The following is a 49,370-nucleotide window of genomic DNA, read 5'->3' as shown; positions in this document are numbered from 1 at the left end:
CGAACTCAGGGCCAGCGCGCAAGCTCAGGGCCAGCGCGCAAGCTCAGGGCCAGCGCGCAAGCTCAGGGCCAGCGCGCAAGCTCAGGGCCAGCGCGCAAGCTCAGGGCGATATCAGGATGATCCGGAGTGCGGCTGCCGAACTTTGTGTGTGATGTGCGAAAGAATAAAATTGCGCATTCGACAGTGGCAGTCGCATGAAGTTGACCCGTAGCCGGGATGAGTACAACATTCCATTCTGCGGGATGACATCACTTTCCTCGGCATCACCCTGCGCGCGCATGCCTTCACGCCTGGGCAACATCAGCACCTCGTCGCGGTGGCAGCTCACCACCTCGGGGTGACAGCTCACCACCACGGCGCGGGGACAGCTCACCACCTCGCGGGGACAGCTCACCACCACGACGCGGGGACAGCTCACCACCTCGCGGGGACAGCTCACCACCTCGCGGGGACAGCTCACCACCTCGCGGGGACAGCTCACCACCACGGCGGAGCGGCAGCTCACCACCACAGCGCGGTGGCTGGTCGCCACCACGGCGGGGCGGGGGTCCACGGAGGTCTACTGCGGCAGGGTTCCTGCGCGCCGGCTGCCGATCCTGCGAGCTTGCACGGGACGGCGGCGCGGTGGGAGGAGCGGTCAGCGGGAGGAGGGCTCCGTGATGGGGAGTTTGACGAGGAAGCGGGTGTCGCCGGGCTGGGATTCGACGATGATGTCGCCGCCGTGGCCGTTGGTGACGATGCGGTAGGAGATGTCGAGGCCGAGGCCGGTGCCTTCGCCGACGGGCTTGGTGGTGAAGAAGGGCTCGAAGACGCGTTTGCGGAGGGCCTCGGGGATGCCGGGGCCGGTGTCGCCGATCGAGACGACCACGTAGTCGTCCTTGCGGTAGGTCTTGACGGTGAGGGTGCCGGCGCCGGTCATGGCCTGGACGGCGTTGTCGATGATGTTGGTCCAGACCTGGTTGAGTTCGGCGGGGTGGGAGGGGATCTGGGGGAGGGTGCGGTCGTAGTCCTTGACGACCTTGACGCCCTGGCCGATCTTGTGGCCGAGCATGACGAGGGTGCTGTCGAGGCCGGAGTGGACGTCGATCCACTGGTGGGCGGCGCGGTCCATCTGGGAGTACTGCTTGGCGGCGTTGACGAGGTTGGAGACGCGGCTGGTGGCGTCCTCGACGTCGCTCATGAGCTGCTCGGTTTCGAGGGCGTAGCCGATCCAGTGGATGGCCTGGTCGAGGAGGCCGGCGGTTTCGACCTTGGCGGCGATCTCCTCGAGGCAGTCGACGTCGATGCCGCCCTGGGCGAAGACGGGGGCGATGTCCCAGCCGCCGGTGACCTTGTGGTCGTCCATCCAGTCGCCGAGCTCGTCCTCGCGGTCGGCGGTCTGCATCGCGGTCAGCACCGGGGCCTTCGCGGCGCGCTCGATGACCTCTTCCTGGAGTTCGACCAGGGCGACGAGGCGTTCCGGGGGGACCTTGCCGGCGGCGAGCATGCCCAGCTTGTGGCGCATGCCGGCGACTCGCTGGCGCAGGGCGCTGGTGGCGCGGGAGGCGGCCGCGGCGGGGTTGTTGAGCTCGTGCATCAGGCCGGCGGAGAGGGCGCCGAGGGCCGTGAGGCGCTGGCGTTCGCTGATGGCGGCCTGGGTGCTGCGCATGCCGAGGGCGAGACCTTCGAGCAGGTGGATCGCCATCGGGAACCAGTCGCGCATCATCTGGCCGAAGTCGGCGGCCGACATCATGAAGAAGTCGGCGTCGTCGAGGGCGCGCATGGAGGCCATGTACTTGCGTTCGACGCCCTCGTCGCGGATGTACGCCTGGGTCGCGCCCATGTAGACGCCGCGCTGCTCGGTGCGGGTGGTCTGCACGTCGTCCTGGCCGATCCGGCGGGTGAGCGCGATCGTGCCGGTGAGCAGGATGAAGAACTGGTCGGCGGGGTCGCCCTCGCGCAGCACCAGCGAGCCGGCGGGGGCGTGCATGGTGCAGCCGTGCTCGGCGATCCAGGTGAGCTGCTCGTCGGTCAGCTTCTCGAAGAGGAACAGCGTCTTCAGGTCTGCCGTCGTGAGCTTGCCGGGCTCACAGGGCAGGAGTTTGATCTCCTCGACCTCGGTGTCGGTCATTTACTGTGCCTCCAGGTAACGATGGACCAGCGTGACGGCCATCGCGCCCTCGCCGACCGCCGAGGCCACCCGTTTGACCGAGTTGGCCCGGACGTCGCCGGCGGCGAAAATGCCGGGAACACTGCACTCAAGGTAGAACGGATCGCGGTCCCGATCCCATCCCGTTGGACGGGTGCCATTTGAGAGCAGATCGGGGCCCGTGTAGACGAAGCCCTTCTCGTCCCGGGCGACCGCGCCGTCGAGCCAGTCCGTGCGCGGCTCCGCGCCGATGAAGATGAACAGGTAGCCGCACTCGACGGCGGCCACGGAGCCGTTCTTGCTGTCGCAGATCGTGATGGCCTGCAGGTGCCCGTCGCCCTCGGCGCCGACGACCTCGCAGCGGGTCCGGACGTGGATGTTGTCGATCCGGTTGAGCTGCTGGATCAGGTAGTAGGACATCGATGCCTCGAGCGAGTCACCGCGGACGAGCAGGGTGACGCTGCGGGCGTAGCGCGAGAAGAAGAGCGCGGCCTGCCCGGCGGAGTTGGCGCCGCCGATGATGTAGACGTCGCTGCCGGCGCAGGACGGCCCCTCGGTGGCGGCGGAGCCGTAGTAGACGCCGGAGCCGGTGAGCGCGGCGATGCCGTCGGCCGCGAGCGGGCGATAGGCGACCCCGGTGGCCAGCACGATCGAGTGCGCAGACACCGCGCCGCCGTCGGCGAACGTGAGGGTGCGGGCCGAGCCGTCGGTGCGCAGCCCGGTGACCTCGCGGGTGTTGAGCACCTCGGCCTCGAACTTGCCGGCCTGGCGGCGGGCCCGGTCGGTGAGCTGCGCGCCGGAGATGCCGTCGGGGAAGCCGAGGTAGTTCTCGATGCGGGAGCTCTGCCCGGCCTGGCCACCGACCGCGGACCGCTCCACCAGCAGCGTCTTGAGACCTTCGGACGCGCCGTAGACGGCCGCGCCGAGCCCGGCCGGTCCCCCGCCGACGATGATCAGGTCGTAGAAGTCCCGGTTGGGCGCGGTCGACAGGCCCGCGGCCTCGGCCACCTCGAGGGTGGTCGGCTGGTGCATGGCCCGGCCGTCGGTGGTGACCACGAGCGGGATCGACTCGGGGCCGACCCCGGCGGCCTCCAGCAGGCGGCGGCCTTCCGGCTCGTCCGCCGAGAACCACTTGTAGGGCACGAGGTTGCGCGCCAGGAAATCCCGGATCTGGTACGACGGCTCGCTCCACCGGTGCCCGACGACGCGGATGTCCTCGATCTCACGGTCACCGGTCGCCTGCCAGGCGTCGATGAGCGCGTCGATGACCGGGTAGAGCTTCTCCTCCGGCGGGTCCCAGGGCTTGAGCAGGTAGTGGTCGACGTCGACCACGTTGATCGCCTGGATCGCGGCGTCGGTGTCGGCATACGCGGTGAGCAGCGCCCGCCGCGCGTTGGGGAACAGGTCCATGGCCTGCTCGAGGAACTCGATGCCGTTCATCTGCGGCATCCGGTAGTCGGCCAGGATCACCGCGACCCGGCCGCCGCGCAGCTTGATGTCCTTGAGCGCGTCGAGCGCATCGGACGCCGACGCGGCCCGGATGATCCGGTAGTTCTCGCCGTAGCGCCGGCGCAGGTCGCGGGCGATGGCCCGGGAGACCGAGGGGTCGTCGTCGACGGTCAGGATCGCGGGGTGGCCCATGGGAGTCCTCAGCCGTAGGTGAACGTGGGGGAATCGGGGACCTTGAAGGCCACCTCGTCACTGAAGCACCACCACCAGTCCTCGCCCGGCTCGTAGGACGAGACGAGCGGGTGGTCCTCGTGGTGGAAGTGTGCGGTGGCGTGCTTGCCGGGCGACGAGTCGCAGCAGCCGACGTGCCCGCACGTCCGGCAGACGCGCAGGTGAACCCAGGTGCCGCCGGAGGCAAGGCATTCCACGCAGCCCTGCCCGGACGGCGTGACGTCCTCGGCCTTGTCGAGATGGGTGCAGTTGGCGGTCATGCGACGGTCTCCTTCGTAGCGGCCACCAGGTCGCTGAACTCGGGGTGGCGTTCGACGTAGCCGACGACGAACGGGCAGGTCACCCGGACCGGGGTGCCGCGGCGACGGGCGTCGTGCAGCGCCGCCGAGGCGAGCCGGCCGCCCAGCCCGCGGCCCTCGAAGGCCTGGTCGATCTCGGTGTGCGCGAGCTCGACCTCCTCGCCGTGACGCCGGTAGTGCAGCATGCCGGCCATCTCGCCGCCGATCAGGACCTCGTAGCGCGACTGCTCGAAGCTGTCGACGACCACGGCGTCGGCGGGGTCGCCGCCACCGACCTGCGCGCTGCCTTCGACGCGCAGCTTGCGCCGGGCCCGCTCGTAGAAGGAGGTGCGGCCGAACCTGATGACCTGGGCGGCGGCCGGGACGGGGACGATGCGCAGCTGGTCGCCGGCGCCCGCGTAGCCCTGGATGATGCCGTCGACCTCAATGGCGAGCCGGCCGCTGGTGAGCAGCACGTCGAGCTCCAGCTGCTCGTCGGGCGAGAGCATCAGCGAGCGGTTGAACGAGGAGTGCGCGGCGGCGGCGCTGACGAGCAGGCCCTCGACGTTCGGCGAGACGATCGGACCGCCGGCGGAGAAGCTGTAGGCGGTCGAACCGGTCGGCGTGGCGACGATGACGGCGTCGGCCGCGTAGCGCACGAAGTTGCTGCCCTCGACGTTGATGCCGACGTGCGCGAGCCCGTCGCCGGGGACCCGCACGAGCGCGATGTCGTTGAAGGCGGAGACCTCTCTGCCGTCGGGCAGCACCGTCCGCACGGCCGTACGCGATTCGACCGTGAACCGATGCTCGTCGATCGACGAGAGCGCCCCGGCCAGATCGGGCAGGTCGACCTCGGCGAGGAAGCCCAGCCGCCCGACGTTGACGCCGAGCACCGGGGTCTTGCGGCCCTCGACGAGCCGCATGGTGCGCAGCATCGTGCCGTCACCACCGAGGCTGACCAGCAGCCCGGCCCGCTCGACCATCTCCTCGGCGGTGACCGCCTCGGCGTCGCAGTCGATCCGGCTGATCTCGTCGTGCAGGCCCAGCACGGTGACGTGGCGGGCGGCCGCCCAGCGCACGATCGCGTCGATGGCGGACCCGCAGTCCCGGCGGGGGTGCAGGACCAGCCCCACCACCTTGATCATGCCCATTCAAGCCACTCCATGATCGTCCACGCTCCGCCTACAGGTCAGCGTTCAGCCTTGCACGTCATCGCGTCAACGGCGAGGGGGCATGAAACCGGTACCGGCGCGTCGTACCGAAAAGGTTTGTTGACAGATTTGTTATTAATCGACACACTCCGATTTTGAGAGCGCTCTCCCTCCTCACAATCCCCAGATCATGCGGAAGGGACCCATCCCCCATGTCCCCTGCTTTCAAGGTGCTCGGCGCCACCGCCGCGGCCCTGCTTTTCGCTTCGGGCGTACCCGGAGTGACGTATGCCGCAGCCAAGCAACCGCAGGCCTTCGACATGGCGCCCGGCATGACCGCCGCCATGCGCCGCGACCTCGGCCTGACCGACGACCAGATCGCGGCCCGGCTGGCCACCGAGGCCGCCGCGCCCGTCGTTCAGCGGCGGCTCTCCGCCAAGCTCGGCGCCAAGTACGCCGGCGCCTGGATCCCGAAGGGCAGCGACCGTCTCACCGTCGCGGTCACCGACGCGAGCCAGGTAGCCACCGTCCGCGCCGAGGGTGCCGTGCCGAAGGTGGTGACCAGGAGCGCCGGTGATCTCAGGGCGGCACGGGCCAAGCTCGACCGCAGCGCCGCGAAGGCCAAGGGCACGGCGATCCGCAGCTGGTACGTCGACGTCACGCTCAACAGTGTCGTGGTCACGGCCGCGCCGGGCGCCGAGGCTGCCGCGCGCAAGTTCGCCGAGGACAGCGGCGCCGGGACCGTCGAGGTCGTCACCGCCGCGGAAGCCCCGAAGACCGTTTACGACGTGCGCGGCGGCGACCAGTACGTGATCAACGGCAACACGCTCTGCTCGGTCGGCTTCTCGGTCGCGGGCGGCTTCGTCAGCGCCGGGCACTGCGGCGGCGTCAACAGCCCGACGCTGGGGAACAACAACGTCGCGCAGGGTACGTTCGCCGGCTCCTCGTTCCCGGGCAACGACTACTCGTGGATCCGGACGAACAGCAGCTGGACGCCGCAGCCGTGGGTCAACAACTACGCGGGCGGCGTCGTGTCGGTCGCCGGGTCGCAGGACGCCGCTGTCGGGAGCTCGATCTGCCGCTCCGGGCGTACGACAGGATGGCGGTGCGGAACCCTGCAGGGCCGTGAGGAAACGGTGAATTACGCGCAGGGCGCGGTCTCCGGCCTGAGCCGGATGAGCGCGTGCGCCGAGCCGGGCGACTCGGGTGGCTCGGTCATCACCGGCAACCAGGCCCAGGGCGTCACCTCGGGCGTGACCGGCAACTGCACCAGCGGCGGTACGACCTGGTTCCAGCCGGTCAACGAGATCCTCGGCACGTACGGGCTCTCGCTCACCACCTCCGGCGGCGGCAGCACGAGCGCGGTCGTCAGCAACCTGAACAACAAGTGCGTCGACGTGCCGAACTCGAACTTCTCGGACGGAGTACTGCTGCAGATGTGGGGTTGCAACAGCAGCGCCGCGCAGAAGTGGACGTTCGTGAACGGCACCCTGCAGACGTCCAGCAACAAGTGCATGGATGTCGCGTGGGGCTCGACCGCCAACGGCGCGGCGATCCAGATCGTCACCTGCAGCGGCAACCCGGCCCAGCAGTTCGTGCTCTCGGCCGCGGGCGACCTCGTCAACCCGCAGGCGAACAAGTGCATCGACATCAAGGACAACAACGCGAACGACGGCGCGCAGCTCCAGCTCTGGGACTGCGCCGGAACGGCCAACCAGAAGTTCCGACGGGCCTGAAAACCCCAGCTGGGGCGGCCGAAGGGGCCGCCCTGGTTAGGGGAACTTTAATGACTGTCTGAATTAGGGGCGACGCAGTAAAGAGTCCTAATAATTACGGGACCTCTTGTCATCCCCCTAGTGGAGGCAGTTCCCCCCATGCGCCGCAAGCGAACACTCATCCTCACCGTCGCCGCCGTGGTGGCGGCGGCGGGGACCACCTGGATCGCCCTGCCGGCATCCGCGTCCGCCACGACGGCGACCTTCACGAAGACCTCCGACTGGGGCTCCGGCTGGCAGGGCGACGTGACCATCAGTAACGGCGGGCCGGCGGCCATGTCGTCCTGGAAGGTCGAGTTCGACCTGCCCACGGGCTCCACCATCGGCAGCTTCTGGGAAGCCGACATGGCGGCAAGCGGTCAGCACCGCACCTTCACCAACCGCTCCTGGAACGGCAGTGTCCCGGTCGACGGCAAGGTCACCTTCGGCTTCGTCGGCTCCGGCGGCACCCCGCTCAACTGCCTGATCAACGGCCAGCCGTGCAGCGGTTCGGGCGGCGGCACCACGACCGCTCCGACCACCGCGCCCACGACCAGGGTCCCGACGACCGCCCCCACGGTCGCTCCCACCACCACGGCGCCGACGACCGCGCCGACCAGCAAGCCGCCGACGACGTCGCCCACCACGCCGCCGACGACCGACCCGAACCCGCCGCCGGCGTCCAACCTGCTGCCGGTCAAGGTCACCAACAACACCGGCCGGTCCGACTCCGTCTTCCTCTATCTGCTGGGCGTCAACCTGACCACCGGCAAGCTGGGGTACGTCAACGGCGCCGGCGCCTTCACCGCGTGGACCGGCGGCGCGTCGACCCCCGTCCCCGCTCCCGACGTGTCGATCGCGGGCCCCGGAAACGGCGACAGCACCACGATCAAGATGCCGAAGAACCTGTCCGGCCGGCTCTACATGTCGTTCGGCAAGAAGCTCGACTTCCGGCTCACCAACGACGGCCTCGTGCAGCCCGCGCCGTGGGCGAGCGCCGACCCGAACCACGACATCCTGTTCGACTGGAGCGAGTTCACGCTCAACGACTCGGGCCTGTTCCTGAACAGCTCGCAGGTCGACATGTTCGCTGTCCCGCACATCGTCAGTGTGCTCGGCGGCAACGGCGTGACCACGAAGACCGGCGAGCTCAAGCCCGGCGGCCGGCAGAAGGTCATCGACACCGTCAAGGCGCAGTCCGACTTCGCGAAGAGCGTCGTCACCCGCTCCGACGGCACGGTCCTGCGGGTTCTCGCACCGGGCAAGGCCGCCGATGCGGGGCTGATGAGCGCGACGTACCTCGACCCGTACATCAACTCGGCGTGGAACGCGTACACCAGCAAGACCCTGACCGTGGTGCCCTTCGGCGACCAGCCGAACAACAAGTTCTCCGGCAGGACCAGCGGGAACGTCATGAACTTCACCGACACCACCGGCAAGGTCGTCGCGTCGTTCACCAAGCCGTCGACCGCCAACGTATGGGGCTGTGACGGCGCGCTCGGTGCCCCGAACGACCTGGTCGTCGGGCCGATCGCCCGCACGCTGTGCGCCGCGATGCAGCGCACCACCCTCGGCACGCTCGACACCCAGCCGAGCGGCGGCGCGGCCGACTTCTACAAGGGCGAGCCGTCGAACCACTACGCGAAGGTCATCCACGACCAGATGGTCGACGGGAAGGCGTACGCGTTCGCGTTCGACGACGTGCAGAACCAGGAGTCGCTCGTCCACGACGGCGACCCCCGCCAGGCCGGCATCGTCATGACGCCGTTCTGATCCCTCAGCAGGCAGTAAAAGCGTCCCTCAGCAGACAGTAAAAAGCGGCGCGCCGGATTTTCGGCGCGCCGCTTCTGCGTTTGAGAACGTCAGTGGACCAGAGCCACAACCGTCTCGGACTGCTGCACCGGGAGGCGGTGGGGCTGGACCACCAGGAAGCAGACCGCGGTGGCGGCCAGCATGCCGCCGAAGACGACGATGGACATCGCGACCGCGCCGACGCCGAGCATGCCGACCAGCGGGGCAGCGAGGGCGCCCACGCCGAACTGGACCGCGCCGAGCAGAGCAGCCGCGGTGCCCGCAGCTTCACCGTGCCGGGACAGTGCGAGAGCCGGGGCGTTCGGCATGACCAGGCCGACCATGGCCAGCGTCGCCCAGAGCGGGATCAGGATGCCGATCAGGCCGCCGACGTTCGTCGCGGCGAGGACCAGCAGCACCAGCCCGAACCCGAGACCGGCCAGCAGTGCGGTGCTCATGATCTGCTGGGGGGTCCAGCGGCGCAGCAGGCGGACGTTCAGCTGGGTCGCGCCGATCAGGCCGATCGCACCACCGGCGAAGACGTACGCGAACTGCTGCTCGCTCATGCCGAAACCGTCCTGGAAAACGTACGACGACCCGCTCACGTACGCGAACAGCGCCGCCATCGCCAGCCCCGCCACCAGGATCAGGCCGACGTACACCCGATCGCTGAACAGCCGGCCGTAGTCGCGGACCGTGCCCAGGACGCCACCGCTGCGACGCCGGACGGCCGGCAGCGTCTCCGGCAGGACGATCGCGGAGACCGCCATGATCGCGGTGCCGACGACAGTGAGAACGACGAACACGCCGCGCCACGAGGTCCAGTTCAGCACCAGGCCACCGATGGTCGGGGCGAGAATCGGGGCGACCCCGACGACGAGCATGAGCCGGGAGAACAGCCGGGCCGCGGCCATCCCGTCGAACAGGTCCCGCACCATCGCCGTCGCGATGACGGCGGCCGCGGCGGCACCCAGTCCCTGCAGCACCCGCAGCGCCCCGAGCATGGCGAGGTTCGGGGCGATGACGCAGAGCACCGAGGCCAGGATGTGCACCGCGATGCCCGAGAGCAGCGGCACCCGCCGCCCGACCGCGTCGGAGAGCGGCCCGACCAGCAGCTGCCCGAACGCCAGCCCGATCAGCGTGCCGGTCAGCGTGAGCTGCACGGCGGCGGCGCTGGCGTTCAGGTCGGTGCTGATCGTGGGCAGCGACGGCAGGTACATGTCGATCGTCAGCGGCCCGAGCGCCGTGAGGAAGCCGAGCACGAGGACAATCCGGAAGCGGCGCCCCATCGGAAGCAGCTCTCCGGGAGAGAGATCGTTGTCGGGCGGGGTCACAGTGCGAGGTTCAGCCACTACTTCGACAAGGTGCCCCGCGCCCGGCTTTGTTCCACCACCGCCGAATTGGTAACGGCGGTCACAGCCTCGCTTCGCTGACCTCAGCTCACTTGGTGAAGGATGAAGCTGTACGTCGTGTTGTTGAGGCTGTCAGCCACGTTGTACGTGCCTGGCATGTATTCCGCCCGGATGCGCATCTTTCAGGTCTTGCCGGTGTCGGCCCACTTCTCCGCGCCGTCGTCCAGCGTGACCGCGAGGCTCTCGCCCCGCAGGTCGAGCGAGGCGATGCCTTCCTCATCCCCGGCTGCCTGGTAGCCGAACCAGATCCGGTCACCGGCCGCGCCTTTGTGGACAGCGAAAGGCATCATGTCGGCCATGAATCATCGCGATCGATTTCTTGGGGCCGCCGGCGAGCTGGGTGTGCCGGCGGACGAAGCGGCGCTTTTCGCCGACGAGCTCCTGCGGTTCCGGGTGCGCGCCGGGGATCGGGCTGACGGCGTGGCGGTCGGGCGGTTCGGTGGGATGCCGCATCTGCCGGCGGGGGTGCCCTGGCCGTCGTCGGAGCCGGGTGCGCCCTTGGCGTACATAGGGTCGCTTGATTGTGCGGCCCTGCCGAAGATCGACGGATTGGCCCTTCCCGAGGCCGGTTCGTTGCTGTTCTTCCTTGATGCGCTGTGGGCGGTCGACGCCTCCATGGCCGACGAGCAGAAGTACGCGCGGGTCGTGTACGTGCCCGCGGGCGAGGGGGAAGAGGTCACCGAGCTGCCGCCCAACGAGCACGACATGTACGACGAACATCCCTTGGCCGACCCGGCACGCGAGCTGTTCGCCTCGGTGGAACCGGATCTGCCGGACTGGCTCGACAGCCCGGTGGAATGGCAGTCCGACTTCGAGAAGGACCTGTTCGCCAAGGTGCCGCACTGCAAGGAGCTCAGCGCCCTCGTGGATCGGCTGTGGCCCGGGCGGATCCCGTGGATCGGGGACGGCTTCCTGGTCGGGGGCTATTCCAACTCCGCCCAGGACAGCCCCGAGACCGGGCTGGCCGAGATGTCCGGGAGGCCGGAGCACGAGGTGCTGCGGGAGTGGGTGCCGCTCGTCCAGTTCGCCGCGCCGCACGAGGAGTACACCAACGGGCGGTTCCTGATCCGGCACGAGGACCTCGCCGCCGGCCGGTTCGACAAGGCGCTGTCTTTCTGCGAGTTCACGGAGTGACGCGCCACGATCGGTAGCGCACTGTGCCGCTCGTGCGGGAGACTCCGTGGATGCGTGATCTATCCCGTCGGTGGGCCTGGCTGGGCGTGCTCGTCATCGGCCTGGCTCTCTACGTCGTCGTGCTGCGCACGCTGGTGCGGACGCAGAACCCCAACTTCGTGCCGTCGTTGCTGCTGCTCGGGGCGACCGTCGTGCCGCTGGCGTTCCTGACCTTCGCGCAGGCCCGCACCGGTCGCTGGCAGGTTCCGGCGTCCGCGCTGGTCACGGCGGCGTTCTTCGGTGGGGTCATCGGCGTGGTCGTGGCGGGGACGCTGGAGTACGACGCGTTACGGGGGCTGGGTGCGCTGCCGATGCTCTTCGTGGCGCTCATCGAGGAAACCGCCAAGATGATCGTTCCGGTGATTCTGCTGTTCATTCTGCTCGCGCGGCACGGGCGGCGGCTGCCTTCGGACGGGCTGGTCATCGGGGTCGCTTCCGGCATGGGATTCGCCGCTCTCGAGACCATGGGGTACGGCTTCAGCGCGCTGCTGTCCTCCCAGGGCAACATCGGCTCCGTGCAGGAGACGTTGTTCGTGCGGGGGCTGACCGCGCCTGCCGGGCACACCGCGTGGACCGGGCTGACCTGTGGCGCGCTGTGGGCGCTGGTGGCGAGCCCGACCGGCAAGAAAGTGCTGGCTTTCATCGGTACGTTCGCCGGGGCCGTCGCCATGCACACCGCCTGGGACACCTTCAGCGGCGTGATCCCGTTCATCATCCTGGCGATTCTCAGCCTGGGGTGGCTCTTCGCCGCCCTGCACCGCTACCGCGCGTTCGCCGAGCACACCCAGTGGGCGCCCCGCGGCGAGGCCCTGGCTATCTGACCTGCACTAGCCATCGGATCTGCACTGGCTATCTGACCTGCCCGCGTTTCCAGTATCCCATGAAGGCGACGGCGCTCCGGTCGATGCCGCGCTCCCCCACCAGGTGCCGGCGCAGCGACACGACCGTGCCCGATTCACCGGCCAGCCAGGCGTAGAAGCTGCCCGTGGTCTCCTCGGGAACATCCCACACATCGTCGCCGGACTCCGCGACGAAGGCGGGGGCCGGGGCAGCACCGGGTGAGAACGTGTCGAGCAGGTCCCGGACCACCGGCTCGATCCGGTCGCCGTCGTGGCGGACCAGCCAGGTGATGTCGTGGCCGCCCGCGATGGGGAGGCGGTCGTCGCGCTCGGGGACCTCGATGACCGCGCGCGCCGGCCGGTCGAGGGATTCCAGGATGGCGGCCGCCGCGGGCAGCGCCGTGCAGTCGGCCGCGAGCAGGAGCAGGTCAGCGGTGGCCGGGGGCTTCCACGCCACGTCGGTCACCGGGTGGCCGTGCGTCGCGCCGATCATCACGACCGGGTCGCCCGGGGCTGCCGATCCCGCCCAGCGTGACGCCGGGGAGGTGTCGCCGTGCAGCACGAAGTCGATGTCGACCTCGAGCGGGGCGGCCCGGAACGCGCGCACGGTGTAGACCCGCAGCGGAGCGCCGCAGGTGCGGCCCTCGGTCATCCAATCGTCCTGGCGCGCGAACGCCTCGTGGTCCTCGGTCGCCGGCAGGAACAGCAGGTTGATCCGCTGGTCGAAGCCGTGGAAAGCGAACTCCGCCAGCGCTTCCCCGGCCAGGGTGACCCGCACGAAGCTCGTGCTCAGCCGCCGGGTGCGCGCCACGCGGAGCGCGAAGGGCTGGTACGGCCGGAGGACCGGAAGCAGGGAGACGGCGGTCATGCAGCCAAGGCTAACCTAACTACTCCGGTCGGTCGCGCCCCCGTAGTACCGCTTGGCCCGGGCGACCAGCGCCGGGGATCCGCAGGCCTCGGCCAGCTCCAGTCCGTCACGCAGCACCCGGCGCGCCTGGGCCCGTCGTCTCGCCCCGTTCAGCAGACCCCCGAGGTCGACGAGCGCCGTCGCGAATTCGAACTTGCGCGGCGTACCCTGCAGGACCCGGACCGCCTCCTCGGCCGCCGCCATCCCCGCCTCACCGTGCAGCACCTGGCCCTGGATGCGCAGCGCACGGCCCAGCGCCGAGGCGAGCCCGTGCCGCCGGGTCAGCGCGACCTCCTCCGCCAGCAGCCGTTCGGCAGCCTCGGCAGCACCGAGTCGCTTGAGGACGGATGCCGCCGCCGAACGCCACGGCAGCACGCCGGGATGGTCGGAGTGGCGCGCGGCCAGCCGCTCCCCGCAGCGATAGAGGTCGGCCAGCCCTTCACCAGGGCGTGCGGACGCGGCGTGCAGGCGACCGCGCACATAGCGCAGCAAGAGATATTCGGGATCATCCGGTAGGTCGCCGGTCAGACCCGCGGCCTCGAGCAGGGCATCCGCCGCCGCCTGCTCCCCCAGATCGAGGAGTACGGCGATCCGGCGCGACAACAGCAACGCCCCGGCGGCACTGCCGGGCGGCACACCGGACACCGCCAGCAACTCCGCGGCGGCTTCGGCATCGCCCCGCGCGGCAGGCAGATCCCCCAGGCGCCGGGCCACCGACGACCGCTGGGAGTACGCCATGGCGAGCCCCGCGCCGTCGCCGACGCGCCCCGCCACCTCCACGGCGATGGAGCAGCCGGCGTACGCCGTGCTCAGGTCGTCGGCATCCGCGAGCCGTCGCAGGGCGCGCAGATATTCGGGCAGTTCGTCGGCGTGGGCCGGGCGCGTTATCGGCACCGGGCGGGTGTTGCGGACAGTGATGCCCCGGCCCCGGTCCGCCAACCTTGGCCGTTCGTCACGGACTCTCATGCAGCCTCTGTACCCCTCCTTGGAACCCCCGCACCCCAAGGTTTTCCCACAATCCGGAGTTGCACAATGCCGTATGCGTAGTCCTACCCGTCGTGACCTCGATCTCCGGACCCTAGATACCTGGATCGCGCCCGTTTTGGGAGCATCGGTACGAGAAGCAAGCGAGCTGTCCGGGGGCACGTTCGCCGCCGTGTGGCGGGCCACCCTGACCGACGGACGCGAGATCGTCGTCAAGACCGCCGCCGCTCCCGAGGCCCGGCTGCTGCGGTACGAGGCCGGCCTCCTCGCCGCCGAAAGCGCTTATTACCAGCGGGTACGCAACCTGGCGCCCGTACCCGAGGTATTGCACCTGGCCGACGACTGGCTCGCGGTGACCCTCCTGCCCGGCCGGCCGCTGACCGAACTGGACAACACCGACGGTGTCCGCGAGCAGCTCGGCGCGACGATCGCGCGGGTCCACGAGCTCACCGGGTCACGATTCGGCTACGCCGGCGCCCGGGCGTCCGGCGCGGACTGGCCGGCGGCGTTCGCCGCGATCGTGGACGATCTGCTCGCCGACGCCCGGGACTGGTCGGTGCGGTTACCCTCCGGCATCGCCGAGACGGTCGAGCGGCACCGCGCATGCCTCGCCACGGTCACCCGCCCGGCGCTGCTGCACTGGGATCTCTGGGACGGCAACGTGCTGGCGCGTGACGGTGTCCTGACCGGACTCGTCGACGGCGAGCGGTACCTCTACGGCGACCCGCTGCTCGACCTGGTCTCCCCCGCGCTGTTCCGCCGGATCGAGGACGAGCCGGACAACCCGTTCCTGCGCGGGTACGCCGCCGCGACCGGCCTGGTGCTCGACGACGCCGCCCGCACCCGGCTCGCGCTCTACCGCATGCACCTCTACACGCTCATGGTCACCGAGTGCCCGAGCCGCGGCGAGCCCCGGGACGGCGAACGCGCGGCCTACCTGACCGGGCTCCTCGAAAGTGAGCTGCATCTACTAGGCCAGACAATGTAGGACCCTCGCATCTGCGGCCCCTATGCTGACGATCGTGACGACATACCGCATCGGGGAGGCAGCCGAACTGCTCGGCGTCAGCGTGGACACGGTCCGCCGCTGGGCCGACGCCGGCCGCCTCGACTCCGTGCGCGACGAGCACGGGCACCGCAGCATCGCCGGCACCGACCTGGCCGCGTTCGCCCGGTCGCTGGCCGACGAGCCCGACTCGGCCAGCCGGCGCTCCTCGGCGCGCAACCGGATGCGGGGCATCGTCACCGCCATCACCCGCGACGCGGTGATGGCACAGGTCGACATCCAGGCCGGCCCGTTCCGGGTGGTGTCGCTGATGAGCCGTGAAGCCGTGGACGACCTCGGCCTCGAGGTCGGCTCAGTGGCAGTGGCGGTTATCAAATCCACGACGGTGCTCGTGGAACGAGGGGACGACAGATGAAGAAGACCTTCCTGACCGCGGTGGCCCTGGCCGCCGTTTTGGTGACGACCGGCTGTTCCAGCGGCTCCGACGACGAATCGGCCGCTCCCACTTCCTCCGGCAGCGCGGCCGCCGGTGCCGGCGCCGCGACGACCGGGAAGGTGACGGTGCTCGCCGCCGCGTCACTGACCGAGTCGTTCGACAAGATCGGCACGCTCTTCGAGCAGCTCAACCCGAGTGCCGAGGTCACCTTCTCGTACGGCGGCAGCTCCGGGCTCGCCACGCAGATCACCTCCGGCGCGCCCGCGGACGTGTTCGCTTCCGCCAGCCCCGCCACGATGAAGACGGTCACCGACGCCGGCGACAACAGCGGCGAGCCCGTCACCTTCGTGAAAAACCAGCTCGTCATCGCCGTACCGAAGGGCAACCCGAAGGGCATCACCTCGCTGGCCGCCCTCGCCAAGCCCGAGTTCAAGGTGGCGCTCTGCGCCGACGCGGTGCCCTGTGGCGCCGCCGCCAAGAAGGCGCTCGCCGCGGGCGGCGTCACGGTCAAGCCGGTCACGCTGGAGCAGGACGTCAAGTCCGCGCTGGCGAAGGTGAAGCTGGGCGAGGTCGACGCCGCGCTGGTCTACCGCACGGACGCCAAGGCGGCCACGGCCGATGTGGACGGCGTGGAGTTCCCGGAGTCCGCGCAGGCCATCAACGACTACCCGATCGTCGCGCTGAAGGACGCCACCAACCCGTCGGGCGCCAGCGCGTTCGTCGCGTTCGTCCAGACCCCGCAGGCCCAGCAGGTGCTGGCCGACGCGGGGTTCCAGAAGCCCTGAGCACGCCGCACCGCCGGGCACCGCTGGCCTTGGCGATCCCCGCGATCGCCGGGCTGGCGTTTCTCGTGCTGCCCCTGGCCGGGCTGCTGATCCGGGCACCCTGGACGACGCTGCCCGAGCGGCTGACCGAGCCCGGCATCCTGGCCGCGCTGCGGTTGTCGCTGCTCACGGCGACACTGGCGACGATCGTGTGCCTGATTCTGGGCGTACCCCTCGCCTGGCTGCTGGCCCGGACCACGTTCCCGGGCCGCAGGTTCGTCCGGGCACTGGTCACCGTGCCGCTGGTCCTTCCGCCCGTCGTCGGCGGCGTCGCGCTGCTGCTGGTCTTCGGCCGCCGCGGGCTGGTCGGCGAATGGCTCGACACGACGTTCGGCTTCACCCTGCCGTTCACCACGACCGGGGTGGTGGTGGCCGAGGCGTTCGTGGCCATGCCGTTCCTGGTCATCAGCGTCGAGGGGGCCCTGCGCGGCGCGGACTCCCGCTTCGAGGAGGCGGCGGCGACGCTCGGCGCGAGCCGCTGGACGGCGTTCCGCCGGGTCACGCTGCCGCTGATCGCCCCGGGGGTCGCGGCGGGTGCGGTGCTCTGCTGGGCGCGGGCGCTCGGCGAATTCGGGGCGACGATCACCTTCGCAGGCAACTTCCCGGGGCGTACGCAGACCATGCCGCTCGCCGTCTATCTCGCGCTGGAGCAGGATCTGGACGCGGCGATCGTACTGAGCCTGGTCCTGCTCGTGGTCTCGGTCGTGATCCTGGCGACTATGCGCGACAAGTGGGTGGGCGTCCCATGAGCCTTGACGCACACCTGGTGGTCAAGCGCGACGGTTTCACGCTGGACGCCACGCTCACCGCCGGCCCGGGCGAGGTCGTGGCGCTGCTCGGCCCGAACGGCGCCGGCAAGTCAACCGCGCTGCGGGCCCTCGCCGGCCTGATCGGGCTCGACGACGGCCACATCACCCTCGACGGCCGCCGCATCGAACGCGACGCCCCCGAGCATCGCCACATCGGCGTGGTCTTCCAGGACTACCTGCTCTTCCCGCACCTGTCCGCGCTGGACAACGTCGCGTTCGGCCCCCGCTGCCGCGGTGTCTCCAGGACCGAGTCGCGGGTCCGGGCCACCGAGCTCCTCACCCGGGTCGGTCTTTCCGATCATGTACGCAAGAAGCCCCGCGAGCTCTCCGGCGGACAGGCCCAACGAGTCGCCCTGGCCCGCGCCCTCGCCACGGACCCGAAACTCCTCCTGCTCGACGAACCCCTCGCGGCTCTCGACGCCCGTACCCGTCTCGACACCCGCGCCCACCTCCGCGGTCACCTCGGCACCCACCACGGCCCCACGGTCCTGGTCACCCACGACCCGCTCGACGCGATGATGCTCGCCGACCGCCTGGTCATCCTCGAGGACGGCCGCGTGGTCCAGACCGGCGACGCGGCAACCATCACCTCGCAGCCCCGCACCGACTACGTCGCCCGGCTCGTCGGCCTCAACCTCTACCGCGGCCACGCCACGGAGGGCACGGTCCGGGTCGCCGACGACTTCACCCTGACCGTGGCCGGCGCCTTCACCGGTGATGCTTTCGTGGCGTTCCCGCCCTCGGCGGTCGCGCTCTACAACGTCCGTCCGGAAGGCAGCCCCCGCAACACCTGGCCGGCCACGGTCACCGCCGTCTCCCGCCAGGGCGACGCGCTGCGCATCGAGCTGACCGGCCCCATCCAGGTGGCCGCCGACATCACGTCGGCGGCAGCCGTCCAGCTCGGACTCGAGCCCGGCCGGGAGGTCTGGGCCAGCCTCAAAGCCACCGAAGCCACGGCCTACCCGGCCTGACTACGATCACCCGGTGCTCCCCACCTTCCCAGCACTCGAACCGTACGCCCGGACGACGGTCAGATTGAACCCCCGGCCCGGCCACCCGGTGGCTGACCAGAGTTCGATGGGCGGCCCCCTCCTCTGGCCCGCCGATGAACCCTGGCCGACCTGCGACGGACCGCTCGGCGAAGACCACTACGACAATTCGCCGGGCGAAGCGGAGGCGCCACTCGTCCCGGTGCTCCAGCTCCTGGCAAGCGATGTTCCCGAGCTGCCGTTCCCGGCCGGCACCGACGTCCTGCAGGTGCTGTGGTGCCCCTTCGACCACGAACCGTTCAGCTCTCCCCGCCCGGAGATCCGGTGGCGCCGGTCGGCCGGCGTCGGGTCCCGGCTGCTCTCCCTACCGGCACCGGACCAGGAATCCTCGCCGGAGTTCGTCCCCTCGCCATGCGTCCTGAGCCCCGAGCGGGTGACCGAATACCCCACCTTCGACCTGCCACGCGACGTCTGGCTGCAGATCCGCGACGAGATCGAGCAGGTCAAACAGGACACCGGCTGGGAGTACGAATCCGAACTGGCCGTCGCCCCGGGCACCAAGGCCGGCGGATATCCCGGCTGGACCCAGTCGCCCGACTGGCCGGACTGCTCGTGCGGCACCGCCATGGAGCACCTCCTGACCGTGACCGGCTGGGAATTCGACCGTGGCGACAACAAGCGCTGGATTGCCGCGGAGGACCGTCCCGCGATGCAGGGATGGAGCTTCGACAGCGAGGACGACCACCCGTCGCGGGCGCTGCAGAACCCGTCCGGCCTGATGCTGGGCGACGCGGGCGGCATCTATCTCTTCGTCTGCACCCACTGCGACGACCGCCCGGTGGACTACCGCTTCGACTGCTCCTGACGGTCGTCGAGGCGAACCAGCATCCGACGCAGGTCGAGCACTTGCCGCTCTGGAAACAGGTGAACGATCAGCCGCTCACCGCAGGACTGCAAGAGGCTGCGGGTTCTCCGCACTCGGCGGCAGAACCTGGCCACGGGTAGAAGTTGCGCTAAAATCCGCATCGGCGCAACCTCCTGCGGCATCAGGTGTCAAGCGCGGGCCAATCGCGTCTGGCCAAGAGACATGTGTTCTGCGTCAGACACGATCGACCGGACTTGACGAGCAGCAACGCACAAAGTTGTCGCAACTCGCCTCCCAGCGCAACATTCGGCCCTGTGGCCCCACGGCCCCACGGCCCCACGGCCCAGCGACTCAGCGACTCAGCGACTCAGCGACTCAGCGACTCAGCGACTCAGCGACCTAGGATCTGCGGCATGACCGACCTCCTGGAGACGATCAGGGCGACACCGTGGCTGGCGGAGGTGCTGACCGACCAGTTCGGGTTCGACCTGGCTCGGACCGATCCGATGGAGGATGTGCACCTTCCCGGCGGCGGGACGTTGACGCCGATCGCGGGGGATGACGCCGGCGGGACGTTCATGCTGGCCGCGGGTGGGGCGGTTGTCTATGCGGGCGCGTATGGCGAGGGCGGGCTGATCGCGTCGACCCTGCGGGAGGCGCTGGGGTTGATCGTCGGGTTGCCGAGCTTGCAGGACGCGCTGGACCGGCCGCTCGGGGACGGGATGCGGGCCTGGCTGGAGGAGTGCGACGAGGAGATCCGGCGTGAGTGGGACACGCGGGGCGATGGTTGGTTGCCGCTGGATGAGGCGCGGATGCGGGTGCGGGAGGCGCTGGACCTGCCCGAGGCGGAGGGGCTGCTGGCCGAATTCCACGCCGCGATGACAGATGGGGCATACCGGCCGGTCAGCGAGCACGGGGCGTACCGCCCGATGCGGTGATGCCAGCCTCGAGAGGTCGGCCTCAGGAAGTGGCCGATGCCTGGATGCCGGCCAGTAGGAGGTCGATGCCGGCCAGGAACTGGGCTCGGTCGTCGTGGTCGCGGAGTTGGGGGGCGATGCTGCGGATGAAGGAGAAGTGGGTGGGGTCGAGGTCTGTCCACATGGCTGAGACGCCTTCGAGGACGGCGGTGCGGTTGGTGCCCGGTTCGGCCGACTGGGCGAGGGCGGCGTTCTGGTTGGCGACGCCGAGGATGTAGCTCAGCAGCGCTGAGGCCGTGTTGAACTGGGCGGCGGCGGGGACGCCGAGGGCTTGGACCTGCAGGCCGATGCTTTCGAAGATTTTCAGCGTGGTCGGCTGGGATGCGGTGCGGGAGAGTTGCGCGCCGGCCCACGGGTGGTCGTCGATCGAGTCGAACACGCGGAGCGCGAGTGCCCGGATGGCGTCTCCGGGATCGGGTGGGGCCGCCGCTGCCGGACCGGCGAGGACCGCGTCGGTGGCCGCGGCGATGATGTCGGCCTTGCTCGACATGTGCCAGTAGATCGCGCCGAGACCCGTGGTGAAGTGCGCGGCCAGGGCGCGAACGGTCAGACCGTTCTCACCGCCGGCGTCGAGGATCTCGATGGCGGCGGCGATGATGCGCTCCCGGGAGAGGGCGTCTTCGCGCCGTTCTGTGTTCTTCGTCTTAGCCGCCATGCCACCATCTTGACATAACTGGATCAGCGTTCCAAGCTAGCTATGGAACAACGATCCATAGCTCGTCCCGAGAAGGAGAACCAAATGATCACCATCGTCGGCGCCGGCCTCGGCGGACTCACGCTCGCCCGCGTCCTGCACCTGCACAACATCCCGGTGACCGTCTACGAGGGCGATGCCTCGGCGGCGGCGCGCACCCAGGGCGGGCAGCTCGACATCCACGAGCAGAACGGGCAGCTCGCCCTCGAGGCGGCCGGGCTGTTGGAGGAGTTCCGCAAGCACATCCACGAGGGTGGCGAGGCGATGCGGATCCTCGGCCCGGACGGGTCGACCCTGTTCGACGAGCCCGATGACGGCTCCGGTCACCGGCCCGAGATCCTGCGCGGCGACCTGCGGCAGATCCTGATCGACTCGCTGCCGGAGGGCACGATCAGTTGGGGGCACAAGGTCACCGCGATCACGCCGGTCGGCGCCGGGCGGCACGAGCTGACGTTCGCCGACGGGACGACCGCGACCACCGAGCTGCTGGTCGGGGCGGACGGGGCGTGGTCACGCGTGCGTCCCCTGCTGTCCGACGCGACGCCGCAGTACGTCGGCACCTCGTTCGTCGAGACGTACCTCTACGACGCCGACGAACGGCACGCCGCTAGCGCGAAGGCCGTCGGCACCGGTGCGATGATGGCGACCGTCCCCGGCAAGGGGATCCAGGCGCACCGCGAGGCCAACGGCGTCCTGCACACCTACGTGTCGCTCACCCGGCCGCAGGAATGGTTCGACGCTGCTCCGATCACGGCGGCGCGGGTCGCCGCGGAGTTCGAGGGCTGGGCACCGGAGCTCACCGCGCTCATCACCGACGGGGAGACGCCGCCGGTCCTGCGCCCGCTGCACACCCTGCCGACGGAGCACCGGTGGGAGCGGGTGCCGGGCGTGACCCTGCTCGGCGACGCCGCGCACCTGCAGGTCCCGAACGGCGAGGGCGCGAACCTCGCCATGTACGACGGCGCCGAGCTGGGCAGGGCCATCGCCGCCTACCCCGGCGACATCGAGGCCGCGCTCACGCAATACGAGGCCGGGCTCTTCCCGCGCAGCGCCGCGGAGTCCGCCGAAGCCGCCCGCGACTTCGAGCGCTTCTTCGGCCCCGACACCCCGCAGAGCGTCCTGGAGTTGTTCAAGAGCGCCTAGTGGTACTTCAGCTCGCCGGCGCGGATGGCCACCTCGAGGGTGTTCTCCGGTGGGGCCAGCGGGCAGAGCCACTCGTCGTCGTACGCACAGCTGGGGTTGTAGAGGTAGTTGAAGTCGAGGCGGGCGCGGGTCGGGGTGAGCATCTCCACGCCCCGGCCGTGGGTGCCCTTCACCGTGTCGGTGAGGTAGCGGCCGCCGCCGTAGGTCTCGGGGCCGCTGGTCGCGTCGCGGACAGGCAGGAACAGGCCGCCGCCGTAGGACTGCAGCCACCACAGTGACAGCTCGCCCCACGGGGTGTCGAGGATGCCGGCGCGGGTGTAGTGGCAGACGCCGTCGGGGCCGCCGGTGTCGATGTCGATGCTGCCCGGGGCTTCGCGCAGGTCGGCCTCAGCCACGAATTCGTCGTTCGGCGGGTAGTACTTCAGACCGTCGAACGACTCGCCCCGCGGGATCGCCGATTGCGGGTGGTTCGCGAAGAGTTTGTCCCGCTGGGCGCGGAAGTCGGCGAGGTCGGTCGCGGTCAGATAGTTGCGGGCCACCGCTGCGCGGTAGTCGGCGAGTTCGAGTGCCTGCACGCTCCCACGGTAGCCCGCGCTCTTGAGCGAAGACCCTCCTTTGACATACGCTCGAAACGTCATCGTATTGAAACGTTTAAATACATGACTCTGCACAGCGCCTTCTCAACCACCGAGGAGAACCGCATGGCAAGAACCGTCCGGATGATCGCCGCCACCGTCCTGGCCGCGATCGTCGCCACTCCCCTCCCCGCCTTCGCGTCGCCGGTTTCCGCGGCCCCGGAGAGCGCTCTTCGGACCGCTCACTGGATCTGGTTCCCCGAGTCGAGTCAGCCGGGTACTCGCTATCTCCAGCGCACCTTCACCGCACCTCAGCAGAGCACCACGGCAGAACTCGACATCACCGGCGACGACACCGTCGACGTCTGGCTCAACGGGACCTGGCTGGCGGGCTCACCGCGTACCCCCAGCTCCTGGAAGACCGCACTGCACGTCGACCTGGCGGCAGCCCTCAAGCCCGGACCGAACACCCTGCTGGTCGCCGCCCGCAATGCCGCCGGTGATGCCGGCGTCCTCGGCCACCTCCGGGTTGCGGGACCGGGCAGCAGGCTCGACCTGGTCACCGACGCGTCGTGGCAGGCCGCGAATTCCGTGCCGCAGGCGTGGGTCCCGGCCAAGGACCTCGGTTTGTACGGCAGGAAGCCGTGGGGCCGCAACGTCAGCCTCGCCCGGACAGCGGCTCTGGCGCCGACCCTCGTCGGCGGGCTCACCACCGAGCGCCAGACCAACCCGCTGGGCATCGCCGCGGCGAAACCGCGCTTCGGCTGGAAGCTGCTCTCCGCGGCGAAAGGCCAGCTCCAGGGCCGCTACCAGGTGGTTGTAGGCACGAAACCGGGTGCGAAAGACGTCTGGGACAGCGGCCAGGTCGCCTCGCAGCAATCCGTGGACATCGCGTACGCGGGACCCGCACTGGCGAAGGACCGCACGTACTACTGGCGCGTGCGCGTCTGGGATGCCCAGGGCCGCGCGAGTGCGTGGAGCACCAGCGCGCGTTTCGACACCGCTCTGGCGGCGTGGTCGGCCGACTTCATCGGGGACCCCGGCACGGCGAACCTCACCGGCGCCAACTGGATCTGGTACCCGGAAGGTGACCCCGCCACCAGCGCGCCGGCCGCCACCCGTTACTTCCGGCGCACGTTCGACCTGGCGGAGGTCAAGCGCAGCACGCTCGTCGTGACCGGCGACGACACCGCGGACGTCTGGGTCAACGGCGTCCAGGTCACCACGTCGCGCCGGGTCACCGACTCGTGGAAACGAGCGACCACGATCGACGTGACCGCGCAGCTGCGTGCGGGTAGCAACACCGTCGCGATCGCCGCCACCAACACCACCGAGGGTCCGGCAGGTCTGCTGGCCAAGCTCGAGTCGATCAGTACGGATGCCAGCTGGAAAGCCGCGCAGACCGCCCCGGACGGCTGGCAGCAGAACGGCTTCGACGACAGCGCCTGGCCCGCAGCGTCGGTCCTCGCCGCGAACCCCGGCGGCCCGTGGGGCGACCAGGTCACGGTGCCCAACCCGGCGCCGCGGCTCGCGAAGACGTTCACGGTCGCCAAGAAGGTCACCCGCGCGCGGCTGTTCGCCACCGCGCTGGGCCTGCACGAGACGTACCTCAACGGCGCGAAGGTCACCCAGGAGCGGCTCGCCCCCGGCTGGACCGATTACAACAAGCGCCTGCAGTACCGCGAGTACGACGTGACGGCCGCGCTCAAGCAGGGCTCCAACGAGCTGTCCGCGCTGGTCGGCAACGGCTGGTACGCGGGCAACATCGGCTTCGCGGGGACCCACGTCTACGGGGCTTCGCCGTGGTACTCCGCCCAGCTCAGCGTGGAGTATGCGGACGGGTCGCGCGCTGATGTGCGTACCGACGGATCATGGTCCTCGACCGCGAGCACCATCGTGGCCGACGATCTCTATCACGGTGAGGATCAGGACGCCCGCATCGCGGGTGGTCAGGGCAGGGCCGTGACCGTACGCACGGCAGCCCAGCCAAACCTCGTCCCCCAGGTCGACCCGGGCGTCACCGTGCAGCAGGAACTGCGGCCCGTCGCCCTGACCCAGCCGAAGCCGGGCGTGTGGATCGCCGACCTCGGCCAGAACTTCACCGGCTGGAACCGGCTCAAGGTCAACGGCCCGGCCGGCACCCGGGTGACCCTGCGCCACGGTGAGATCCTCAACGCCGACGGCACGCTCTACACGACCAACCTGCGCGCGGCCCAGGCCACCGACACGTTCACGCTCAAGGGCGGCGGAATTGAAACGTTCGAGCCGCATTTCACCGTCCACGGCTACCGCTACGTCGAGCTGACCGGATTCCCCGGGACGCCCACCGCGGACAGCATCACCGGCCTCGCCGCCTGGACCGACGGCGCGAAGACCGGCGACTTCGAGACCAGCGACCCGCTCGTGAACCAGCTGCAGAGCAACATCCTGTGGGGCGCGCGCTCCAACATGCTGTCGATCCCGACCGACTGCCCGCAACGTGACGAGCGGCTCGGCTGGACCGGCGACATCGCGGCGTTCGGCGCCACGTCCACGTTCAACTTCGACACCCACGGGCTGCTCACCAAGTTCGTCGACGACCTCGTGGACGCGCAGCACAGCGACGGCTCGTTCACCGACGTCGCACCCGACGTGCTGGGCGGCTCGGGCAAGGCCGGCTGGGGCGACGCGGGCGTCGTGGTGCCGTACGTGATCTGGCAGCGCTACGGCGACCTGTCCGCCGCCGACAAGCACTTCGCCGCGCTCGCCAAGTGGGTCGAGTATCTGCGTAGCACCTCGGGCGCCGACCTGATCCGCAACCACGAGACCTTCGGCGACTGGCTCAACGTCGACGACAACACCGCCAACGACCTGACCAGCACCGCGTTCTTCGGCTGGTCGACACGGCTCGTGGCCCGGATGGCGGCGGCAACCGGCCGCACCGCCGACGCCGCCCGCTACAACACGCTCGCCGACCAGATCGGGGCAGCGTTCACGGCGAAGTTCGTCGCCGCGGACGGCACCGTCGGCAGCAACAGCCAGACCGGCTACGTGCTCGCCCTCGCCTTCGGGCTCGTCCCCCCGGACCGGCAGCAGGCGGTCGCCGACAAACTCGCCGCGAAGGTGGCCTCCCGCAACGGGCACCTCTCGGTCGGCTTCATGGGCGTCGAGAACCTCCTCCCGGTCCTCGCCGACCACGGCCACCTCGACACGGCGTACCAGATCCTGCAGCAGCCGGACTACCCCGGCTGGGGCTACATGAACTCCCGCGGGGCCACCACCATCTGGGAACGCTGGGACGGCATCCGCCCCGACGGCACCCTGCAGGACCCCGGCATGAACTCCTTCAACCACTACGGCCTCGGCTCGGTCGGCGACTGGCTCTACCGCACGGTCGGCGGCATCGCCCCGGCCACCCCGGGCTACCAGCAGCTCACCCTGGCGCCCCGGCCCGGCGGCTCGCTCACGCAGGCGACGACTTCCTTGACCACGTCGTACGGCCAGACGCGTACACAATGGAGTCGTAGCGGCACGACGCTGACCCTCAAGGTCACCGTCCCGCCGAACACCACGGCAACCGTCCAGGTCCCGGCCTCGTCAGCGGCCGCGGTCACGGCCCCGCCCGAAGCGGTCGCCCAGGGCTACAGCTCCGGCACGGCCTCTTACTCGCTCGGCTCCGGCACGTACACCTTCACCGCCTCCTGACGAGTGTGGCCCGCGTGCTCCGGCACGCGGGCCACTACCGTCCTTGCTTGCGCCAGCTTCGAGGGTTGGAGAAGGCCGACTTCGAGCGGAACCGACCCGGGTGGTCGCGGTGCCGTCGCCGGCGTCCGCAGCAGCAGCCCGGGTATCTCGGGGCGACCAGCCGGCCCTCCCGATCGGCGGCACCGGGCGCCAGGATCGTAGGAACCTCGATGGTCCGCTTCCAGAGCCACGCGTGATCGAGCGCGAAGCTGAGCTGCGACGTCATGCGATCAGACTTCCATCAATGCCGATCCGCGCGCCACCGTTATTTCGGGGCCGCTGTATACAACAGGTTCTCAGCCACTTCACAACATCTCGACGCATAGTGGGGAGGTAGTTACGGCTCTCTGGAGGAAATTGTGGGTCCCCTGCTTGCTCTGATCAGCTTCGTGTTGCTGCTGGTGCAGCTGCTGCTGGTCGTTCGCGCGATCCTGGACTGGAGCGTGACGCTGGCGGGCCCGAGCATGCCGGGCTCGTTCCGCTCGCGGCTGACCCGTGGGGTCTATGCGCTGACCGAGCCCATTCTGGCCCCCGTCCGCCGGGTGATTCCCCCGCTGCGCGCCGGCGGTGTCGCGATCGACCTGTCGTTCATCGTGGTGTTCCTGGCGATCGTGCTCATCCGGTCTTTCATTCTCTGAAAGCTCTGACCTCTGAAAGCTCTGACCTCTGAAAGCTCTGACCTCTGAAAGCTCTGGCGATGATCTATCGTCCTCCGAATGCCCGACGTACGGATTGTCCAGCTGCCGGTTGACACCTTCGACGCCCTGAGCCGGGGTGACCTGGCCGGGGCGAACGAAACCAGCCCGGTCCCCCTGAGCGAGTATCTGGCGAGCCCCGAGAACACGAGCGTCTGGTCGCGGCGTTACCGCCAGGTACTCGCCGAGCCGGCGGACGGCGCGTGGGTCACCGGTGCGATCTGGGACATGGAGGAACAGGTCACCGTGGGTCGCGCCGGTTATCACTCCGCGCCCGTCGACGGGACCCTGGAGATCGGGTACGCCGTCGACCCCGCCTTCCGCCGCCGTGGCTATGCCCGCGCGGCCTTGCAGGAACTGCTCGAACGGGCAGCTCAGGAGCCCGGCGTACGCACGGTCCGGCTCACCATCGCGCCCGGCAACGTAGCGTCGATGTCCCTGGCCGGGCAGTTCCCGTTCCGGACGGTCGGCGAGCAGTGGGACGATGAGGACGGTCTTGAGATAATCCTGGAAATGGATGTGTGAGGATGTCGCACTAAGATCGTTCGTGGACGGTCGTCGTCCAGGGGTGGGGGAAACGTGAGCAGCGCCGCGGACCGCTTTGACACGACCGTTGCCCACCCCGCCCGGCGTTACAACTACTGGCTGGGTGGCAAGGACAACTTCGCCGCCGACCGGGCCTCCGGGGACGCGATCGAGGCGGCCATGCCGAGCATCCGGCTGATGGCGATCGAGAACAGAATGTTCCTGGGCCGGGCCGTGGAATACCTCGCCGGCCAGGGCGTGCGGCAGTTCCTGGACATCGGCACGGGCATCCCGGCGCCGGGCAACACGCACGAGGTCGCCCAGGCGATCCAGCCGTCGACCCGCACGGTCTACGTCGACAACGACCCGATCGTGCTCACCCACGCCCGCGCGCTGATCACGAGCGGTCCGGAGGGCTCGATCAGCTACCTCGACGCCGACCTGCGCGAGCCCGGCCAGATCCTCGGTCACCCGGAACTGGCCGCGACGCTGGACTTCACCCAGCCGATCGCGTTGCTGCTGGTCGCCGTCCTGCACTTCATCCGTGACGATGAGGACCCGCAGGGCATCATCGACAAGCTGGTCGGCGCGCTGCCACCGGGCAGTTACGTGGTCGCCTCGCACGCCACCTGGGAATACCAGTCCGCGAAGGCGATCGCCGAGCTCACCGCGAACAACCCGGACGGCCGGTTCGTCCCGCGCACCGGCGACCGGTTGCGCGAGCTGATGCACGGGCTCGACTTTCTCGACCCCGGTCTGGTGTCGGTGTCCCGCTGGCGCGCGGACGGGGAGCCCCAACCCCGCCCGCGCATCGAGGACGTCTCCTGCAACGGCGTCGTCGCCCGCAAGATCTAGTCGTTACGCGCTGCCTCAGGCCCGGTGATCCGCCGGAGCAGGGGCAGCGTCGAGGCGATCACCGCCAGGGACAGCAGCACGCCGAGGATCACCGTGACGTAGAAGGTGACGCCGGGGGACCGCAGCGGCAGGTGCATCTGGGCGGTCAGGAACAGGTGCGCGCAGAGCAGTCCCGCACCCACGGCGACCAGGGCCGCCGTCAGCAGTGGGGTCGCGCTTTCCAGGGCCACCACCCGGCGCAGCATGCTGAGCGGAACCCCGGTCAGCCGCAGGACACTGAACGGTCGCCGGCGTTCGGCCAGGCCACCGGCCACGTTCACGGCGAGGCTCAGTCCGGCGAGCACGAGTGACGCCAGCACCACCACGTTGGCCAGCCGCTTCCACCCGTCGAGAACGCGGGTCGTGTCCGCCTGCCAATCGGCGTCGGTGATGGGACCCCACCGCAACGGGTACGCGTTGCCGAGAACCGTCCGCGCCCGCTCGACCGACGCCGTCGTACCGTCGGTGCCGACGATCAGTGACGTAGCCGGCAGGGCCGTGAGCTGCTCCGGCGTGTAGTCGGCGGTCGGCCACGCGGTCCGCCACTCCGCGGGCCACGGGTCCTGCATCGCCCGCGCGTCCGTCATCACCCAGGCTGTCTTCGCACCGGGTTTGCAGGGCGTGAGGCCCGGCACCCGCGCGAGCTCGGCGCAGGACGCGAGCGACTCCAGGGTGAAACCGCCGGGTCCCTCCGCCTTGACGCCTTCCGGTGCCGTCCGCACCACCGCCGCCGTGCCGGGGAGACCGGCCGGGATGACCGTGCCGGTCGGGGCGTGTTCGCGGTCGCGGAAGAGCAGGGCCATCAGCTCGGTGCTGCCCGGGCTGTCGTCCGGGCGATCCGCGTCGGCGGCGACCGTGCCCATCACACCGACCGCCACGCTGGTCACGAACAGGGCGAGCACGAGACCGCTCACCGCTCGGAAGCCGGCCGCCGGGTTGTCGGCGAGACGCCGCGCGGCGATCAGGGCTGCCGGGCGGCGGGCCCGCGAGGCGAGCAGCCGGGCCGCGGCCATGGTCAGCCACGGTCCCGCGATCACCAGCCCGATCATCACGATCAGGATGCCCGGGACGAACGCCAGCACCTGACCGTTCGACGTCTCCGGCCGTCGGCCGATGAAGAACGCCAGCTCGGCGAGGCCGAGGACGAGCGGGATCAGCCGGTACGCCCGTGGCGGCCTGGGCGTGCCACGCCGGGTCACCCCCAAAGGCGATATGTGTACGCGTCTCAGCGCGAACCTCGCCGCCAGCGCGGACGCCACGGGCACGCCCACCGCCACCCCGAGCACACCCCACCAACCCGGTGACAGGTCGGACGGGAACATGGGCGAACCGCTGAACGGGATCGCGGCCAGCCGGTCGCGTACCAGATAGAAGATCACGAAGCCGGCGGCGGTCCCGGCGAGCGACGACACCGTGGCCTCGACCGCCGAGACGATCGCGACCTGGCGCGGGGTGGCACCGACCAGCCGCATGGCCGCGAACCGCTGCTCGCGCCGGGCCGCCGCGAGCCGGGTGGCCGAGCCGACCAGGATGAGCAGCGGGAAGATCAGGGCGAGCGCGACGACGGACAGGATCAGAAGGAGCCCGTTCGCCGGGATGCCCGCATAACAGCCGGACGGGCAGTCGCGGGGCCCGATGTCCGGGAACGAGGCGACCCGGACGGCACCGTCGCGCTGCGCGAGCTCCTCCGGCGTGTGCCCGACGACGGCGATGAGGGAATCCGGTGCGGGCAGTGCGGCGTCCCCGATCGTGCCGGCCAGCCGGCCCGCGAGGCGGTCCTTCAACTGGGCGTCCGGCGTGGAAGCCAGCAGGTCCCGCAGAGCGGGCGAGGCGTAGAACTCCCCCGGCCCCGGCAGCCGGGGCAGGCCCGGTGGCACGGGCGCGCCGGGCCCGGCGGCGGCTGTGTCGATTCGGGCGAGCGTGCTCTGCGCGTACATATCGATGTGGAGATCCCACCAGAGCGGGCCGTCGGCCACAGGTGTCATGTCCGCGTTGGCCCAGTCGAAGCGGTCGCTCTGCTTGACCACACCGGACATCCCGCCGACGGCCGTGAGCAGCATGGCCACCCCGAGCGCCACGGCGACCGCGATGAGTGTGAGCCGCAGCGCAGCCTCGCGCCCACCGGCCAGCGTGAGCCGCAGCCCGAACCGGATCATGTCGAGGCCGCCAGGCTGTGCACCCGGCCGTCACGCACCACGACTTCACTGTCCGCGTACGCCGCGACGCGCGGCTCGTGGGTGACCACGACAACCGTCGTCCCCTCCGCCCGCGCGGAGGTCACCAGCAGCTCCATGACCTGCTCGCCGGTGAGCGAGTCGAGCGACCCGGTCGGCTCGTCCGCGAACAGCACCCGCGGTTTGGCGACCAACCCCCGTGCCAGCGCGACGCGCTGAGCCTGGCCGCCGGAGAGCTCCCCCGAACGCCGTCCCCCGAGCCCGTCGAGCCCGAGCCGCGGAAACCACTCCCGCGCCTCCCGCACAGCCGCCGCCCTGCGCACCCCGCCGAGCAGCAACGGAAGCGCGACGTTCTCCTCCGCGGTCAGCTCCGGCACCAACTGCCCGAACTGGAACACGAACCCGAACTGGTCCCGCCGCAACGCGCTGCGCTCGTTCTCCCCCATCGCATCGAGGCGCCGCCCGGCAAAGCTCACCACCCCCGAATCCGGCACCAGAATCCCGGCCAGGCAGTGCAGCAGGGTGGACTTCCCGGACCCGCTCGGCCCCATGATCGCCAGCACCTCCCCCTCCCCGACCGCAAGATCGGCCCCCCGCAGGGCAGGCGTGCTCCCGAACGACAGCGTGACACCCTCCGCACTGAGCAGGCTCATCGCCGAACCTCCTTGGCCAGCGCGTCCAGCCGCGACGAGGTCAGCTCGATCCACCGCAGATCGGCCTCCAGATGAAACAGCCCATGATCCGCGAGCAGCCCGTCGACCAGCGCCCCCGACCGCTTGACCTCGGTCAACTCCCGCATCCGTTGCAGATGCGCCGCCCGCTGCCGATCCAGATATTCCGCTGCCGGCCGCTCCAGCATCAACGCCAGCGTCACCTTGGCGAACAACACGGTCTGCAGATGCGGCTCCGGCTCCACCGGCTGCACCAGCCAGGCGTCAACCTCCGTCGCCCCGGCATCGGTGATCACATACTGCTTACGATCGGGCCCGTCCCCCGGCCCCACCTCGCTGACCACCACTTTCCCGTCCCGCGTCAGCCGGGCCAGCGTCGAATACACCTGTCCGAAGGAAAGCGGCTTACCCCGACCGAAAATCGCGTCGTAGTCCCGCTTGAGGTCATAACCATGGCTGGGCTCCCGCTCGAGCAACCCCAGCAACGTCAGAGGCACCGTCATGCCGGGAACTATACGCTCGGCGTATACGCCGAGAGAATACTAAACCCGGCGGAACCTGAAATCAGCGTGCACCAAGACCCCGTCGACCACCTCTCCGTACGCCCAGAAGTCCAGGTCATCGTGATAGACAACGCTGTCCCCGGCGATCCAGAAATTCCCCCGGTACGCATGCCTGCGCCCGTTCCGCGTCTCGTCGTAGCGCCCGTCCGGCGTCAACTCCTGGACTACGCGGGCTCGCTCGTCGCTCCAGACCCCGACATGCGGGCTGTCGCAGGGCCCGGGCACCGGCTCGCCGTACTGGAACGACACGTCCTTGGGCCACCAGATCTGCGACACGAGCGGGCCGGTCCTGACGCCATCGAGCACCACAAAGCTGGCGAGGCTCCCGGGAGCAGTAGGCATGATGGTCACCGGCCGATCAAATGACTTCATGGCCCAACCCTGCCAACCCGGCCCTCCTCTCAGCCAGGGTCCGGCCCACCCACCCTCGCGGAAGGCATGACAAATGTCAGTGGCTGAGTGAGTGCTCGCTCATTAAGCTCCACGTGTGGGGTCTTCTGAGCGGGTGCGGCGGCGGCGGGTGGCGCCGATGGCGGCTGAGGATCGGCGGGCGGCGCTGATCTCGGCAACCTTGCCGTTGCTGCGGGAGTTCGGGTTGGAGGTCAGCACCCGGCAGATCGCTGCGGCGGCCGGGGTGGCTGAGGGGACGATCTTCGGGGTCTACTCCGACAAGAATTCGCTGCTGGTGGACGTTCTCATGGATGCCCTCGACCCTGATTCGACGCTCCAGGCGATCAGGGCGATCGACGCCGGGAAGACCTTGCGGGTGCGGCTGGCTGAGGCTGCTGAGCTGGTCAATGAGCGTTTTACACAGAATGCGCAGCTGATGACCGCGGCGCGGAAGCTGGTGTTCATGTCCGGGGCTCATCCGGAGGCCGCTGCCCGGATGGGTGCGTCGCGGGGGCAGTTGCAGGCTGCGCTCGCTGAGCTTGTTCTGCCCGACGCGGCTGTGCTGCGCCGGGCGCCCGATGCCGTTGCCGGGTTGTTTTTGCTCTTCTGCGGTGGCAATGCGTTCGGGCCGTTCGGGGATCCCGATCATTTTGACGGCGAGGAGCTGGTCTCACTGCTCCTCGACGGTCTGCTCATCCGTCCTTCCATCGACCACGGGGGTGCCTGACAGGTGCTGATCCGACTGTTACGCGAGCGGCTCCGGCCGTACGGAAGATCGATCTTTCTGGTCGTGTTCTTCCAGTTCGTCGCCACGCTGGCGACGCTCTATCTGCCGACTCTCAACGCGGACATCATCGACAACGGTGTGGTGCCCGGCGACACGCATTACGTGATGATGGTCGGCGCCGAGATGCTCGGCATCACGCTGGTGCAGATCCTGGCGCAGATCACGGCCGTCTACTTCGGGGCGCGGACGGCCATGGCTGTCGGGCGGGATCTGCGGGGGGCGATCTTCTCGCAGGTCATGCGGTTCTCGACGCGGGAGGTCGGGCAGTTCGGGGCGCCTTCGCTGATCACCCGGACGACGAACGACGTCCAGCAGGTGCAGATGCTGGTGCTGATGACCTTCCTGCTGATGGTCTCCGCGCCGATCATGTGTGTGGGCGGCATCCTGCTCGCGCTGCACCAGGACGTGCCGCTGTCCGGGCTGCTGCTGGTGATCGTGCCGATCCTGCTCGTCGTGGTCGGGGTGCTCATCTCGATCATGCGGCCGCTGTTCCGGACGATGCAGGTGCGCATCGACAAGGTCAACCGGATCATGCGGGAGCAGATCACGGGCATCCGGGTGATCCGGGCGTTCGTGCGCGACGAGCGGGAGCAGGTCCGGTTCGGCGGGGCCAACACCGAGCTGACCGACGTGTCGCTGCGGGTCGGGCGGGTGATGGCGGCGATGTTCCCGACCGTGCTGCTCATCGTGAACCTGTCGAGCGTGGCCGTGCTGTGGTTCGGCGGGCATCGCATCGACGACGGGGCCATGCAGGTCGGGGCGCTGACCGCGTTCCTCAGCTACCTGATGCAGATCCTGATGGCGATCATGATGGCCACGTTCATGTTCGTCATGATCCCCCGGGCCGAGGTGTGTGCCGAGCGCCTCGAGGAGGTGCTGGGGACCGCTCCGTCCGTACACATCGCGGCGGAGCCGGTCACCGAGCTGGAGCGGCACGGCTTCCTGGAGCTGCGCGGGGTCGACTTCCACTACCCCGGTGCCGCGGCTCCGGTCCTCAGCGGGGTCGCCCTGACGGCGCGGCCGGGCGAGGTGACAGCGATCATCGGGAGTACGGGCGCCGGCAAGACCACGCTGCTCAATCTCGTGCCGCGGCTGTTCGACGCGACCGGGGGCGACGTGCTCGTCGACGGGGTGAACGTGCGGGAGCTGGCACCGGCGCTGCTGTCGAAGGTCGTGGGGCTGGTGCCGCAGAAGCCGTACCTCTTCACGGGCGACGTGGCGTCGAACCTGCGCTACGGCAATCCGGACGCCACCGACGAGGAACTGTGGGCGGCGCTGGACGTCGCGCAGGCCCGGGGCTTCGTCGAGCGGATGGAGGGCGGGCTGCACGCGCCGATCGCCCAGGGCGGCACGAACGTGTCGGGTGGTCAGCGGCAACGGCTCGCGATCGCCCGGGTGCTGGTGCAACGCCCGGAGATCTACCTGTTCGACGACTCGTTCTCGGCGCTGGATTACGCGACGGACGCCGCGCTGCGGGCCGCCCTGGCCGATCAGACCGCCGCCGCGACCGTCGTCATCGTGGCACAGCGGGTCAGCACGATCCGCGACGCCGACCGCATCGTGGTCCTCGACGACGGCCAGGTGGTCGGCACCGGCACCCACGACGAGCTGATGGTCGACAACGAGACGTACCGAGAGATTGTTCTTTCTCAGCTCACTGAGCAGGAGGCGGCGGCATGACCGACTGCACCGAGCTTTTCTCAGCGGTCGCGGCCTATGGCCGGGACAGCGAGGGCCAGAAGGACATGTCCAAGGGAGGCTCAGCATGACGGCACCTCGCAGGCCCGCCGGGCCGCCGATGGGCGGGCCGGGGCGGATGATGGCGGCCGGTGGGCCGCCGGAGAAGTTGCAGGATTTCAAGGGCTCCACGCTGCGGTTGCTGAAGATGCTGCGTCCGCAGCGGATGCTGGTCGCCCTGGTGCTGGCGCTCGGCATCGCCAGCGTGGCCCTGTCGGTGACCGGGCCGAAGATCCTGGGCCGCGCGACCGACATCATCTTCGACGGCATCACCGGCAAGAACCTGGGCGAGGGGCTGCCCGCGGGGGTGACCAAGGAGCAGGTGATCGACCAGCTCCGGGCGCAGGGCGAGACCAACAAGGCCGACATGCTGGCGGGGATGGACGTCGTGCCGGGGCAGGGCATCGACTTCACCAAGCTCGAGCATGTGCTGCTCTGGGTGCTGGCGATCTACGTGCTCGCGTGGGTCTTCGGGGTGCTGCAGGGGCGGCTGACCGCCCGGGTCGTGCAGAACACCGTCTACCAGTTGCGTGAGCAGGTCGAGGAGAAGCTGTCGAGGCTGCCGCTGTCCTACTTCGATCAGCAGGCGCGTGGCGAGGTGCTCAGCCGCGCGACGAACGACACCGACAATATCGCGCAGACGTTGCAGCAGACGCTCGCGCAGCTGGTCACGGCGCTGCTGACCATCATCGGCGTACTCGTGGTGATGTTCTGGATCTCGCCGCTGCTGGCGCTCATCGCGCTGGTGACCGTGCCGCTGTCGTTCTGGATCACCACGAGGATCGGCAAGCGCGCGCAGCCGCAGTTCGTCGCCCAGTGGGCCACCACCGGACGGCTCAACGGGCACATCGAGGAGATGTTCACCGGGCACGCGCTGGTCAAGGTCTTCGGCCGGGACAGCCAGGCGGTGGCGACCTTCGAGGAGCACAACGAGAAGTTGTACGCGTCGAGCTTCAAGGCGCAGTTCATCTCGGGCCTGATCCAGCCGGCCATGATGTTCATCGGCAACCTGAACTACGTGCTGGTGGCCGTCGTGGGCGGGCTGCGGGTGGCGTCCGGTTCGCTGTCGCTGGGTGACGTCCAGGCGTTCGTCCAGTACTCGCGGCAGTTCAGCCAGCCGCTGACCCAGGTCGCCAGCATGTCCAACCTGGTGCAGTCCGGGGTGGCGTCCGCGGAACGGGTCTTCGCGCTGCTGGACGCTCCCGAGCAGAGCCCCGACCCGGTGTCCGCGGGGGTCCGCCCGATCGAGGGCCGGGTCGCGTTCGAGAACGTCTCGTTCCGCTACGTGCCGGAGAAGCCGCTGATCGAGGGGCTGTCGTTCACGGCCGAGCCGGGCCAGACGGTCGCGATCGTCGGGCCGACCGGTGCGGGCAAGACCACGCTGGTGAACCTGCTGATGCGCTTCTACGACGTGTCGTCCGGGCGGATCACGCTGGACGGCGTGGACATCGCCTCGATGCCCCGCGCCGAGCTGCGGGAGCACATGGGCATGGTCCTGCAGGACACGTGGCTGTTCGGCGGCACGATCGCGGAGAACATCGCGTACGGCGCGGACGTCCCGACGCCGGATTCGGTCGCCGAGGCGGCGGAGGCGGCGCATGTGGACCGGTTCGTGCGGTCGCTGCCCGACGGCATGGACACGATGATCGACGAGGAGGGCGGGAACGTCTCGGCCGGCGAGAAGCAGCTGATCACGATCGCCCGGGCGTTCCTCGCCGAGCCGAGCATCCTGATCCTGGACGAGGCCACGAGCTCGGTCGACACCCGCACCGAGGTGCTGATCCAGAAGGCGATGAACACGCTGCGGTCGGGGCGTACGTCGTTCGTGATCGCGCACCGGCTGTCGACGATCCGCGACGCCGACGTGATCCTGGTGATGGAGAACGGCGCGATCGTCGAGCAGGGCACGCACGACTCGCTGATCGCGGCCGACGGGGCGTACGCCCGGCTGTATTCCGCGCAGTTCGCGCAGGCCGCCGTCGAGGTGGAGTAACGCGAAATGGGGCGGCCCGTCAGGGCCGCCCCATTTGTGAAACCCGTTGTTACTTGACGCTGACCCGCACGCTCGTGGAGGTGTTGGTCAGCAGGCCGACGTCGCCGTCGCCGTAGATCGTCGCCCGGAAGAGCGCCGACTTGCCCGAAGCACCGTTGATGGTCTTCGTGAACTGCCCGGCGGCGTTGATGATGCCCGTGCCGACCGTGGTCCAGGATCCGTCGCTGTTGGCCCGGATGACCCGCACCCGCAGGCCGCGGACCTTCGGGTCACCGACGACCTTCAGGTTGACCTTGCCCTTGCTGGTGGAGGTGACCGTGAAGTCCGGGTCCTCCTTCAGGTTCACCTTGATGGTGTCGGACTCGATGTCACCGTTCGACACCTTGAACCACCAGCCGGTGGTGGTGAAGTCCGGCGAGAACGAGAACGCCCCGCTGGCGGAGGCCTTCGTGGTGCCCAGGTTCTCCCAGTCAGCGGCGTCGTCGCTGCCGACGGCCCTGCCCCACAGGGTCAGGTCGGCGGCGGCCGGAGCCGTGCCGTTGAGGCGCAGCGAACCGACACCGAGCCGGAAGCTGGCGGCCGACTCGAGAGTGAGGTCGTCGTCAGCGGGCGGCGGCGTGGTCGGGCCGGTGGACGGGCCACCGGACGACGGCGGCGTGCTCGGTCCGCCCGTGCTGGACGTGATCGTGATGATGCCTTCGGTCACGGTCGCGGTGTTGCCGATGCCGCTACCGGTCGCGATGATCGTCTCGGCCGGCTCGCTGACGGTGTCGGCGAGCAGCTTGATGTCCGCCACCGGGATGACCGTGTTGTTCGGCGTGCCGTAGTCGATGTCGATGACCTTGACACCCGGGTTCTCGAAGTCGGCCGCCGTGGCAGCGACGCTGCCCTTCGACGAGCCGCCCGCGAAGGTCACGGCGACCTGGGCGGAACCCTGACGCTGGCCGGTCACCGTGCCGGTCACCGCGACCGTGGTGCCCTCCGCGCCGGAGATGCTGTTGACCTCCAGGTCCGGGACCTTGTCGTCGTTCTCGAGGGTCACCTTGGCCGTCTTGACCGCCGCACCCGTCGAGAGATAGGTGTTGTTGGTGGTCGGCGTGGCCTTGAGCGCGATGATCTCGTTCTCTTCGTTGACCGTGTCACCGTTGATCAGCAGCACCGGGTAGCCGTTGACCTGCTCGGCCGGGATCGTGACCGTGCCGTTCAGCAGCGTGTAGTCGTTGCCGCCGGGGGCGTTGGGGTTGCCGTTGAAGCTGATCGGGCCGTCGGTGGCCGGGTTGGTCGCCGACGGGGTGTCGTTGGCCACGGCGACGGTGATGTCGTGGTCGGAGGCGTTGCTCAGCATGATCGGGGTGAGCAACGCCTGGGTGTCGTTGCCCTCCTTCAGCGACTTGTCCGCGAAGACCAGGGTCGGCGCGGCGTCGTCGTCGAGGATCTTGATCACCCGGTTGGTACCCGGGTCGCTGAGGTCGAGCGACAGGTCGCCGCTCGACTGGCTCAGCTGCAGCTGCAGCGTCTCGCCGTCGGTCGCCGACTGGGTGCCGTTGGTGCTGCCCTCGTCGATCGTGTCACCGATGATCTCGACGGTGAACGTCTGCGAGGTCACCCCGGGCGCGAAGGTCAGGGTGCCGTTCTTGGTCACGAAGTCGGTGCCGGGCAGCGCGTAGCCGATGCCGGAGCCGTCCGCCGCGGTCTTCCAGTCGACCTTCACCGTCTGGGTGGAGGCCGCGCTGAGCGTCGCGGTGAAGGTCGCCGTGGAGCGGCCCGTGTTGCCCTCGGTGACGCTCGCGGGTGCGATCGTCACCTTCGGCGCGTCCTTGCCCTGCGTGATCGTCCCCGTCTTCTGGATCGGGGTGCCCAGCGTGGCGTTCACCGGGGTCTTCAGCAGGACGTCGAACGTCTCGTCGGGCTCGTTCAGGTTGTCCTTGAGCGTCTGGACCGCGATCGAGCTGGTGGTCTGCCGGGCCGGGATCGTCACCGTCCGGGTCGCCGGGTAGGTGAAGTCCGCGCCGGGCGTGGCCGCGGTGGTCACGGGGCTGGTGGCCACCGAGTCCCAGCCGACCGTGATCTCCTTCTCGGAGCCGTGGTCCAGCGACAGGCCGAAGCTGAGCGTGCTGCCCTCGGCGACGCTACCGCCACCGGTGAGGGTCACGACCGGGGTCGTCTGGGCGTCCTTGATGTTGACCGTGGCCGAGGCGCCGGCGGAGTTCGCGGGCTGGATGACCCCCGCCGACGTGCTGTTCACCGTGAAGTTCTCGATGTCGGCCGTGTCGCTGACATTGTCGTTGGCGATGTTCACCGTGGCCGTACCGGAGATCTGGTTCGCCGGGATGGTCAGCGTAGCGGCCGACAGCGTCGTGTAGTCGGTGCCGGACTTCGCCGTGCCGTCGACCGTGTTGAGCGTGATGACGGTGTCGGTGCTCGACTTACGGTTCAGGGTCGCCGTGATCGTCGCCTGCGCGTTGGCGGCTTCGGTGACCGGGTTCGGCGAGGCGGCCAGCGTGTACGTCGGCACAGCGTCGGCGTCCACGATGGTGCCGGTCTCGGTGCCGTAGTTCGAGCCGTCCACGGAGGCCGTCAGGATGACGGTCTCGTTTCCGCCCTCGTAGGTGGTGTCAGCGACGGTGGTGACCGTGATGGTGGCCGTGTCGCCGGCCGCCACGGTGACCGGTGTCGCCGGCGAGAAGGTGAAGTCAGCGGGGTTCGCCGCGGTGCCCGTGAAGACGAGGCCGACGCTGTGCGACGCGATGTCGGTGTTCTTGACCGTGAAGACGAGGTTGCCGCCCTCGGTGACGCTGGCGGTCGTCGCTGCCACGGTGATGTAGCCGTGGGCGTCAGCCTCCGCGGGTGAGCCGAGCATGACGACCGACCCCAGGCCGAGCACACCGGCGACTGCGGCCGCGAGGATCGTCTTGGCCGACTTGGGACCACGCAGCACGAACGGTACCGAGCCGCTCTTGGCCGCATGGGCTGATGAATAGCGCATGTGTTTCTGTCTCCTTCGGCGGCTGGGCCGCCTCCCGCTCGGGAGGTCCCTGGCTTTGCGTCCCCGCCTTACGGCGGGTTTGCCTTTCTCGGAGCCGCACGCGACGGCTGGTGGCGCACGCCTTGAGCGCGGGGACAAAGCTCGCACTTGGGAACTGCGCCGACCGTACTGTAACCAGGGAATTAGGGCGGTGTGGGTGAATTGGGTTTTTCGCCTGGATAGCCAGCAAGACCCGATTATTCCGTTTAATTAACGCCTGAACACGTGTTTTGTCCGTCTCGGCGAGCGCAGAGCCCCCAGCCAGGAGAGCAGCGCCACCAGCATCAGAGCCGCCAGGAACGGCCCACCAGCTCCCGGCGGATATCTACGCACCCCGGGGCCGAGCCCGAGCGGCCGCATGACGAAGAGCGACCGGAATACGAGGAAGAAATAGCCTTCGGGGAAGAGTTTTTGCGCGTCGTCCGGCGCTCCCTTGTCGAGCCGGGCGCGTAGAAAGGTCAGCTGCGGGCGTACCCCTGCGGGATCCTGGGGCGCGACCAGCCGCACGGCCGAGAGCAGGGCGATGAGCGTGACCACGACGGCAGCGACCCTGCGAACCATGCGCTCGCTCCAGGAAGTGGCATCCACCTGCGGAGTTCTCCTGTAGTTCGCCGGGGCGCCAACATCACGTCGTTTACAACTGATGCGGTGTTGCGCATGAATGCACTTCGTCAACTCCGCGGCCGCCGTGCCGCAGTGGTGCTCGCCGCGGCCGCCATCGTGGCCGTGCCGACGGTCGCCCTGGCCGGTGACTCGCACCCGGACAAGACCCAGGCCGCCAAGCAGGCGATCAAGGGCGGTAAGGCCCGCAACGTGATCCTGCTGATCGGCGACGGTATGGGCGACAGTGAGATCACGATCGCGCGCAACTACCAGGTCGGCGCGGCCGGCCGGCTCGCCATGGACACGCTCCCGCTGACCGGCGCGTACACCACGTACGCCGTGCAGAAGGCCAGCCCGAACCTGCCGGAGTACGTGACCGACTCGGCCGCGTCCGGCACCGGCTGGGCGACCGGCCACAAGACGTACAACGGCGCCATCTCGGTCACCCCCGACGAGAAGCCGAAGCCGACCATCCTGGAGCTGGCCAAGGCCGCCGGTTTCCGGACGGGCGACGTCACCACCGCCGAGCTGCAGGACGCCACCCCGGCTGTGCTCGGCTCGCACGTCATCAACCGTGACTGCAAGGGCCCGGACGCGATGGCCACCTGCGCGGTCAACGACAAGGTCAACGGCGGAGCCGGCTCGATCGCCGAGCAGCTCGTGCAGACCAGGCCGGACGTCCTGCTGGGCGGTGGCAAGCAGTACTTCGACCAGACCGTCAAGGCCGGCAAGTACAAGGGCCTCACTGTCGCGCAGCAGGCGCAGGTCAACGGCTTCCAGATCGTGACCGACGCGGCCGGCCTCGCGGCGGCCAAGCCGAACCAGCCGATCCTGGGCGCCTTCGCCAAGAACAACATGGACCTCGAGTGGACGGGCCCGACCCCCACGCGTACGGGGACCGCGCCGTCGACGTGCGCGACCAACGCCGCGCGTACGGCCACCCAGCCGCACCTGGTCGACATGGCGTCGAAGGCCATCGACGTGCTCGACAAGCAGACGAAGAACAGCCGCAAGGGGTTCTTCCTGCAGATCGAGGGCGCATCCATCGACAAGCAGGACCACGCCGCCAACCCGTGCGGCCAGATCGGTGAGACGGTCGGCTTCGACACGGCCATCAAGAAGGTCCTGCAGTACCAGAAGTCGCACCCGGACACCCTGGTCGTCGTGACCGCCGACCACGGCCACACCAGCCAGATCGTCGAGACCGCGACGCTGGGCTACACCGCGACGCTCACCACGCACGACGGCGCCAACATGACCATCAGCTACGCGACGTCGGAGATCACCGGCTCGCAGCAGCACACCGGCACCGAGGTCCGGATCGCCGCCGGCGGCCCGCAGGCCGCCAACGTGCTCGGCGTGACCAACCAGACCGACCTGTTCTTCACCATGAAGCGGGCACTCGGCGTGAACTGACGCCTCCGCTGAGAAGGGCACGCCTCCCCGCCGGGGGTGTGCCCTTCTTCTATATGCTGCCCCTTCAATGCGCAAACGAACGATCGCCCTGATCGCCACGGTCCTCGCCGCCGTCGCACTCATCCCGGTGCTGGCCGGGGACGAGCGCGGAAAGCCGGACCCCCAGCCGAGTAACGGGCGGGAGGTTCAAGTCACCCTCAGCCCGGTCGCCGACACCACGATCAGCCAGGTAGTGCAGGACGGCGATCTGAGCGCCAAGACAACGCTGGCGACCTGCCCAACGAGCTGCGAGAACAACACTGCCGGACGGCGGGACGCGCAACTGCGGTTCTCGGTGACAACGCTGCCCGCGAGCGCAACCGACGTGCACGCCACGCTGCGCGTCTACTCGTGGCAGGACTACCCCGCCCGCGTTTCCGTCGGCGACGCGCAGCTTCCCGCGGTGCGAACGGGCTTCAACGAATTCCCGGTCAGCCTCGGCAACGGCACTTTCACACTCTCGCAAGAGGGTTATGACCAGCGAATTTACTGGGCATCGGAGGAAAACGCCGACCCGGCGCTGCGACCCCAGCTGGTGGTCTCCTACCGGCAGGCCGGCTGGAAGCTGGTGTGGGGTGACGAGTTCGACGGCGGCACGCTCGACCGCTCGAAGTGGAACCTGCGCAACGGCGAGGGCCGCGACATCGACCTCGGCTGCAACGTCGACAGCCCGGCCAACACGTTCGTCAGCGGCGGCATGCTGACCCTGCGCGCGCTGCGGCAGAGCGTGGCCTGCGGTTCCCGGACCCGGCAGTTCACGCAGTCGTACCTCGACACCATGGGCAGGGCGTCGTGGCAGTACGGCCGGTTCGAGATCCGCGCGAAGTCCCCGACAACCGCCACCGGCTCCACCGGGCTGTGGCCGGCGTTCTGGCTGCGCCCCGACGACGGCGGCAACGGCGAGATCGACGTCACCGAGCTGCCCGGCGGGGGTGCCTGGTACGACAAGGCCACCGCCTCGATCTTCTGGGACTACACGCCGGTCAAGCAGGACGTCCGGATCCCGCTGCCCGGCGGGGCGCTGGCTTCGGACGGCTTCCACACGTACGCGACCGAGTGGACCGCCGATTCGCTGAAGTGGTACATCGACGACCAGCTGGTCTGGACCCGCGACCGGACCACGACACCATGGTTCGACCAGGCCTTCCACAAGCCGTACAACATCCGGCTCAACACCCAGGTCGGTGGCTGGCTCGGCACCCCGGACGCCGCGACCGTCTTTCCCGCCGATTTTGTCGTCGACTACGTCCGCGTCTATCAGTAGCAGGAGCAAAACCGTGCAGGAAGTTCTGGGGCAACGGCTCGGCTGGGTGGTCCGGGCCGTTTTCGACAACCCCGGCGTGACGGTCAAGGTCGGCGACGACCCCACCGCCACCGTCAGGTACGCCGTGATCCCGGCCCTCGGCAACGCCCGTTTCCTGCTGCCCCTGGCTTCCGCGCGGGTGACCGCGGCGTCGCTGCTGGCGTACAACGCGCTGCGCCCGCCGAAGGTCCGCGCGGGCCGCGCCGCGGTCGGGGTCCTGGCCCGCGTCGGGCTCCTCGGTCTCACCAACGCGCCGGTCCTGTCGGTGCACGCGGACAAGCCGGAGGATCTGCTCTCCGGCTTCCTCGCCGCCGAGCTCGGCTACGGCCGGCTGCACGCGGCGATCGGCATCCGGCCACCGGACCCGCACCACAAGCCGACCCTGCAGCTCTTTGACGACCAGGGCCGCCCGCGCGGCTACGCGAAGATCGGCTGGAACGACGGCACCCGCGCGATGGTCCGCGCGGAGGCAGCCACGCTGGCCGCGCTGCCCGCCGGCGGTGGTTTCCCACCCGCACCGCAGCTCAAGCTGCACACCCAGTGGCACGGCCGGGAGATCGCGGTCATCGAGCCGATGCCCCGCGACGTGCGCCGCATCCGCCGGCCGGACAGCCCCCGGCTCGACGCGATGCTCGCGGTCGCGCGGCGCGGCGGGCCGGCTACTGCTCCGGTTCCCGTGACCGGCCTGATCGCGGGGTGGCGGGACCGGGCGAAGGACGCGGACTCCCGCATCCACGGGTTCATCGACAAGCTTGACACCGGGCTCACACTCGAATTCGGGGACTGGCACGGCGACTGGGTGCCGTGGAACATGGCCCGGCATCGGGGAGGGCTGCTCGTGTGGGACTGGGAGAACCGGGCTGCGGGCGTACCCGTCGGATTTGACCTCGCCCACCAGGCCTTCCAGACGGCCTTGTCCACCCACGGCAAGCCTGCCGCCGCCTGTGCGGAAGCGGTCGACGCTGCATTGGCTGCCTACGGCCCGGCCCTGGGGCTCGACGCGGCCCGGCAGCGGTTTGTCGCGGACGCTTATCTGGTCGAGCTGTGGCTGCGCACCTACGAGTTGTCCGGCGGCGGGGCGGGCTGGAACCCCAAGCTGCATCCCGCACTGCTCGACGTCCTGGAGGCCCGCCATGGGTGAGATCTCGGTCGTGTCGCCCGAGCGGCCGTGGAAAGTCGGCCTCGCGGTGGTCGCCGGCGTCAGCTTCCTGGTGCTGGGCTCTGTCCTCGACGTGGTTACCGGTGTCGCCTGCTTCCTGCTGGCCTGGCGGCTCGCCGCGACCAAGGTGCGGGTCACGCCGTCGCTGATCGAGGATGTCCGGCTGTTCCGCCGGGTCTCCTGGGCGCGCGACCAGGTTGTCGATGTAGTCGTGGGGCGGCCCGGAGGGTTGTGGGCGGGGCAGTGCCTCGTGCTCGTCCTCGCGGACGGCACCGAGGCTGCTCTGCTCGCGTCCCGGGCCTACTCCCGATTTCCGATCGGCTCCCACCCGCAGCGACTCGCGGCGATGGCCGGGCAGCTGCGGGATGCGCTTGTTACTCAGCCCAGCTGAAACGCATCGATAGCCGGTCTGCCAGGGCCGCGTTGTAAGGCTGGTAGTACGCCGTGAGCTCCGCCCGCACGTCGTCATCCATGCCCTTGCTGGGACGGTCGTTGAAGACGTCGTAGGCGGGCAACTCGTACGCCGGCAACCCGACGAACGACAGGATCTGCGCGTACGTCTCCGCCGGCTCCCGGTAGAACGTCTCGCTCGCCACGAACAGCAGCTGGGACCGGTCGAACCGCTCCAGCCACGGCTCGAGATGCTCGAGGTAGCGCCCGCGTGCCCGATACGAATACCAGTCGAACGCGGTGTCATCGGGTTTCGCCGTGGCCGTGCGGCTCTCCTCGGCGGCCAGCGCCTCCCGGAAGTCGAGCGGCTCGACGCCCTCCCCGCGGCGTTCCTTCCAGTGCGAGAAGGCGCGCTCGACCGGGTCCCGCAGCAGCACGACCATCCGCACCTGCGGCATCAGCTCGGCGACCCGCCCCGGCACCTCGGGATGGAACATGTACAGCGGCGCGGCCTCGCCCACCTTCGACGGCCCGCCGTGCTTGCGTTCCAGGGCGGCGCGCTGCCGCTCGGTCGGGAAGTGCGAGCGGTACCAAGCCTCGCCGCGCGACCAGTTCTCCTCGAAGTAGTGCGAGGTCTTGGTGTTCCACGCGGGGAAGAGCCGCGGCACCAGCGGATGCTGGATCAGGTAGTTCCACAGCGAGGTGGTGCCGCCGCGCTTCGTGCCGATGACCAGGAAGTCGGGCAGCGGCCGCCGGTCGCTCGTACGTTCGCCATAGCGGACCAGCAACTCCCTGACCTGCTCCTTCGCACCGGTCGGTGCGACCCCTTTGAGTTTGTCCTTCACACTCATCTCAGCTGCGTCCTCACCGTTTTCAGCGCCGCACGGACCCTGCCGTCAGCGAGTAGTGCCAGGCACCCCGCGACGATCACGGCAAGTGCGACGGCAAGCCCACCCGATCCACGACCCGCCACCATGGTGCCGATCAGGGCCGCAGCGCCGGTCGCGCCCAGTGCCCCCACCGCGGACACCATTTCGGTACGCCCGAACAACGCCTCCCCCAGCGCCCGCCTGGCCAGCACCGCGGCCACCACGTTCTCGACCACGATCCCCAACGACCACGCGATCGCCGCCCCCAGCGCCCCATGACCGGGAACCAGCACCACACACCCGACGACGTTCAGCGCCAGCCCCGCCACACAGGCAAGCAGGTGACCACGGCTGTTCCCGCTCATCAGCAACACGGTCTGCACGAGCCCGACCCCGACATTGACCAGCATCGCCACAGCCAGCACCGCCATCGGCCCCGCACCCGCCCGGAATTCCCGCCCGAACAACGCCAGAAAAGCAGGAGCAAAAACCGCAAGCAACGCGTACGCCGGCCACGACAGCAGAACAATCCACAACGTCGTCCGCCGATAGACCTCCGCCGCCTCCCGCCGCCTCCCCACCCCGAGCAACCGGGACAGCTGAGGCGCGATCGCCACCCTGAGCCCCTGCATGATCAGCAGCCCGGCAAGCGCATAACGCCCCACCGCCGCAAAGACCCCCGCCTCAGCCTGCGTAGACAACGCCCCGGTCAGCAGCACACCCACCCACATGCTGCTCGCATCAATCGCCACCGACGCCGCCCGCGGCAGCGCAAACCCCCAAAACAACCGCCAAGCCGCCCGATCCAACCCGCGCGCCTCGCCAACCCCCGGCCCCAACCCGCGCGCCTCACTGTCCACCCGGCCCAACCCGCGCGCCGCGTTCTCCCCCAGCGGCCCGCGCGCCTCGACGTCCACCCGGTCTAACCCGCGGGCCGCGTTCTCCCCCAGCGGCCCGCGCGCCTCGCCGTCCACCAGCGGCTCGCGCACCTCGACGTCCACCCGGCCCAACCCGCGGGCGTCGTTCTTCGCCAGTGGCCCGCGCGCTGTGCTTTCCAACCGGTCCCCTCCGCGCGTTCCCCCTGTCGAATTGGGCGATTTGCGAGGTTTACCGATCAGTGCAATCGCGATGATCAACGCGGCGGCGATCGGCAGCAGCCACCCGGCGAAGCCGAGCAGCACCCCGCCCCCTGCCAGCACCGCGGCGATCATCAACACCGGCCGCACAATAGGGACAAACAGGAACTGCACCCCGACGTAGACGGCAACCGGGCGCGTGGCCCGCACAGCCGCCAGCAGCACCGTCGACGCCACGATCACCGGAACGCCGACAAACGCCAGCCGAATCAGCCCAACGCCGCCCCCGTCATCAAGCAACGCCCGCGAGATCGGCCCGGCCGCCGCAAGCCCGACCACCGCGACCGCCACCGACAAGCCCACCGTCGGCAGCAGCGCAACCGGCAGCAGGGCCTCACTCTTTTGCGGACTGCGCGGAATCGCCCACATCAGACCCGTGTCAGCGCCCAGGCAACAGACCGCCCCGACGATGGTCACCAGCCCGATGACGCTGAACAGCGCCCCCGACCCGTCCGCGCCGAACGTACGCACGATGACGGTGGTCAGCACGAAGCCGAACGCCCCGTTGACCGCGGCGCCGATCAGCCCGATCGCGCCACTTCGCGTGCTCTGGCGTACCTCAGATGTTGCCGTCACTAAATCCCTTTGCCGCGTTTCTGGGCCATGCGCAGGGCCCGCTCGCCGGTCATCAACCCCATGATCACCGGGAGGGTGACCAGGACCCGCTTCTCGGTGGGGTTGAGACGCAGGACGGCGGCCAGCTCTTTGATCGCTTCGGTACGCCGATGGCCGGACGCGAGCGCGAAAGCGATCTGCCCCCGCAGCCGGGCCATGCCCTCACGGCTCTCGGCCAGCTCGGGATGCTTGGCGATGAGATACCGCTGGGCCTCGACGATCATCGCCCAGCGGCCGAAGTAGTACGAGCCGCCGTGCCAGTCCACGATGACCAGGGCGGCGGGGACGATCGCGATCGGGGTCTGCGCGGCGACGCGCAGGAGCCACTCGTAGTCCTCGCTGTAGCCGCCGGGGATGTTCTCGTCGACCTCGCCGGCCGCGGCCCAGATCGAGCGGCGTACCAGCATGGTGCTGGAATGCACCTCCATGACCCGGTCGGCGAGGAAGTCACGCAGATAGACCCGGTCGGTGTCGAGGATGCGTTCCTTGTCGATGCCGGGGCCGCGCAGCCGCAGCCCGCAGCTGACCGCGCCGACCTCGGGGTGGGCCAGCAGCGCCACCTGCCGGGTCAGCTTCGAGGCGAGCCAGATGTCGTCGTCGTCGCAGAAGGCGAGCAGCTCGCCGGTGGCCGCGTCGACGCCGCTGTTGCGCCCGCCGGGCAGGCCCTGGGTGCGGGTGTTGCTGATCAGTTTGAGGGCGCGGTTGGGGCCGACCTCCACCACCAGATCGCGGACCTGCACGTGGTCGTAGACGACGATGCACTCGACCCGGCCCACGTAGTCCTGGTTGAGGATGCTGATGACCGCGCGTTCGAGGAGCCCGGGACGGTCGCGGGTGGCGACGACCACAGTGACGTCGGGCGGGCGGTTATGCACCGCTGCCTCCGGTCAGCACAAAACCGACGGTCCTGGCACCGGCCGACCGCAGGCGGTCGACGAGACGGCTGAGTTCACCGCTACGGGTACGGTCCCGGGCCACGACGAGCACAGCGACGCCGTCCTGGGCGGACCGGACGCCGCGTTCGTCGGACTCCGACGGCGGGGCATCCACCACCACGACACCGACGCTGGGCTCGTCGCCCAGCTGGCAGAGCCGCACCACGCCACCGCCGATGAGCACGACCAGCGGCGAGCGGCTGTCTGCGGGACTACCGCCACCGGACACGGGCTGGGCCGAGACCGGGGCGGCGGCCGGAATCACCATCGTCGCGTTCGGATCCATCTTCACCGCGCCGGGCGAGGCCACCCCGGCTGCGGCGCCGTACACGCGGGTGACGCCGGGAGCGGGGCTGACCGGTGCACGGCTGCTGCCGTTGAGGCCCGGTTTCGGGGGCTTGGGGGGTGTGCGGGGCCGGGGCGGCGTACGTTTCTGGGCTGCGAAGAGGATGCGTTTGACCTCCTCCTGCGACTCGACCGCGGCGGCCAGCGTGACATCGCGGCCGGCCTCGGCGAGCGCGACCGCCAGGTTGCCGGTGACCGCCGTGCGGCCCTCGTCGTTGCGGCCGGAGAGGATCACCAGCGGGCTGTCGGGGTTCTCGTCGATCCAGTTGAGCAGCGCGAGCGAGACGTAGCGGGCGTCGGCAGCGGCGGCGGCCTCCTGGCTGCGCGCGGACCGCACCGAGCCCAGCGCGGGCAGCCCGATCAGGTCGGCGGCCTGCTCACCGGAGCGGATCCTGCGGTCCATCGCCTCGCGGGCGTGCGCACCGATCATGCCGAGCAGCAGCCCGCCGAGCAGCGCCGCGGCGATGAACAGCAGCGCGGCGTCGTGGCTGGACGGCACCGGTGCGCGGGCGGCAGCGGTGATCGAGCCGGGGCTCAGGTCTGCGGAGGCGACCTTCGCGCGGGCGTTCGCGAGCTGGGCGATCTGGTCGTTGAGCGCGCTGACCTGGTTGAGCATGGCCTGCGTACGCGGTGTCATGGACTCCACGCTGGACTTGTCCGACGGCAGGCCCTTCTGCGCGGCCTGCCGCTGCGACGTCACCGACTTGATGGTGTTGTCGTAGGACAGCATCAGCGCTGCCCGCTGCTGCTTGTAGATGTCCTCGCGGACCCGCAGGTACGTCTCGGCAGCGGTGTTCGAGCCGGTGATCGAGCTCTGCTCAGTGTCGTCGGCGTACTCGAAGCGCAGCACCTGACCGCCGGTGGGGACCTCGGTGGTCAACGCCTCCCGTACGGCGTCGGGGTCACGGTTGAGGATCTTGGCGGTCGAGTCGATGACGTCGTTGCCGAGCGCGACGCCGTTCTCGGCG

The 49,370-nt window shown here is 69.5% G+C and carries 43 protein-coding genes and 1 riboswitch (1 of these 44 only partly in view); of the genes, 23 read left to right on the top strand and 20 right to left on the bottom strand.

The genetic code is table 11. The features are described from left to right. Positions 1 to 637: 637 nt before the first annotated feature. The 4 genes from Aco04nite_RS23810 to Aco04nite_RS23795 are packed head-to-tail and all read right to left on the bottom strand — an operon-like array spanning position 638 to position 5,237. Positions 638 to 2,110: an ATP-binding protein gene (locus Aco04nite_RS23810; protein WP_212999462.1), complete on the bottom strand. Its 1,473-nt coding sequence runs from the start codon at positions 2,108 to 2,110 to the stop codon at positions 638 to 640. Then, positions 2,111 to 3,769, bottom strand: coding sequence for an NAD(P)/FAD-dependent oxidoreductase (locus tag Aco04nite_RS23805; protein ID WP_203839065.1), 1,659 nt, complete (start codon positions 3,767 to 3,769; stop codon positions 2,111 to 2,113). A gap of 8 nt (positions 3,770 to 3,777) precedes the next feature. Then, the gene (locus Aco04nite_RS23800) at positions 3,778 to 4,068 is read right to left on the bottom strand and encodes a UBP-type zinc finger domain-containing protein (RefSeq protein WP_203839066.1); all 291 of its coding nucleotides are present in this window, start codon (positions 4,066 to 4,068) and stop codon (positions 3,778 to 3,780) included. Further along, positions 4,065 to 5,237 (bottom strand): NAD(+)/NADH kinase, encoded by a 1,173-nt coding sequence (locus tag Aco04nite_RS23795; RefSeq protein ID WP_212999461.1) that lies wholly within the window; start codon positions 5,235 to 5,237, stop codon positions 4,065 to 4,067. The genes Aco04nite_RS23800 and Aco04nite_RS23795 overlap by 4 nt, the downstream gene beginning before the upstream one ends. 212 nt (positions 5,238 to 5,449) lie before the next feature. On the opposite strand from Aco04nite_RS23795, the gene Aco04nite_RS23790 reads away from it, so the two are divergent. Together Aco04nite_RS23790 and Aco04nite_RS23785 are read left to right on the top strand one after the other, a co-directional pair. Beyond that, entirely contained in the window at positions 5,450 to 6,973 is a 1,524-nt protein-coding gene (locus Aco04nite_RS23790) for a ricin-type beta-trefoil lectin domain protein (protein ID WP_212999460.1), read from the top strand. A 138-nt stretch (positions 6,974 to 7,111) separates the two neighbouring features. After that, positions 7,112 to 8,764: a beta-1,3-glucanase family protein gene (locus Aco04nite_RS23785; protein WP_212999459.1), complete on the top strand. Its 1,653-nt coding sequence runs from the start codon at positions 7,112 to 7,114 to the stop codon at positions 8,762 to 8,764. An 89-nt stretch (positions 8,765 to 8,853) separates the two neighbouring features. On the opposite strand, the gene Aco04nite_RS23780 is transcribed toward Aco04nite_RS23785, so the two are convergent. After that, on the bottom strand, positions 8,854 to 10,071 hold the full coding sequence (locus tag Aco04nite_RS23780; protein ID WP_212999458.1) for a multidrug effflux MFS transporter: 1,218 nt from the start codon (positions 10,069 to 10,071) through the stop codon (positions 8,854 to 8,856). A 245-nt stretch (positions 10,072 to 10,316) separates the two neighbouring features. Next, positions 10,317 to 10,484, bottom strand: coding sequence for a hypothetical protein (locus Aco04nite_RS23775; protein WP_212999457.1), 168 nt, complete (start codon positions 10,482 to 10,484; stop codon positions 10,317 to 10,319). Between the two features lie 7 nt (positions 10,485 to 10,491). Here Aco04nite_RS23775 and Aco04nite_RS23770 point away from each other — a divergent pair, with 7 nt between their 5' ends. Both Aco04nite_RS23770 and Aco04nite_RS23765 read left to right on the top strand, forming a co-directional pair. Further along, positions 10,492 to 11,328 carry a DUF1963 domain-containing protein gene (locus tag Aco04nite_RS23770; protein WP_212999456.1) on the top strand — a complete coding sequence of 279 codons (837 nt, stop codon included), beginning with the start codon at positions 10,492 to 10,494 and terminating at the stop codon, positions 11,326 to 11,328. Positions 11,329 to 11,378: 50 nt separating this feature from the next. Continuing rightward, the gene (locus tag Aco04nite_RS23765; RefSeq protein WP_212999455.1) at positions 11,379 to 12,188 is read left to right on the top strand and encodes a PrsW family intramembrane metalloprotease; all 810 of its coding nucleotides are present in this window, start codon (positions 11,379 to 11,381) and stop codon (positions 12,186 to 12,188) included. A 28-nt stretch (positions 12,189 to 12,216) separates the two neighbouring features. Here Aco04nite_RS23765 and Aco04nite_RS23760 read toward each other — a convergent pair whose 3' ends face one another. Beyond that, on the bottom strand, positions 12,217 to 13,074 hold the full coding sequence (locus tag Aco04nite_RS23760; protein ID WP_212999454.1) for a siderophore-interacting protein: 858 nt from the start codon (positions 13,072 to 13,074) through the stop codon (positions 12,217 to 12,219). Between the two features lie 15 nt (positions 13,075 to 13,089). After that, on the bottom strand, positions 13,090 to 14,007 hold the full coding sequence (locus Aco04nite_RS23755) for a hypothetical protein (RefSeq protein WP_212999453.1): 918 nt from the start codon (positions 14,005 to 14,007) through the stop codon (positions 13,090 to 13,092). 145 nt (positions 14,008 to 14,152) lie between these two features. On the opposite strand from Aco04nite_RS23755, the gene Aco04nite_RS23750 reads away from it, so the two are divergent. The 7 genes from Aco04nite_RS23750 (at position 14,153) to Aco04nite_RS23720 (ending at position 19,964) form a co-directional block, all read left to right on the top strand. Beyond that, entirely contained in the window at positions 14,153 to 15,085 is a 933-nt protein-coding gene (locus Aco04nite_RS23750) for a phosphotransferase (protein ID WP_212999452.1), read from the top strand. 34 nt (positions 15,086 to 15,119) lie between these two features. Further along, complete coding sequence (locus Aco04nite_RS23745) at positions 15,120 to 15,518, top strand: TOBE domain-containing protein (RefSeq protein ID WP_212999451.1); 399 nt, start codon at positions 15,120 to 15,122, stop codon at positions 15,516 to 15,518. Next, positions 15,515 to 16,324 (top strand): molybdate ABC transporter substrate-binding protein, encoded by an 810-nt coding sequence (gene modA / locus Aco04nite_RS23740; RefSeq protein ID WP_212999450.1) that lies wholly within the window; start codon positions 15,515 to 15,517, stop codon positions 16,322 to 16,324. Before Aco04nite_RS23745 ends, modA begins: the two co-directional genes overlap by 4 nt. Continuing rightward, entirely contained in the window at positions 16,321 to 17,112 is a 792-nt protein-coding gene (gene modB, locus Aco04nite_RS23735; protein ID WP_212999479.1) for a molybdate ABC transporter permease subunit, read from the top strand. Before modA ends, modB begins: the two co-directional genes overlap by 4 nt. Next, the gene (locus tag Aco04nite_RS23730; RefSeq protein WP_212999449.1) at positions 17,109 to 18,143 is read left to right on the top strand and encodes an ABC transporter ATP-binding protein; all 1,035 of its coding nucleotides are present in this window, start codon (positions 17,109 to 17,111) and stop codon (positions 18,141 to 18,143) included. The genes modB and Aco04nite_RS23730 overlap by 4 nt, the downstream gene beginning before the upstream one ends. Before the next feature lie 13 nt (positions 18,144 to 18,156). Continuing rightward, entirely contained in the window at positions 18,157 to 19,026 is an 870-nt protein-coding gene (locus tag Aco04nite_RS23725; RefSeq protein WP_212999448.1) for a hypothetical protein, read from the top strand. Between the two features lie 413 nt (positions 19,027 to 19,439). Then, positions 19,440 to 19,964, top strand: coding sequence for a hypothetical protein (locus Aco04nite_RS23720; RefSeq protein ID WP_212999447.1), 525 nt, complete (start codon positions 19,440 to 19,442; stop codon positions 19,962 to 19,964). 22 nt (positions 19,965 to 19,986) lie between these two features. Here Aco04nite_RS23720 and Aco04nite_RS23715 read toward each other — a convergent pair whose 3' ends face one another. Beyond that, positions 19,987 to 20,658 carry a TetR/AcrR family transcriptional regulator gene (locus tag Aco04nite_RS23715; protein WP_212999446.1) on the bottom strand — a complete coding sequence of 224 codons (672 nt, stop codon included), beginning with the start codon at positions 20,656 to 20,658 and terminating at the stop codon, positions 19,987 to 19,989. An 84-nt stretch (positions 20,659 to 20,742) separates the two neighbouring features. On the opposite strand from Aco04nite_RS23715, the gene Aco04nite_RS23710 reads away from it, so the two are divergent. Further along, complete coding sequence (locus tag Aco04nite_RS23710; RefSeq protein WP_212999445.1) at positions 20,743 to 21,840, top strand: FAD-dependent oxidoreductase; 1,098 nt, start codon at positions 20,743 to 20,745, stop codon at positions 21,838 to 21,840. Here the strand turns inward: Aco04nite_RS23710 and Aco04nite_RS23705 are convergent. After that, positions 21,837 to 22,415: a DUF1684 domain-containing protein gene (locus Aco04nite_RS23705; protein WP_212999444.1), complete on the bottom strand. Its 579-nt coding sequence runs from the start codon at positions 22,413 to 22,415 to the stop codon at positions 21,837 to 21,839. The genes Aco04nite_RS23710 and Aco04nite_RS23705 overlap by 4 nt on opposite strands. A 126-nt stretch (positions 22,416 to 22,541) precedes the next feature. Between Aco04nite_RS23705 and Aco04nite_RS23700 the strand changes: the two genes are divergently transcribed. The 4 genes from Aco04nite_RS23700 (at position 22,542) to Aco04nite_RS23685 (ending at position 28,213) form a co-directional block, all read left to right on the top strand. Then, positions 22,542 to 26,099 carry an alpha-L-rhamnosidase gene (locus Aco04nite_RS23700; protein ID WP_212999443.1) on the top strand — a complete coding sequence of 1,186 codons (3,558 nt, stop codon included), beginning with the start codon at positions 22,542 to 22,544 and terminating at the stop codon, positions 26,097 to 26,099. Between the two features lie 398 nt (positions 26,100 to 26,497). Next, positions 26,498 to 26,776 carry a YggT family protein gene (locus tag Aco04nite_RS23695; RefSeq protein ID WP_212999442.1) on the top strand — a complete coding sequence of 93 codons (279 nt, stop codon included), beginning with the start codon at positions 26,498 to 26,500 and terminating at the stop codon, positions 26,774 to 26,776. A 78-nt stretch (positions 26,777 to 26,854) separates the two neighbouring features. Then, positions 26,855 to 27,358 (top strand): GNAT family N-acetyltransferase, encoded by a 504-nt coding sequence (locus tag Aco04nite_RS23690; RefSeq protein WP_212999441.1) that lies wholly within the window; start codon positions 26,855 to 26,857, stop codon positions 27,356 to 27,358. 54 nt (positions 27,359 to 27,412) lie between these two features. Then, positions 27,413 to 28,213, top strand: a complete 801-nt coding sequence (locus Aco04nite_RS23685) for an SAM-dependent methyltransferase (protein WP_212999440.1) — start codon at positions 27,413 to 27,415, stop codon at positions 28,211 to 28,213. Here Aco04nite_RS23685 and Aco04nite_RS23680 read toward each other — a convergent pair. From Aco04nite_RS23680 to Aco04nite_RS23665, 4 genes are read right to left on the bottom strand one after another with little or no spacing between them, the layout of a single operon-like run. Beyond that, positions 28,210 to 30,408 carry an FtsX-like permease family protein gene (locus Aco04nite_RS23680; protein WP_212999439.1) on the bottom strand — a complete coding sequence of 733 codons (2,199 nt, stop codon included), beginning with the start codon at positions 30,406 to 30,408 and terminating at the stop codon, positions 28,210 to 28,212. The two genes, Aco04nite_RS23685 and Aco04nite_RS23680, sit on opposite strands and share 4 nt — an antisense overlap. Then, positions 30,405 to 31,079 (bottom strand): ABC transporter ATP-binding protein, encoded by a 675-nt coding sequence (locus tag Aco04nite_RS23675; protein ID WP_212999438.1) that lies wholly within the window; start codon positions 31,077 to 31,079, stop codon positions 30,405 to 30,407. Before Aco04nite_RS23675 ends, Aco04nite_RS23680 begins: the two co-directional genes overlap by 4 nt. After that, positions 31,076 to 31,600: a PadR family transcriptional regulator gene (locus tag Aco04nite_RS23670; protein ID WP_212999437.1), complete on the bottom strand. Its 525-nt coding sequence runs from the start codon at positions 31,598 to 31,600 to the stop codon at positions 31,076 to 31,078. Before Aco04nite_RS23670 ends, Aco04nite_RS23675 begins: the two co-directional genes overlap by 4 nt. 39 nt (positions 31,601 to 31,639) lie before the next feature. Beyond that, a complete protein-coding gene (locus tag Aco04nite_RS23665; RefSeq protein WP_212999436.1) occupies positions 31,640 to 32,032 on the bottom strand; it encodes an Atu4866 domain-containing protein in 393 nt (130 codons plus the stop codon). Between the two features lie 115 nt (positions 32,033 to 32,147). Here Aco04nite_RS23665 and Aco04nite_RS23660 point away from each other — a divergent pair, with 115 nt between their 5' ends. The 3 genes from Aco04nite_RS23660 to Aco04nite_RS23650 all read left to right on the top strand — a co-directional run bounded on the left by Aco04nite_RS23660 (position 32,148) and on the right by Aco04nite_RS23650 (position 36,567). Further along, the gene (locus Aco04nite_RS23660) at positions 32,148 to 32,777 is read left to right on the top strand and encodes a TetR/AcrR family transcriptional regulator (protein WP_244876237.1); all 630 of its coding nucleotides are present in this window, start codon (positions 32,148 to 32,150) and stop codon (positions 32,775 to 32,777) included. A gap of 3 nt (positions 32,778 to 32,780) precedes the next feature. Then, positions 32,781 to 34,517, top strand: a complete 1,737-nt coding sequence (locus tag Aco04nite_RS23655) for an ABC transporter ATP-binding protein (RefSeq protein WP_212999435.1) — start codon at positions 32,781 to 32,783, stop codon at positions 34,515 to 34,517. Between the two features lie 85 nt (positions 34,518 to 34,602). Further along, positions 34,603 to 36,567 (top strand): ABC transporter ATP-binding protein, encoded by a 1,965-nt coding sequence (locus tag Aco04nite_RS23650; protein WP_212999434.1) that lies wholly within the window; start codon positions 34,603 to 34,605, stop codon positions 36,565 to 36,567. A gap of 49 nt (positions 36,568 to 36,616) precedes the next feature. On the opposite strand, the gene Aco04nite_RS23645 is transcribed toward Aco04nite_RS23650, so the two are convergent. Together Aco04nite_RS23645 and Aco04nite_RS23640 are read right to left on the bottom strand one after the other, a co-directional pair. Further along, on the bottom strand, positions 36,617 to 39,553 hold the full coding sequence (locus Aco04nite_RS23645; protein ID WP_212999433.1) for a beta strand repeat-containing protein: 2,937 nt from the start codon (positions 39,551 to 39,553) through the stop codon (positions 36,617 to 36,619). 14 nt (positions 39,554 to 39,567) lie between these two features. Continuing rightward, positions 39,568 to 39,647, bottom strand: a riboswitch (cyclic di-GMP riboswitch). A gap of 155 nt (positions 39,648 to 39,802) precedes the next feature. Continuing rightward, positions 39,803 to 40,153, bottom strand: a complete 351-nt coding sequence (locus tag Aco04nite_RS23640; protein WP_212999432.1) for a hypothetical protein — start codon at positions 40,151 to 40,153, stop codon at positions 39,803 to 39,805. A gap of 96 nt (positions 40,154 to 40,249) precedes the next feature. Here Aco04nite_RS23640 and phoA point away from each other — a divergent pair, with 96 nt between their 5' ends. The 4 genes from phoA to Aco04nite_RS23620 all read left to right on the top strand — a co-directional run bounded on the left by phoA (position 40,250) and on the right by Aco04nite_RS23620 (position 44,503). Then, positions 40,250 to 41,611 (top strand): alkaline phosphatase, encoded by a 1,362-nt coding sequence (gene phoA / locus Aco04nite_RS23635; protein ID WP_244876236.1) that lies wholly within the window; start codon positions 40,250 to 40,252, stop codon positions 41,609 to 41,611. Between the two features lie 67 nt (positions 41,612 to 41,678). Next, entirely contained in the window at positions 41,679 to 42,914 is a 1,236-nt protein-coding gene (locus tag Aco04nite_RS23630; RefSeq protein ID WP_212999431.1) for a glycoside hydrolase family 16 protein, read from the top strand. Then, a complete protein-coding gene (locus Aco04nite_RS23625) occupies positions 42,883 to 44,094 on the top strand; it encodes a hypothetical protein (RefSeq protein WP_438874934.1) in 1,212 nt (403 codons plus the stop codon). The genes Aco04nite_RS23630 and Aco04nite_RS23625 overlap by 32 nt, the downstream gene beginning before the upstream one ends. Next, positions 44,087 to 44,503 carry a hypothetical protein gene (locus Aco04nite_RS23620; protein WP_212999430.1) on the top strand — a complete coding sequence of 139 codons (417 nt, stop codon included), beginning with the start codon at positions 44,087 to 44,089 and terminating at the stop codon, positions 44,501 to 44,503. The genes Aco04nite_RS23625 and Aco04nite_RS23620 overlap by 8 nt, the downstream gene beginning before the upstream one ends. On the opposite strand, the gene Aco04nite_RS23615 is transcribed toward Aco04nite_RS23620, so the two are convergent. The 4 genes in view from Aco04nite_RS23615 to Aco04nite_RS23600 are tightly spaced (each overlapping or abutting the next) and all read right to left on the bottom strand, a layout consistent with a single transcriptional unit that may run on beyond the window. After that, complete coding sequence (locus tag Aco04nite_RS23615; protein WP_212999429.1) at positions 44,487 to 45,353, bottom strand: sulfotransferase domain-containing protein; 867 nt, start codon at positions 45,351 to 45,353, stop codon at positions 44,487 to 44,489. The genes Aco04nite_RS23620 and Aco04nite_RS23615 overlap by 17 nt on opposite strands. After that, positions 45,350 to 47,083, bottom strand: coding sequence for a lipopolysaccharide biosynthesis protein (locus Aco04nite_RS23610; RefSeq protein ID WP_244876234.1), 1,734 nt, complete (start codon positions 47,081 to 47,083; stop codon positions 45,350 to 45,352). Before Aco04nite_RS23610 ends, Aco04nite_RS23615 begins: the two co-directional genes overlap by 4 nt. Beyond that, a complete protein-coding gene (locus Aco04nite_RS23605; protein WP_203839102.1) occupies positions 47,083 to 47,997 on the bottom strand; it encodes a glycosyltransferase family 2 protein in 915 nt (304 codons plus the stop codon). The genes Aco04nite_RS23610 and Aco04nite_RS23605 overlap by 1 nt, the downstream gene beginning before the upstream one ends. Beyond that, positions 47,990 to 49,370, bottom strand: partial view of a hypothetical protein gene (locus Aco04nite_RS23600; protein WP_212999428.1) — the 3' portion only. It continues 248 nt past the right edge of the window; 1,381 of the gene's 1,629 nt are visible here — the last part of the coding sequence; its start codon lies beyond the right edge, outside the window; the stop codon is at positions 47,990 to 47,992. Before Aco04nite_RS23600 ends, Aco04nite_RS23605 begins: the two co-directional genes overlap by 8 nt.

Source organism: Winogradskya consettensis, from assembly GCF_018332715.1.
GTDB lineage: Bacteria > Actinomycetota > Actinomycetes > Mycobacteriales > Micromonosporaceae > Actinoplanes > Actinoplanes consettensis.
Note: the sequence above shows the minus strand (reverse complement) of the source record. Positions and strands in the feature narration are given on the sequence as shown.

Bases quoted from the DNA above. Each gene is read 5' to 3' on its own strand.
- Aco04nite_RS23810 (WP_212999462.1), bottom strand. From the start codon at position 2,110: ATGACCGACACCGAGGTCGAGGAGATCAAACTCCTGCCCTGTGAGCCC.
- Aco04nite_RS23805 (WP_203839065.1), bottom strand. From the start codon at position 3,769: ATGGGCCACCCCGCGATCCTGACCGTCGACGACGACCCCTCGGTCTCC.
- Aco04nite_RS23800 (WP_203839066.1), bottom strand. From the start codon at position 4,068: ATGACCGCCAACTGCACCCATCTCGACAAGGCCGAGGACGTCACGCCG.
- Aco04nite_RS23795 (WP_212999461.1), bottom strand. From the start codon at position 5,237: ATGGGCATGATCAAGGTGGTGGGGCTGGTCCTGCACCCCCGCCGGGAC.
- Aco04nite_RS23790 (WP_212999460.1), top strand. From the start codon at position 5,450: ATGTCCCCTGCTTTCAAGGTGCTCGGCGCCACCGCCGCGGCCCTGCTT.
- Aco04nite_RS23785 (WP_212999459.1), top strand. From the start codon at position 7,112: ATGCGCCGCAAGCGAACACTCATCCTCACCGTCGCCGCCGTGGTGGCG.
- Aco04nite_RS23780 (WP_212999458.1), bottom strand. From the start codon at position 10,071: ATGGGGCGCCGCTTCCGGATTGTCCTCGTGCTCGGCTTCCTCACGGCG.
- Aco04nite_RS23775 (WP_212999457.1), bottom strand. From the start codon at position 10,484: ATGATGCCTTTCGCTGTCCACAAAGGCGCGGCCGGTGACCGGATCTGG.
- Aco04nite_RS23770 (WP_212999456.1), top strand. From the start codon at position 10,492: ATGAATCATCGCGATCGATTTCTTGGGGCCGCCGGCGAGCTGGGTGTG.
- Aco04nite_RS23765 (WP_212999455.1), top strand. From the start codon at position 11,379: ATGCGTGATCTATCCCGTCGGTGGGCCTGGCTGGGCGTGCTCGTCATC.
- Aco04nite_RS23760 (WP_212999454.1), bottom strand. From the start codon at position 13,074: ATGACCGCCGTCTCCCTGCTTCCGGTCCTCCGGCCGTACCAGCCCTTC.
- Aco04nite_RS23750 (WP_212999452.1), top strand. From the start codon at position 14,153: ATGCGTAGTCCTACCCGTCGTGACCTCGATCTCCGGACCCTAGATACC.
- modA (WP_212999450.1), top strand. From the start codon at position 15,515: ATGAAGAAGACCTTCCTGACCGCGGTGGCCCTGGCCGCCGTTTTGGTG.
- Aco04nite_RS23730 (WP_212999449.1), top strand. From the start codon at position 17,109: ATGAGCCTTGACGCACACCTGGTGGTCAAGCGCGACGGTTTCACGCTG.
- Aco04nite_RS23720 (WP_212999447.1), top strand. From the start codon at position 19,440: ATGACCGACCTCCTGGAGACGATCAGGGCGACACCGTGGCTGGCGGAG.
- Aco04nite_RS23715 (WP_212999446.1), bottom strand. From the start codon at position 20,658: ATGGCGGCTAAGACGAAGAACACAGAACGGCGCGAAGACGCCCTCTCC.
- Aco04nite_RS23710 (WP_212999445.1), top strand. From the start codon at position 20,743: ATGATCACCATCGTCGGCGCCGGCCTCGGCGGACTCACGCTCGCCCGC.
- Aco04nite_RS23700 (WP_212999443.1), top strand. From the start codon at position 22,542: ATGGCAAGAACCGTCCGGATGATCGCCGCCACCGTCCTGGCCGCGATC.
- Aco04nite_RS23690 (WP_212999441.1), top strand. From the start codon at position 26,855: ATGCCCGACGTACGGATTGTCCAGCTGCCGGTTGACACCTTCGACGCC.
- Aco04nite_RS23680 (WP_212999439.1), bottom strand. From the start codon at position 30,408: ATGATCCGGTTCGGGCTGCGGCTCACGCTGGCCGGTGGGCGCGAGGCT.
- Aco04nite_RS23675 (WP_212999438.1), bottom strand. From the start codon at position 31,079: ATGAGCCTGCTCAGTGCGGAGGGTGTCACGCTGTCGTTCGGGAGCACG.
- Aco04nite_RS23670 (WP_212999437.1), bottom strand. From the start codon at position 31,600: ATGACGGTGCCTCTGACGTTGCTGGGGTTGCTCGAGCGGGAGCCCAGC.
- Aco04nite_RS23665 (WP_212999436.1), bottom strand. From the start codon at position 32,032: ATGAAGTCATTTGATCGGCCGGTGACCATCATGCCTACTGCTCCCGGG.
- Aco04nite_RS23650 (WP_212999434.1), top strand. From the start codon at position 34,603: ATGACGGCACCTCGCAGGCCCGCCGGGCCGCCGATGGGCGGGCCGGGG.
- Aco04nite_RS23645 (WP_212999433.1), bottom strand. From the start codon at position 39,553: ATGCGCTATTCATCAGCCCATGCGGCCAAGAGCGGCTCGGTACCGTTC.
- Aco04nite_RS23640 (WP_212999432.1), bottom strand. From the start codon at position 40,153: ATGGTTCGCAGGGTCGCTGCCGTCGTGGTCACGCTCATCGCCCTGCTC.
- phoA (WP_244876236.1), top strand. From the start codon at position 40,250: ATGAATGCACTTCGTCAACTCCGCGGCCGCCGTGCCGCAGTGGTGCTC.
- Aco04nite_RS23630 (WP_212999431.1), top strand. From the start codon at position 41,679: ATGCGCAAACGAACGATCGCCCTGATCGCCACGGTCCTCGCCGCCGTC.
- Aco04nite_RS23620 (WP_212999430.1), top strand. From the start codon at position 44,087: ATGGGTGAGATCTCGGTCGTGTCGCCCGAGCGGCCGTGGAAAGTCGGC.
- Aco04nite_RS23615 (WP_212999429.1), bottom strand. From the start codon at position 45,353: ATGAGTGTGAAGGACAAACTCAAAGGGGTCGCACCGACCGGTGCGAAG.